Source organism: Bradyrhizobium sp. Mp19 (assembly GCF_029952935.1).
GTDB classification, from domain to species: Bacteria; Pseudomonadota; Alphaproteobacteria; order Rhizobiales; family Xanthobacteraceae; genus Bradyrhizobium; species Bradyrhizobium elkanii.
The window spans coordinates 1-54,588 of sequence record NZ_JASAUT010000008.1; the positions used below are offsets into that span (position 1 = coordinate 1).

At 64.5% G+C, this 54,588-nt stretch carries 63 protein-coding genes and 2 pseudogenes (1 of these 65 only partly in view); 48 read left to right on the forward strand and 17 right to left on the reverse strand.

Features of this window, described 5'->3' with window-relative positions:
* The first annotated feature begins 32 nt into the window (after positions 1-32).
* Together QJT82_RS12320 and QJT82_RS12325 are read left to right on the forward strand one after the other, a co-directional pair.
* Positions 33-1,145 carry an AAA family ATPase gene (locus tag QJT82_RS12320; RefSeq protein ID WP_281446639.1) on the forward strand — a complete coding sequence of 371 codons (1,113 nt, stop codon included), beginning with the start codon at positions 33-35 and terminating at the stop codon, positions 1,143-1,145.
* A gap of 59 nt (positions 1,146-1,204) precedes the next feature.
* Complete coding sequence (locus QJT82_RS12325; protein ID WP_264641845.1) at positions 1,205-2,056, forward strand: DUF6615 family protein; 852 nt, start codon at positions 1,205-1,207, stop codon at positions 2,054-2,056.
* 19 nt (positions 2,057-2,075) lie between these two features.
* Here the strand turns inward: QJT82_RS12325 and QJT82_RS12330 are convergent, their stop codons facing one another.
* The 3 genes and pseudogenes from QJT82_RS12330 to QJT82_RS12340 all read right to left on the reverse strand — a co-directional run.
* A complete protein-coding gene (locus QJT82_RS12330; protein WP_264641846.1) occupies positions 2,076-2,435 on the reverse strand; it encodes a hypothetical protein in 360 nt (119 codons plus the stop codon).
* 50 nt (positions 2,436-2,485) lie between these two features.
* Positions 2,486-3,130 (reverse strand): hypothetical protein, encoded by a 645-nt coding sequence (locus QJT82_RS12335; RefSeq protein WP_264641847.1) that lies wholly within the window; start codon positions 3,128-3,130, stop codon positions 2,486-2,488.
* Positions 3,131-3,163: 33 nt separating this feature from the next.
* A pseudogene (locus tag QJT82_RS12340) lies at positions 3,164-3,316 on the reverse strand (SOS response-associated peptidase family protein); the annotation flags it as partial.
* On the opposite strand from QJT82_RS12340, the pseudogene QJT82_RS12345 reads away from it, so the two are divergent.
* Positions 3,305-3,502 (forward strand): annotated as a pseudogene (locus QJT82_RS12345) (zincin-like metallopeptidase domain-containing protein); the annotation flags it as partial. The pseudogenes QJT82_RS12340 and QJT82_RS12345 overlap by 12 nt on opposite strands.
* The gene (locus QJT82_RS12350; protein WP_264641848.1) at positions 3,499-3,867 is read left to right on the forward strand and encodes a DUF2958 domain-containing protein; all 369 of its coding nucleotides are present in this window, start codon (positions 3,499-3,501) and stop codon (positions 3,865-3,867) included. The pseudogene QJT82_RS12345 and the gene QJT82_RS12350, both read left to right, overlap by 4 nt.
* Before the next feature lie 161 nt (positions 3,868-4,028).
* Here QJT82_RS12350 and QJT82_RS12355 read toward each other — a convergent pair whose 3' ends face one another.
* Positions 4,029-4,997 carry a quinone oxidoreductase gene (locus tag QJT82_RS12355; protein WP_264641849.1) on the reverse strand — a complete coding sequence of 323 codons (969 nt, stop codon included), beginning with the start codon at positions 4,995-4,997 and terminating at the stop codon, positions 4,029-4,031.
* A 46-nt stretch (positions 4,998-5,043) separates the two neighbouring features.
* Positions 5,044-5,610 (reverse strand): TetR/AcrR family transcriptional regulator, encoded by a 567-nt coding sequence (locus tag QJT82_RS12360; RefSeq protein WP_264641850.1) that lies wholly within the window; start codon positions 5,608-5,610, stop codon positions 5,044-5,046.
* Positions 5,611-5,817: 207 nt separating this feature from the next.
* On the opposite strand from QJT82_RS12360, the gene QJT82_RS12365 reads away from it, so the two are divergent.
* The 4 genes from QJT82_RS12365 to QJT82_RS12380 all read left to right on the forward strand — a co-directional run bounded on the left by QJT82_RS12365 (position 5,818) and on the right by QJT82_RS12380 (position 8,933).
* Positions 5,818-7,956, forward strand: a complete 2,139-nt coding sequence (locus tag QJT82_RS12365; protein ID WP_264641851.1) for a ParB/RepB/Spo0J family partition protein — start codon at positions 5,818-5,820, stop codon at positions 7,954-7,956.
* A gap of 59 nt (positions 7,957-8,015) precedes the next feature.
* Complete coding sequence (locus tag QJT82_RS12370) at positions 8,016-8,234, forward strand: hypothetical protein (protein WP_264641852.1); 219 nt, start codon at positions 8,016-8,018, stop codon at positions 8,232-8,234.
* Between the two features lie 64 nt (positions 8,235-8,298).
* Positions 8,299-8,712, forward strand: coding sequence for a hypothetical protein (locus QJT82_RS12375; RefSeq protein WP_264641853.1), 414 nt, complete (start codon positions 8,299-8,301; stop codon positions 8,710-8,712).
* Positions 8,709-8,933, forward strand: coding sequence for a DUF6117 family protein (locus tag QJT82_RS12380; RefSeq protein ID WP_264641854.1), 225 nt, complete (start codon positions 8,709-8,711; stop codon positions 8,931-8,933). The genes QJT82_RS12375 and QJT82_RS12380 overlap by 4 nt, the downstream gene beginning before the upstream one ends.
* Here the strand turns inward: QJT82_RS12380 and QJT82_RS12385 are convergent.
* Entirely contained in the window at positions 8,906-9,211 is a 306-nt protein-coding gene (locus tag QJT82_RS12385; RefSeq protein ID WP_264641855.1) for a hypothetical protein, read from the reverse strand. The genes QJT82_RS12380 and QJT82_RS12385 overlap by 28 nt on opposite strands.
* 107 nt (positions 9,212-9,318) lie before the next feature.
* The gene (locus tag QJT82_RS12390) at positions 9,319-9,690 is read right to left on the reverse strand and encodes a hypothetical protein (RefSeq protein ID WP_264641856.1); all 372 of its coding nucleotides are present in this window, start codon (positions 9,688-9,690) and stop codon (positions 9,319-9,321) included.
* Between the two features lie 219 nt (positions 9,691-9,909).
* On the opposite strand from QJT82_RS12390, the gene QJT82_RS12395 reads away from it, so the two are divergent.
* The 3 genes from QJT82_RS12395 to QJT82_RS12405 all read left to right on the forward strand — a co-directional run bounded on the left by QJT82_RS12395 (position 9,910) and on the right by QJT82_RS12405 (position 16,499).
* On the forward strand, positions 9,910-14,235 hold the full coding sequence (locus QJT82_RS12395; protein ID WP_264641857.1) for a strawberry notch family protein: 4,326 nt from the start codon (positions 9,910-9,912) through the stop codon (positions 14,233-14,235).
* Positions 14,235-15,269 (forward strand): toprim domain-containing protein, encoded by a 1,035-nt coding sequence (locus QJT82_RS12400; protein WP_264641858.1) that lies wholly within the window; start codon positions 14,235-14,237, stop codon positions 15,267-15,269. Before QJT82_RS12395 ends, QJT82_RS12400 begins: the two co-directional genes overlap by 1 nt.
* Positions 15,270-15,575: 306 nt before the next feature.
* Positions 15,576-16,499: a DUF2493 domain-containing protein gene (locus tag QJT82_RS12405; RefSeq protein WP_264641859.1), complete on the forward strand. Its 924-nt coding sequence runs from the start codon at positions 15,576-15,578 to the stop codon at positions 16,497-16,499.
* 46 nt (positions 16,500-16,545) lie between these two features.
* Here QJT82_RS12405 and QJT82_RS12410 read toward each other — a convergent pair whose 3' ends face one another.
* The gene (locus QJT82_RS12410; protein WP_264641860.1) at positions 16,546-17,250 is read right to left on the reverse strand and encodes a hypothetical protein; all 705 of its coding nucleotides are present in this window, start codon (positions 17,248-17,250) and stop codon (positions 16,546-16,548) included.
* A 360-nt stretch (positions 17,251-17,610) separates the two neighbouring features.
* Here QJT82_RS12410 and QJT82_RS12415 point away from each other — a divergent pair, with 360 nt between their 5' ends.
* The 34 genes from QJT82_RS12415 to QJT82_RS12580 all read left to right on the forward strand — a co-directional run bounded on the left by QJT82_RS12415 (position 17,611) and on the right by QJT82_RS12580 (position 43,418).
* Positions 17,611-17,775, forward strand: coding sequence for a hypothetical protein (locus QJT82_RS12415; RefSeq protein ID WP_264641861.1), 165 nt, complete (start codon positions 17,611-17,613; stop codon positions 17,773-17,775).
* A 141-nt stretch (positions 17,776-17,916) separates the two neighbouring features.
* Positions 17,917-18,360 carry a hypothetical protein gene (locus QJT82_RS12420; RefSeq protein ID WP_264641862.1) on the forward strand — a complete coding sequence of 148 codons (444 nt, stop codon included), beginning with the start codon at positions 17,917-17,919 and terminating at the stop codon, positions 18,358-18,360.
* Between the two features lie 564 nt (positions 18,361-18,924).
* On the forward strand, positions 18,925-19,251 hold the full coding sequence (locus QJT82_RS12425; RefSeq protein ID WP_264641863.1) for a DUF736 domain-containing protein: 327 nt from the start codon (positions 18,925-18,927) through the stop codon (positions 19,249-19,251).
* 193 nt (positions 19,252-19,444) lie between these two features.
* Positions 19,445-19,723, forward strand: a complete 279-nt coding sequence (locus QJT82_RS12430; RefSeq protein WP_264641864.1) for a helix-turn-helix transcriptional regulator — start codon at positions 19,445-19,447, stop codon at positions 19,721-19,723.
* Between the two features lie 108 nt (positions 19,724-19,831).
* Positions 19,832-20,095 (forward strand): DUF2285 domain-containing protein, encoded by a 264-nt coding sequence (locus QJT82_RS12435; RefSeq protein ID WP_253601080.1) that lies wholly within the window; start codon positions 19,832-19,834, stop codon positions 20,093-20,095.
* A 122-nt stretch (positions 20,096-20,217) separates the two neighbouring features.
* Entirely contained in the window at positions 20,218-20,541 is a 324-nt protein-coding gene (locus tag QJT82_RS12440; RefSeq protein WP_264641865.1) for a DUF6499 domain-containing protein, read from the forward strand.
* A complete protein-coding gene (locus QJT82_RS12445; RefSeq protein WP_264641866.1) occupies positions 20,459-20,986 on the forward strand; it encodes a DUF2285 domain-containing protein in 528 nt (175 codons plus the stop codon). The genes QJT82_RS12440 and QJT82_RS12445 overlap by 83 nt, the downstream gene beginning before the upstream one ends.
* A 119-nt stretch (positions 20,987-21,105) precedes the next feature.
* The gene (locus QJT82_RS12450; RefSeq protein WP_264641867.1) at positions 21,106-21,378 is read left to right on the forward strand and encodes a helix-turn-helix domain-containing protein; all 273 of its coding nucleotides are present in this window, start codon (positions 21,106-21,108) and stop codon (positions 21,376-21,378) included.
* Between the two features lie 8 nt (positions 21,379-21,386).
* Positions 21,387-22,268, forward strand: coding sequence for a replication initiator protein A (locus QJT82_RS12455; protein ID WP_264641868.1), 882 nt, complete (start codon positions 21,387-21,389; stop codon positions 22,266-22,268).
* Positions 22,269-22,476: 208 nt separating this feature from the next.
* The gene (gene parA, locus QJT82_RS12460) at positions 22,477-23,115 is read left to right on the forward strand and encodes a ParA family partition ATPase (RefSeq protein ID WP_264641869.1); all 639 of its coding nucleotides are present in this window, start codon (positions 22,477-22,479) and stop codon (positions 23,113-23,115) included.
* Positions 23,112-23,366, forward strand: a complete 255-nt coding sequence (locus tag QJT82_RS12465) for a hypothetical protein (RefSeq protein WP_264641870.1) — start codon at positions 23,112-23,114, stop codon at positions 23,364-23,366. The genes parA and QJT82_RS12465 overlap by 4 nt, the downstream gene beginning before the upstream one ends.
* The gene (locus QJT82_RS12470; RefSeq protein ID WP_264641871.1) at positions 23,363-23,884 is read left to right on the forward strand and encodes a DUF2840 domain-containing protein; all 522 of its coding nucleotides are present in this window, start codon (positions 23,363-23,365) and stop codon (positions 23,882-23,884) included. The genes QJT82_RS12465 and QJT82_RS12470 overlap by 4 nt, the downstream gene beginning before the upstream one ends.
* Positions 23,881-24,426 carry a S26 family signal peptidase gene (locus tag QJT82_RS12475; RefSeq protein WP_264641872.1) on the forward strand — a complete coding sequence of 182 codons (546 nt, stop codon included), beginning with the start codon at positions 23,881-23,883 and terminating at the stop codon, positions 24,424-24,426. Before QJT82_RS12470 ends, QJT82_RS12475 begins: the two co-directional genes overlap by 4 nt.
* A gap of 36 nt (positions 24,427-24,462) precedes the next feature.
* Positions 24,463-24,798: a DUF736 domain-containing protein gene (locus QJT82_RS12480; RefSeq protein ID WP_264641873.1), complete on the forward strand. Its 336-nt coding sequence runs from the start codon at positions 24,463-24,465 to the stop codon at positions 24,796-24,798.
* A gap of 111 nt (positions 24,799-24,909) precedes the next feature.
* Positions 24,910-25,578, forward strand: coding sequence for a lytic transglycosylase domain-containing protein (locus tag QJT82_RS12485; protein WP_264641925.1), 669 nt, complete (start codon positions 24,910-24,912; stop codon positions 25,576-25,578).
* A 244-nt stretch (positions 25,579-25,822) separates the two neighbouring features.
* A complete protein-coding gene (locus QJT82_RS12490) occupies positions 25,823-27,559 on the forward strand; it encodes a VirD2 family relaxase/mobilization nuclease (protein ID WP_264641874.1) in 1,737 nt (578 codons plus the stop codon).
* Between the two features lie 28 nt (positions 27,560-27,587).
* Positions 27,588-29,582, forward strand: a complete 1,995-nt coding sequence (locus QJT82_RS12495) for a conjugal transfer protein TraG (protein ID WP_264641875.1) — start codon at positions 27,588-27,590, stop codon at positions 29,580-29,582.
* 7 nt (positions 29,583-29,589) lie between these two features.
* Positions 29,590-30,021 (forward strand): ribbon-helix-helix domain-containing protein, encoded by a 432-nt coding sequence (locus QJT82_RS12500; RefSeq protein WP_264641876.1) that lies wholly within the window; start codon positions 29,590-29,592, stop codon positions 30,019-30,021.
* Between the two features lie 171 nt (positions 30,022-30,192).
* Complete coding sequence (gene trbB, locus QJT82_RS12505) at positions 30,193-31,176, forward strand: P-type conjugative transfer ATPase TrbB (RefSeq protein ID WP_264641877.1); 984 nt, start codon at positions 30,193-30,195, stop codon at positions 31,174-31,176.
* Positions 31,173-31,505 carry a TrbC/VirB2 family protein gene (locus QJT82_RS12510; RefSeq protein WP_264641878.1) on the forward strand — a complete coding sequence of 111 codons (333 nt, stop codon included), beginning with the start codon at positions 31,173-31,175 and terminating at the stop codon, positions 31,503-31,505. Before trbB ends, QJT82_RS12510 begins: the two co-directional genes overlap by 4 nt.
* Entirely contained in the window at positions 31,505-31,786 is a 282-nt protein-coding gene (locus QJT82_RS12515) for a VirB3 family type IV secretion system protein (RefSeq protein WP_264641879.1), read from the forward strand. The genes QJT82_RS12510 and QJT82_RS12515 overlap by 1 nt, the downstream gene beginning before the upstream one ends.
* Positions 31,787-31,794: 8 nt before the next feature.
* The gene (trbE, locus tag QJT82_RS12520; RefSeq protein ID WP_281446640.1) at positions 31,795-34,233 is read left to right on the forward strand and encodes a conjugal transfer protein TrbE; all 2,439 of its coding nucleotides are present in this window, start codon (positions 31,795-31,797) and stop codon (positions 34,231-34,233) included.
* On the forward strand, positions 34,230-35,003 hold the full coding sequence (gene trbJ, locus QJT82_RS12525) for a P-type conjugative transfer protein TrbJ (protein ID WP_264641880.1): 774 nt from the start codon (positions 34,230-34,232) through the stop codon (positions 35,001-35,003). Before trbE ends, trbJ begins: the two co-directional genes overlap by 4 nt.
* Before the next feature lie 10 nt (positions 35,004-35,013).
* Entirely contained in the window at positions 35,014-35,349 is a 336-nt protein-coding gene (trbK-alt, locus tag QJT82_RS12530) for a putative entry exclusion protein TrbK-alt (RefSeq protein WP_264641881.1), read from the forward strand.
* 3 nt (positions 35,350-35,352) lie between these two features.
* Entirely contained in the window at positions 35,353-36,705 is a 1,353-nt protein-coding gene (trbL, locus tag QJT82_RS12535) for a P-type conjugative transfer protein TrbL (protein ID WP_264641882.1), read from the forward strand.
* Complete coding sequence (gene trbF, locus QJT82_RS12540) at positions 36,705-37,388, forward strand: conjugal transfer protein TrbF (RefSeq protein WP_264641883.1); 684 nt, start codon at positions 36,705-36,707, stop codon at positions 37,386-37,388. The genes trbL and trbF overlap by 1 nt, the downstream gene beginning before the upstream one ends.
* Positions 37,385-38,413, forward strand: a complete 1,029-nt coding sequence (gene trbG / locus QJT82_RS12545) for a P-type conjugative transfer protein TrbG (protein WP_264641884.1) — start codon at positions 37,385-37,387, stop codon at positions 38,411-38,413. The genes trbF and trbG overlap by 4 nt, the downstream gene beginning before the upstream one ends.
* On the forward strand, positions 38,410-39,627 hold the full coding sequence (locus tag QJT82_RS12550; protein ID WP_264641885.1) for a TrbI/VirB10 family protein: 1,218 nt from the start codon (positions 38,410-38,412) through the stop codon (positions 39,625-39,627). Before trbG ends, QJT82_RS12550 begins: the two co-directional genes overlap by 4 nt.
* Positions 39,624-39,863: a DUF2274 domain-containing protein gene (locus QJT82_RS12555; RefSeq protein WP_264641886.1), complete on the forward strand. Its 240-nt coding sequence runs from the start codon at positions 39,624-39,626 to the stop codon at positions 39,861-39,863. The genes QJT82_RS12550 and QJT82_RS12555 overlap by 4 nt, the downstream gene beginning before the upstream one ends.
* Positions 39,864-40,020: 157 nt before the next feature.
* The gene (locus tag QJT82_RS12560; protein WP_264641887.1) at positions 40,021-40,716 is read left to right on the forward strand and encodes a class I SAM-dependent methyltransferase; all 696 of its coding nucleotides are present in this window, start codon (positions 40,021-40,023) and stop codon (positions 40,714-40,716) included.
* Positions 40,717-40,935: 219 nt separating this feature from the next.
* A complete protein-coding gene (locus tag QJT82_RS12565) occupies positions 40,936-41,271 on the forward strand; it encodes a metalloregulator ArsR/SmtB family transcription factor (RefSeq protein WP_264641888.1) in 336 nt (111 codons plus the stop codon).
* Positions 41,272-41,559: 288 nt separating this feature from the next.
* The gene (locus tag QJT82_RS12570) at positions 41,560-41,988 is read left to right on the forward strand and encodes an SRPBCC domain-containing protein (protein ID WP_264641926.1); all 429 of its coding nucleotides are present in this window, start codon (positions 41,560-41,562) and stop codon (positions 41,986-41,988) included.
* 53 nt (positions 41,989-42,041) lie between these two features.
* Entirely contained in the window at positions 42,042-42,458 is a 417-nt protein-coding gene (locus tag QJT82_RS12575) for a DoxX family protein (protein WP_264641889.1), read from the forward strand.
* Positions 42,459-42,623: 165 nt separating this feature from the next.
* Positions 42,624-43,418 (forward strand): phosphodiesterase, encoded by a 795-nt coding sequence (locus QJT82_RS12580; RefSeq protein WP_264641890.1) that lies wholly within the window; start codon positions 42,624-42,626, stop codon positions 43,416-43,418.
* Between the two features lie 82 nt (positions 43,419-43,500).
* Here the strand turns inward: QJT82_RS12580 and QJT82_RS12585 are convergent, their stop codons facing one another.
* The 7 genes from QJT82_RS12585 to QJT82_RS12615 form a co-directional block, all read right to left on the reverse strand.
* Complete coding sequence (locus QJT82_RS12585) at positions 43,501-43,920, reverse strand: nuclear transport factor 2 family protein (protein ID WP_264641891.1); 420 nt, start codon at positions 43,918-43,920, stop codon at positions 43,501-43,503.
* Positions 43,921-44,003: 83 nt separating this feature from the next.
* Entirely contained in the window at positions 44,004-45,497 is a 1,494-nt protein-coding gene (locus QJT82_RS12590; protein WP_264641892.1) for a hypothetical protein, read from the reverse strand.
* Between the two features lie 197 nt (positions 45,498-45,694).
* Complete coding sequence (locus tag QJT82_RS12595; protein WP_264641893.1) at positions 45,695-46,732, reverse strand: LysR family transcriptional regulator; 1,038 nt, start codon at positions 46,730-46,732, stop codon at positions 45,695-45,697.
* Positions 46,729-47,628 (reverse strand): LysR family transcriptional regulator, encoded by a 900-nt coding sequence (locus tag QJT82_RS12600; RefSeq protein WP_264641894.1) that lies wholly within the window; start codon positions 47,626-47,628, stop codon positions 46,729-46,731. The genes QJT82_RS12595 and QJT82_RS12600 overlap by 4 nt, the downstream gene beginning before the upstream one ends.
* A 16-nt stretch (positions 47,629-47,644) precedes the next feature.
* Positions 47,645-48,211, reverse strand: coding sequence for a dihydrofolate reductase family protein (locus QJT82_RS12605; protein WP_264641895.1), 567 nt, complete (start codon positions 48,209-48,211; stop codon positions 47,645-47,647).
* Between the two features lie 97 nt (positions 48,212-48,308).
* On the reverse strand, positions 48,309-48,809 hold the full coding sequence (locus QJT82_RS12610; protein WP_264641896.1) for an SRPBCC family protein: 501 nt from the start codon (positions 48,807-48,809) through the stop codon (positions 48,309-48,311).
* 118 nt (positions 48,810-48,927) lie between these two features.
* Entirely contained in the window at positions 48,928-49,281 is a 354-nt protein-coding gene (locus tag QJT82_RS12615) for a metalloregulator ArsR/SmtB family transcription factor (RefSeq protein ID WP_253601045.1), read from the reverse strand.
* Between the two features lie 200 nt (positions 49,282-49,481).
* On the opposite strand from QJT82_RS12615, the gene QJT82_RS12620 reads away from it, so the two are divergent.
* Complete coding sequence (locus QJT82_RS12620) at positions 49,482-50,051, forward strand: AAA family ATPase (protein ID WP_264641897.1); 570 nt, start codon at positions 49,482-49,484, stop codon at positions 50,049-50,051.
* A gap of 234 nt (positions 50,052-50,285) precedes the next feature.
* A complete protein-coding gene (locus QJT82_RS12625) occupies positions 50,286-51,032 on the forward strand; it encodes an SDR family NAD(P)-dependent oxidoreductase (protein WP_264641898.1) in 747 nt (248 codons plus the stop codon).
* 669 nt (positions 51,033-51,701) lie between these two features.
* Here the strand turns inward: QJT82_RS12625 and QJT82_RS12630 are convergent.
* Positions 51,702-52,397, reverse strand: a complete 696-nt coding sequence (locus QJT82_RS12630) for an HAD family hydrolase (protein ID WP_264641899.1) — start codon at positions 52,395-52,397, stop codon at positions 51,702-51,704.
* A 187-nt stretch (positions 52,398-52,584) separates the two neighbouring features.
* On the opposite strand from QJT82_RS12630, the gene QJT82_RS12635 reads away from it, so the two are divergent.
* The gene (locus QJT82_RS12635) at positions 52,585-52,869 is read left to right on the forward strand and encodes an AlpA family transcriptional regulator (RefSeq protein WP_264641900.1); all 285 of its coding nucleotides are present in this window, start codon (positions 52,585-52,587) and stop codon (positions 52,867-52,869) included.
* 516 nt (positions 52,870-53,385) lie between these two features.
* Here the strand turns inward: QJT82_RS12635 and QJT82_RS12640 are convergent.
* On the reverse strand, positions 53,386-54,588 hold the 3' portion of the coding sequence (locus QJT82_RS12640; RefSeq protein WP_264641901.1) for a site-specific integrase. 54 nt of this gene lie beyond the right edge of the window; the window shows 1,203 of its 1,257 coding nt (coding positions 55-1,257); its start codon lies off the right edge, out of view; it ends in the stop codon at positions 53,386-53,388.

Consider the following 54,588-nt stretch of genomic DNA (forward strand, 5'->3'; position numbering starts at 1 on the left):
CGCTTGGCCTCCGACCTATGTGAGCCAAGGAGTTGCCAGACATATTTGTCTTCCTAAGACCGCTTGGCCTCCGACTTGCGCCGATTGCAATCGTCAAGGAGCAAGCGGCGGTCGCCAATCTCCCTGCGCTCACGGCCGATCTCGCGCGGTTGCAGGCAGTGCAGAGACGCCACAGCGAGCCAACAAACGCGCAGTGCGCCGATTATCTGGCGGAGAAGGCGGCGAAGACGGCCACCGAAACGCAGCGGCGGCAAGCGCGAGCTGCCCTCGACAACTATCGTCAAAATGTGTTCCCGGCCTACGAAGCGGCCATCAACGCCTACCTGCAGCGCTTCAATGCCGGGTTTCGCTTAGCGGCTGTTAGCCCCGTCAACAATCGCGGCGGTTCTTCTTGCAACTACAACGTCGTCATCAACAACATGTCGGTCGCGCTGACCGCTGACGCGGGCCCAGCGTTCCGCAACACCCTTAGCGCTGGAGACCGCAACACGCTCGCCCTTGCGTTCTTCTTCGCGTCGCTCGATCAAGACCCGCAGCTTGCGCAAAAGATTGTGGTCATCGACGATCCGATGACCAGCCTCGACGAGCACCGTTCATTGACGACCGTGCAAGAGATGCGCCGGCTGGTGGCGCGAGTGCGCCAAGTCATCGTGCTGTCCCACTCCAAGCCGTTCTTGTGTCAACTCTGGGAAGGCGCAGACACTACCGCCCGGCAAGCGATCCTCATCCGCCGCGACGCGGTCGGATCGACATTGGCAACCTGGGACGTCAATCAGGACTGCATCACCGAACACGATAGGCGTCACGCGCTCGTGGCCGCCTATCTTGAAGCCGCCGACCCCGCAACGGAACGGCGTGTCGCCGCCGCCTTGCGTCACATCCTGGAGGCATTCATGCGCGTCGCGTACCCAAACGCCTTCCCACCAGGGACACTGCTCGGTCCCTTCATTGGTATCTGCCAACAAAGGGTTGGACAGCCCAATCAGCTTCTCAACCAGGCGGATATCGACGAGCTGCGGGCACTGCTCGCTTATGCCAACCGCTTTCATCACGACACCAACGCCGCTTACGAGACCGCAGCGATAAACGATCAGGAGCTGACACACTTCAGCGCCCGCGTCCTGGCCTTTGCAAAGCGAGGATGATGCCCGATACGGCCTCGCACGCGATGCCCGAGCGCTCCGAATAGGAATTCCTGACAGAAATGACGGCAAGCTCAACGATTACCGCAAGCGGGCTTCTGCAGTCCGATCCGCTTTGCAGCACCTTCGTGGCGATGGCACAGAAAATATGGACAGACCTTGGCCGCGCGAGATCGCTCGGAATCAATCGCGGTGAAGAGACTATAACTGACGATTTCCTCTTGGACGTTCAGAGCGCGCATCCGACCGAGGTCGCGACCTTTCAGTTCACAAAGCCTGAGGAGTCCGTGACCGGGGCGGACTGGGAATGGTGGCTGACCAACGGGCGGGAATGGGTCGGACTGCTGATCCAGGCGAAGATTCTCAAAGCAAAGGCCAATCTATACTCCTCTATCAAGCATAAGGTGCGTGGCCGTCCACAGATCGACATCCTGCTCGATCAGGCGAGCGTCAAAGGCATTCCGGCGCTCTATTTCCTGTACAACCACAGCCTTCTGAATTTTCCGAAGCTGAGTTGGAACTGCTTCTCCACCCCGCCGCAACTCGAGCAGCTCGGCTGCACCGTCGCGTTCGCCGCCGCCGTGAAACCGCTGATAAAGCAAGGCGGCGTTGGAATCTCGACTCTCGGCCCAGTATCCGTCCCACTTCGATGCTTGGTGTGCTGCCGAGGCTTCGCCGGCTCGTCTGATGACCCTTCACTTCCGAGGCGCGCGAACGGCGTCTTGAGGTTTTTGGCGGAGCGCGGCGCTGGCGACGCTGTGAGGTTCGACGTTCCGGGCCTCCGGTCCGAACCTCCCCCCTATGTCAGGGAGCTGATCTCGGCTCCGATCGAGGATCGGCAACGCGTGATCGAGCGGGTACGGGCCGAAGTCGGCCCTATCGGATCGTTGGTCGTCATCAAGGATCGCTCGTAGCCGCGCGCCCCGCGGCAGCTCACTTTGTGAGCAGCGCTTTCCTCCAAAACGGCTCGTCAGCGTAGATGCTCACATCCATTTGCCCGCGGGGATTCTCCTCGGCCCAAGCCAAGACCTCTTCCGTCGGCACCACAAGCCTCATTTGGCCTGTCGGCTCCCAGCAGTTCTTGCCAGACTTCATGTAAAAGTCGCCGACACCTTCTACATTGATCCGGCCGCTGCGCGTGCGACGAAGCCCGAAGGTAGTCACCTGATAGCTCAAGATGCCACCGTGGGTCCGCCGGACCACGGCCGACGATCCCTCGGGCTGATTGCGGTAGTAGTTTTCGACTTCGGCCTCGGTCTGACGCCCGCACGGCGATAGCTTACGGTCTGGCACGGCGGTCCTCTCGTTCAAAGGCTCTCGGCCCTCGGCCCCACATGGGCTGATTACTCCCTGGTCGCGAAGACCTTTCGCGTTCCATGCATATCGCCGTCCTTATCTAGGTATCCGTCCGTCGAAGATCGAACCTGATCGTTGAGAAACGCATCGAAAATTGCCCCGATCTCTGTCGGCGTGAAATGAAAAAGCTGGGTCTTGCTTTGCGTGTCCGACGCGATGAGAAGACCATCAGGGATAAATGCATTTCCGGACAGCACGCCGATTACCCGCGCGTGCAGCATCTTGTCGGATATGACCTTGGGTATCCGCTTTTCCGCGTGCCGCGCCGTCAGATCATAGTTGTTGAAGATTTCGCTGGCAGTGCGGCTTACGAACGGCTCGCGCCAATCCGCGTCGGCCTTTGCGAGTACCTCGTGAACCTCAAGCGCCGTGTCGCGAAAACAATCTGTCACCAGCCGACATTCGATCAGCCGTCGCATGCAGACCGCCGCAACCCCGATCGCCCGTTCGAGCATATGATAGGGATTGTGCTCGGTTTCCGCGTCCGTCAGGGCTTCATCAAGGTGTAGACCGATGCGCCGTTTTTGTTCGGCCAGCTCGTTCTTCCATGTATAGGCCTGCCACTCGGAAGAGCTGACACTGCCCAATTTGCGCATCTGCTCAAGCTCTTTTTCGATTTCCTCTTGCTGCATCAGAATCCTCAGCCCCGTTATCGATGCAGATATTTATCCAACCTGAGCAACCTGCAAGGCTCCCGCAGGCAGCGGCCGGATCAGCGACTGCGCCGGCACCGACGGATCGAGCCAGTCGGCCCAGGCGTCGCGTTCGAGGATGACGATCTGCCGGTCATGGTACGGTGCGATGTCTGCGCCTCGCTCGGCATCGTCCCGACAGTCCGGCACGCGGACTACATCGGTTCGTGGCTGGAGGTGCTGCGCGAGGACAATCGCGCCATAGTCCGCGCCGCCTCGCAGGCGAGCAAGGCTGCCGACTGGCTGCTGGGCTTCGTGCCGGCGGACGATGCCGGCGCGCAGGCGCCCTCGATCGACAGGAGAGCTGCATGATCCTCCTCACGCCCGAGCTGCGCGCGTGCCTGCTCGCCAACCGCCGCGACCGCGGCGCCGACCATGTGCCGGTGGTCAAATTCTTCAACCCGCTGGGCGAAGGCGTCTGGCTCGCGACCGAACTCGACGAGGACGGCGACACCTTGTTCGGCCTGGCCGATCTCGGCGAATCCGAGCTTGGCTCGTTCAGCCTCGACGAGATGGCCGCAGTGCACCTACCGCTCGGTCTCGGCATCGAGCCCGACGTCCTGTTCGAGGGCCTGTTTCCCATCTCGGTCTGGGCCGACGCGGCGCGTCGCGCCGGCAGCATCCGGCAGGCCGAGTGTATCAACAGCGCCCATCGTGCCCGGCGGATGGACCCGTAATGCCGTGCCGTTGGCTCCGCACGACGGCTATCGGGAGACGCCGCGTACACGCGCGGCGTCTTTCCGCATGCCGCACCTGCTACGGGAGGCGCTGCCACTCTTTGCCCGGGCGACCGCGGAGCCGGTGCCCGCGCCAGTCGCCCCGCAGCGGGATCGGGTGCTCAGGGGACGAGCAACAGCTTTCCGATCGTCTTGCGGCTTTCCATGTCCGCGTGGGCCGCCGAGGCATCTGCGAGCGAGTACTCGCCCCCGATCCGCACCTTGAGGCGGCCTTCCATGATCCAGTCGAAGAGCTGCGTCGCGCGTGCGCGGAGCAGCTCCGGCGTGTGAATGTGGTCGAAGAAGGTCGCGTAACCGATCTTGATGCTCTTCGGCAGGCTCATGATGTCGAGCGGCCCCGGCCCTCCGAGAACAGGACCGTACCAGCAGAACGTGCCCGAGCGCCGAAGCACGTCGAGGGATCCTTGGAAAGTGGTCGGCCCGGAGCCATCGTAGACGATATGCACGCCTTCGCCGCCGGTCAGCCGCAGCGCTTCCTCGGCGAAGCGGCCTTCGACATCGACGATCACATGGTCGGCGCCGGCCTCCGTTGCCGCGGCCACCTTTTCCTCCGATGAGACCCGCCCGATGACGTGACCGCCCCGGAGCTTGATGATCTGTGTCAACAGCAGGCCGACGCCGCCTGCGGCAGCGTGCACAAAGGCCACGTTGCCCGCCTGGACAGGATAGAAGTCGGTCGCGAAATGGCTGGCGGTGAGGCCCTGCATCATCACCGCCGCCGCCGTCCGGTCATCGATCGCGTCGGGGATCCGCACGAGCGACCGGGCCGGAATGACGATCCGCTCCGCGTAGCTTCCGGGCGCATACACCCATGCGACCCGCTGCCCGACTTCGACGTCCTCGGCGCCTTGACCCACCGCCAGCACCCGCCCGGCGCCCTCGACGCCCAGGACCTTGGGGTTTGGAACCTGCGTCCAGGCCATGCCCTGTCGCACGCCGACATCCATGAAATTGACACCTGCGAACGCGATCTCAACCAATGCCTCGCCCGAACCCGCCGTCGGTTCGGGACGTTCCACGCAGTCGAGCACCTCGCGGCCGCCGGTACCTGTCATCGCAATGGCTCTCATTCTTCTGCTCCTATCTTGAACGATCATTCCATAACTGGCCAAAAAATTAGCGGAGCGCCTTGAGCGCCATGTCGGCCAACCGGCCGAGCGTCGCGCGGTCGGCGCCACCGCGACCGGCGACACGGATGCCGGTGATGTTCGCGATCAGAAATTCCGCCGCCGCCTCAGGCTCGAGAGCGCCGGACACATCGCCCTCCTGCTGCGCATCTCGAACGCGGTCGGCAATCGCCCCGCGCATGCTCCTCGCCAGCGCTGCGTTGATGTTGTTCAGATCGGCGCGGGAGGTTCCGAACTCATAGACCGATCCAACGCCCAGGCAGGCTTGGCGGCCTGTTTCCGACACCCGCCGAAGCATCGCGCCGATCCCATCGATGGCCCGTGCTCCACTTCGAAGAGCGTCGAAGTGCGCGGCACATTCGCCCATCCCGTAGCGCCGCACTGCCGAGCAATAGAGCTGCCACTTGTCGCCGAATGCCGCGTAGAGGCTTTGGCGTCCAATCCCCATGGCGTCGACAAGCATCTGAGCCGAGGCTCCTTCGAACCCGTGCTCGCGAAAGACCTTGATCGCGCCGTCCAATGCAGCGTCGGTGTCGAATTCCCGTGCCCTTGCCATGAATCAACGATACCCGTTCAGGAATGAACGTTCAAGAATGGCTGGCGCCTTTTTCGCTCCACAGGGGACTGGCCGCCGAGCTCAGTGGCTCGATCCGCTGCCGCGCCCAAGGTGGGCGGCAAGAGAGTAAGAGGGAGGACGGGATTTCCGTGGCGGGTTGGAGGTCGAGAGAGAGGCTCTCGGTCGCCCGTCGCGGAGTAACCCCCGATGGCTACTGCAGTTCAGAAGATCGTCCTGTCGTCCTCGCGCGACATCCCCTTCAACAAGCTGGTCCTAAGCCAGTCGAACGTCCGGCGTGTGAAGGCCGGCGTCTCGATCGAGGACTTGGCGGCCTCGATCGCGCGACGCGGCCTGATCCAGAGCCTCAGCGTCGTGCCCGTGGTCGACGCCGAAGGCCAGGAGACCGGCATGTTCGAGGTGCCGGCCGGCGGCCGCCGCTTCCGCGCGCTGGAGCTGCTCGTCAAGCAGAAGCGCCTCGCCAAGATCGCCCCGGTGCCGTGCGTGGTGCGCAAGCGCGACGACGAGGTCCTCTCCGAGGAAGTGTCGCTGGTCGAGAATATCGACCGCGCGCCGCTCCATCCTCTCGACCAGTTTCGTGCCTTCCAGGACATGCGCGTGAAGGGTAAGTCCGAGGAGGAGATCGCCGCGGCGCTCTTCGTGCCGGTGCAGGTGGTCAAGCAGCGCCTCCGCCTCGCGGCCGCATCGCCCACCTTGCTCGACGTCTATGCCGAGGACGGCATGACGCTCGATCAGCTCATGGCCTTCACCGTCTCCGATGACCATGCCCGCCAAGAGCAGGTCTGGGAGGCGATCAAGGACGCCTGGTCGAAGGAGCCGTACCAGATCCGCCGCATGCTGACTGAGACGACGGTGCGCGCCTCGGACAAGCGCGCCGTCTTCGTCGGCGTCGAGGCCTATGAGGCCGCGGGCGGCATCGTCATGCGCGACCTGTTCCAGTCCGACGATGGGGGCTGGCTGCAGGATGCTGCGCTGCTCGATCGGCTGGTCGTAGAAAAGCTGAAGGCGACGGCCGAGACGATCGCCGCCGAGGGCTGGAAGTGGATCGAGGTCGCGGTCGGCTTCCCCTACGACGCCACGCGCGGCCTGCGCGAGCTGCAGGGCGAACCGCTTGACATGACCGCCGAGGAACAGGCGACGATCGAGGCGCTCAACGCCGAATACCAGAAGCTCGAGGCCGAATATGAAGGCGCCGACGAACTGCCCGACGAGGTCGATCAGCGGCTCAGCGAGATCGAGACGGCGCTGTCCGCCTTCGAGACCCGTCCGGTGCGCTTCGAGGCCGAGGACATCGCCCGCGCGGGCGTGTTCATCAGCATCGCCCATGACGGCAGCGTCGCCATCGATCGCGGCTACGTCCGGGCCGAGGACGAGGCTCCCGAACCCAGCGCCGAGAACGATCGGGACGAGACCGAGCGTCAACCGGGCGAGCCCGTTGCGCCGGCAGTGCAGCGCGGCGTCATCACGATCGGCGGCCAGCCCGTCGAGGCGGAGGACGACGACGACGATGCGATCAAGCCGCTGCCGGAACGCCTGGTCATCGAGCTGACGGCCTACCGCACGCTCGCACTGCGCAACGCCGTCGCGGAGAATCCGCACGTCGCCATGACTGCGCTCCTTCACAAGCTGGTCTCGGACACCTTCATGACACGCATGTACACGGGCGCCATGGAAGCCGGGGTGAAGCACATCTTCTTCCCGGCGCAGGACGAGGCGCTGAAGGACAGCCCGTCCGCTCGCGCGGTCCAGGACCGGCACGCCGCCTGGGCCGGCGACATCCCGAAGGACGACGACGCCCTATGGGACTGGCTCGCGGGTCTGGACGACGCCAGCCGGATGGCGCTGCTGGCGCATTGCGTCAGCTACGGCGTGAACGCGCTCTATGAGCGGCCAAACCCGCACAGCGCCGGCGGCGTGTCGCAGCACACCCTCGATATGCGCCTCGCCCAGGCCGACCGCCTAACGAAGGCGACGGGGCTCGACCTGGTGGAGGCCGGCTGGCGCCCGACCTTCGGCAACTACCTCAACCGCGTCACCAAGCCCCGCATTCTTCAGGCGGTCCGCGAGGGCGTCGGCGAGCAGGCCGCGCAGCTCATCGACCACCTGAAGAAGGGCGACATGGCCAAGGAGGCCGAACGCTTGCTGGCCGACACCGGCTGGCTGCCTGAGCCGCTGCGCCTCATCGACGACGCCGAGGCGCCCACGCCGGAGGTCGAGGCCGACGGCGAGGACGAAGGCGCGGCGCTGCCGGCATTCCTCGCCGGCGACGACGACGAGGTCACGGCCGAGACCGACGCCGATGAACCGCACCTTGTCGCGGCCGAATGACGAGTACCCGGAGCGGCTTCGGCCGCTCCGGTCCTTTCCCCGATCGAAGGAGCATCACCATGCCGCGATCCACCCCATCGCAACGACGCGTCGTCTTCCAGTATCTCATCCCCGTGCATGTCGTGGTCGAGGACGGGCTCGTCGGACGCGTGACGATCATCGACGAAACCCCAGTGCACGATCCCGTCGTCGTCGAAGGCGATCCTGCCCACCTCGCCGACGCCGTGCGCGCCGCAGACGACGGCCAAGCCTGGCCATCCTGGCAGTTCGGCTACTAGCTGCCGCCATCCCAAACCCATCCCGAGCCCGGCCCGAGCGCCGGGCTCTTTTCCGGAGCCCGCCATGACCGATTTCCTTACCCGCTATTCCTGCCTGCTCGACGTCGGCACGCTCGCCAATGCTGCTCGGGCCTTCGACATCTACGCCGCGCTGATGGCCGAGAACGGCCGAGAGGACCCGCCGGCCGAGCCGTTTCACCTCTCGGCGACACCCGAGCATGGCGCGTCGCGGCTCTGGCTGCGCGACGCCGGCACCGCCGATCCGCAGGTCGCGATCACCTTCGTGACGCGCTGCGCCGCGGCGTTCGGGCTGACCGGCCGCTGGGGATTCCAGTGGGCCGGCATCGCCTCCAGCCCCGTGGTCGACGGTTTTTCGGGCGGCGCCCATGTCCTCGATCTCGCCACAGGCGAGACGATCGCCTGGACGAGCACCGGCCGCTGGCTCGCCGATCGCCTTGCCGAGGGAGGCGCGCGATGAGCATTCCCGATCACGCCTGCGCCAACTTCCAGACGCTGCTGCGCGCGGCGACCAGCGGTGACCTGGCGCTGATGGAATGCACTGACGTCGGGACAGGCGAGCCGCGTTACGTCATCTGCGCCGTCGGCCGCGATGACGGCGAGTTCGTCTTCACGCCGTTCGGTCGTCTCGCCGACGGCAATCCCTTCGAGATCTACCGGCCGCCCGAGGCCTCGACATAGGGGCGCACGGCATCGAAGAGACCCGCGACGGCCGCGCGCGCCTTCGACGCAAAGGCCGGATCGCCGTCGAAGCGATCAAAAGCATGGCGCGGATAGTAGGCGTTCAACACCGCAATCACGTCGGCCAGTTCGTCGCCGGTGCCGACCATTCCGGACTTGTAGGCCTGCGCCAGGCCCGTTTCGAGATCGTGGCGAACGTCCCGGCGACAGCGATCGTCGCTCCATCCTTGGCTCGAAAGATACGCCTTCAGCCCAAGCTCAGCCGCGATCGCGGTCATGTAGCAAGTGTCGCGGGGATCGCCGGTGTCCGCCCGAACCGGTGACGGCAGAAACTCCACGCCATTGGCAAGCAAGGCGCGCGCTCGTTCGATCTCTTCGTTCGCCTCTACCAGACCGCCACCTCCCATTGCCCGTTGACGCGGGCAAAGCCGATTGGCCGGTTTTGCGGGCTCGCGTTCGGCTTGGTCGGATCGAGCACGATCTGCGTCATGCAGGTCACGCCCGGGCCCACACCGCCCGGCGAGCAGTCGCCGAGCTTCAGCGTCGCGTTGGCGAGCGACGTACCCGTGAACAGGCGGTGGCGCCGCACGGCTGCGGTGGCCTCGTCCTCGCTCGGCTGGGCGACGCCGGCGGCGACGGCCGGAGATGCGGCGACCGGAGAAATCACCGGCCGGAGCACGAAGCCCGCGCCGAAGCCGACCGCCAGACATGCCGCGCCAAGGATGCCGATCGCGCTGCCCTTCATCTCGCCTCCCATACTCATCATCCGGCGCAGCGCGCCCGGATGCTGCGAGGCGCCGCGGCTTCTTTTCCTACGAGAGCTTAGCGTCCCATTCGTGCCGCCGGAAGCCAGTGCGGCAGGCCGGGTTGCGCCCGCGCCGGAGTGAGAGGGTGGCCGGGACGGGTTTGAGCCCGTCCGGTCGAGAGAGAGCGCCGGGCCGGCTCGCCCTTGTCCCGCTCTCCGAGGTCTCCCTCCATGCTTCATGCTCCGATCCCTGCCGCCGAGGCGGCTTCGCTTCCGCTCGCACCGTCCGCGCCGCCGGCCGCTGCCATCCTCGCCGGCGCCGAGCGCATCCTCTCCCACCTCGAACAGGGCCGCACCGTCAATGCCGCCATGCTGCGCAGCGCCATGGAGGACGCCTTCGGCGCGTCCGATGCTGCCGGCGCCTGGGACTGGAAGACCGCCTATGACGCCTGCGAGGCCGCGACCGTCCTGTTCCTGCGCAAATACGGAAAGCCGCTTTTCCGTAAAGCCGCATCGCCGGCTTCACGGTTGTCGGCGCTCGCCAAGATCGTCGGACTGCTACCGACGCACACGCGCCGATCCGAAGGGGCGCAGGCCTTCCAGCAGTTCTCGACGCCGGTCCCGCTGGGCCTTGCCGCGCTGACGGCGGCAACATTGACCCCGGTCGATCGCGTGCTGGAGCCGTCCGCGGGCACGGGGCTGCTCGGCGTCCTCGCCGAGACCGCGGGCGCATCGCTCATCCTCAACGAGCTGGCCGAGACCCGCGCCGATCTTCTCGCTTCTCTCTTTCCGGCCGTGCCCGTCACGCGCTTCGATGCGGCCCAGATCGACGACCATCTCGATCCGGACGCCCGCCCGAGCGTCGTCATCATGAACCCGCCATTCTCGGTAATGGCAAACGTCACCGGACGCGTCGCCGACGCCGCCTATCGGCATATCGCCTCGGCGCTCGCTCGCCTGGCCGATGGCGGGCGGCTTGTCGCCGTCACTGGCGCCAACTTCTCGCCGGAGCATCCGCAGTGGCGCGACGCCTTCGTGCGCCTGCAGGCACGCGGCCGCGTCGTGTTCACTGCCGCGATCGCCGGTTCGGTCTATGCCAAGCACGGCACGACCATCGAGACCCGCCTGACGGTCATCGACAAGGCGCCGGCCGAAGACCCCGAGCATTTTCCAGACTCCGCCAAGATCGCGCCCGATGTCGCGACCTTGCTCGGCTGGATCGACGCCCAGGTTCCCGCGCGCCTGCCGGTCACGATCACGCGTCCCGCCACGATGCCGGCTGCCACGCCGCGCACGGTGCGAGGCTATCTCGCCCGCGCGACGACGGCTCAACCCGCCCGTCGCATCGCGCAGCTCGAAGGCGTACCGGTCGCCTATGAGACCATCGACTGGACGCCGCCGGAGAGCGGCAGCCTGTCGGACTCGCTCTATGAAGCCTATGCGCTCCAGTCGATCCGCATCGAGGGCGCGCAGCCGCACCCGACCAAGCTGGTGCAGTCCGCCGCCATGGCCTCGGTCGCGCCGCCGAAGCCGAGCTATCGGCCGACGCTGCCGGCGCCGATCGTCGCCGACGGCATCCTCTCCGACGCCCAGCTCGAGACGGTGATCTACGCCGGCGAGGCCCATGGCGAATATCTCGCCGGGGCCTGGACTGTGGACGAGACCGGCGATCTCATCACCGCTGCGCCGGACGACGCCCCGAACACGGTTCGCTTTCGCCGTGGCTTCATGCTCGGCGATGGCACCGGAGCCGGCAAGGGCCGCCAGTCTGCGGGCATCATCCTCGACAACTGGCTCCAAGGGCGCCGCAGGGCCGTCTGGATCTCCAAGTCCGACAAGCTGCTCGAAGACGCCCAGCGCGATTGGTCGGCGCTTGGTATGGAGCGGCTGCTGGTCACGCCGCTCTCGCGCTTCCCGCAGGGCTCGGCCATCCGGCTGCCCGAAGGCGTCCTATTTCTGACCTACGCTACGCTACGGTCCGACGATCGCGGGGAGAAGCTTTCGCGCGTCAAGCAGATCGTCGAATGGTTGGGCTCCGATTTCGACGGAGTGATCATTTTCGACGAGTCCCATGCGATGCAGAACGCCGGTGGCGGCAAAGGAGAACGAGGCGACGTGGCGGCGTCGCAGCAAGGACGTGCGGGCCTTCGGCTCCAGCACGCGCTCCCGAACGCCCGCGTGGTCTACGTCTCGGCGACCGGCGCAACCACCGTCCACAATCTCGCCTATGCCCAGCGCCTCGGGCTGTGGGGCGGCGATGATTTCCCCTTCGCCAACCGCGCGGAATTCGTCGAAGCCGTTGAGAATGGCGGCGTCGCAGCGATGGAGGTGCTCGCCCGCGACCTGCGCGCGCTCGGCCTCTACACCGCCCGCTCGCTCTCCTATGACGGTGTCGAATACGAGCTGGTCGAGCACCAGCTCACGCCCGAGCAGACCCGCATCTATGATGCCTATGCCGGCGCCTTCGCCATCATCCACAATCATCTCGACGCGGCGATGCAGGCCGCCAACATCACCGGCGATACCGGGACGTTGAACCGACAGGCGAAGTCGGCCGCGCGCTCGGCCTTCGAAAGCGCCAAGCAGCGTTTCTTCGGTCATCTCCTGACCAGCATGAAGACGCCGACGCTGGTCCGCTCGATCGAGCAAGACCTGGCGAACGGCCATTCCGCGGTCATCCAGATCGTCTCGACCGGCGAGGCCCTGATGGAACGCCGTCTCGCCGAAATCCCGACCGAGGAATGGAATGACGTGCGCGTCGACATCACCCCGCGCGAATATGTCCTGTACTATCTCGCCCATTCCTTCCCGGTGCAGCTTTACGAACCGTTCTCCGACAGCGAGGGCAATCTGTCGTCGCGGCCGGTCTATCGTGACGGCCAGCCCGTAGAGAGCCGCGAAGCCGTCGCCCGCCGCGACGAACTGATCGAACGGCTTGCATCACTGCCGCCGGTCCCCGGCGCGCTCGACCAGATCGTCCAGCGCTTCGGGACGGACGTCGTCGCCGAGGTGACCGGACGCTCGCGACGCGTGGTCCGCAAAGGCGAGCGGCTCGCCGTCGAGAACCGCGCCGGGTCCGCCAACCTCGCCGAGGCCGCGTCGTTCATGGACGACGACAAGCGCGTTCTGATCTTCTCCGACGCCGGCGGCACGGGCCGCAGCTATCACGCTGACCTCGCTGCCCGGAACCAGCGCCTGCGCATCCACTATCTCCTGGAGCCGGGCTGGAAGGCCGATGCCGCGATCCAGGGGCTCGGCCGCACCAACCGCACCAATCAGGCGCAGCCGCCGCTCTTCCGGCCGATCGCCACCGATGTGAAGGCCGAGAAGCGCTTCGTCTCGACGATCGCGCGGCGGCTCGACACCCTCGGCGCCATCACGCGCGGCCAGCGCCAGACCGGCGGCCAAGGCCTGTTCCGGCCCGAGGACAATCTCGAATCCCACTATGCGCGTGACGCGCTGCACCAGCTTTACCTGCTGCTCGTGCGCGGCAAGGTCGAGGGCTGCTCGCTCGACCGCTTCGAGTCCGCCACCGGCCTCAAGCTGATGGACGACAACGGCATCAAGGACGAGCTGCCGCCGATTACCACCTTCCTCAACCGGCTGCTGGCGCTCACCATCGAACTCCAGGGCATCCTGTTCACCGCCTTCGAGCAGCTCCTGACTGCAAAGATAGAGGGCGCGATCCGCAGCGGCCATTATGACGTCGGGCTGGAGACGCTGCAGGCCGAGAGCTTCGTGGTGACCGAAAGCCAGGTCATCCATGTCCATCCCGGCACAGGCGCGGAGACGCGCCTCCTGACTATCACCCGCCGAGAGCGGAATCGCCCCGTCACGCTGGCCGATGCGATCGGCCATTTCGCCGATCCGCGCGCGCGGCTGCTGGTGAACGGTCGCTCGGGCCGCGCCGCGGTGCAAATGGCGGCCCCGTCGATGATGCTCGACGATGGCGAGATCGAACGTCGCGTCTGCCTGATCCGGCCGATGGAGCAGCATTATGCGCCGCTACGCATGATGGACGAGAGCCATTGGGAGGAAGCCGATCACGATCGCTTCACTGCCGCATGGGAAGCCGAACTCGCCGACATTCCGGAGTTTTCCGATAGCACGATCCACATCGTCGCGGGCTTGTTGCTGCCAATCTGGAAGCGCCTGCCGGTCGAGTCGACGAGGGTCTATCGGCTCCAGACCGACGCGGGCGAGCGCATCATCGGCCGCCGGGTCTCGCCGGCCTGGGCCGCCAATGCCGCCTCGCAGGGCGTGAGCACGCTGACGCCGGAACAGGCCTTCGCGGCGCTGATGGGAGGCACCACGATCCTCGACCTTGCGCAGGGCCTTCAGCTTCGCCGCGCCCGCGTCATGAGCGCCTACCGCCTGGAGCTGACCGGCTTCACCGAGGCGATGCGCGAGCGGTTGCGGGCCTATGGCCTGTTCAGCGAGATCATCTCCTGGAAGCTGCGCTTCTTCGTGCCGGCCGACACCAGCGGCGTGAGCGTGCTCGCCAAGCTGCTCGACACCTATCCGGTGGCGCGTATCTCCGAACGGGAGGCCGCGTGATGGCCCGTCACGATGCTTCCGATCTCGCGCAGCGTCTCGGTCGCCAGGCCGAGGCGGTGTGCCGCCATTACCTGTCTAGCGGCCGGCGCGAAGGCCGCTACTGGCTGGTCGGCGACGTGCGTAACACGGCGGGGCGCTCGATGTACGTCCGGCTCAGGGACTCGCCCAAGGGTGCGGCCGGCAAATGGACCGATGCAGCGACGGGCGAGCACGGCGATCTTCTCGACGTGATCCGGGAGAGTTGCGGCCTGATTGACTTCAAGGACGTCGCCGACGAGGCGCGGACCTTTCTCAGCATGCCGCCGCCTGAGCCCATGCCCACACAACCGCGCCAGGCGCCGGCGCCGCGGGGATCGCCCGAGGCGGCCCGACGCCTATTTGGCATGTCGCAGCCGATCGCAGGCACGCTCGTACAGTCGTACCTACGCGAACGCGGCATTACGGATTTACGCGGAACCGGAAACCTGCGCTTCCACCCGCGCTGCTATTATCGGCCCGACGAGCATTCGCCGACCGAGACCTGGCCGGCGATGATCGCAGCCGTCACCGACCTTGGCGGCAAGATCACCGGGGCGCACCGGACCTGGCTCGACCCGCGCCGTCGCGACAAGGCGCCTCTCGACACGCCACGCCGGGCGATGGGCGATCTTCTCGGCAACGCGGTCCGCTTCGGCACGGGCGGCGAAGTCATGGCGGCCGGCGAAGGCATCGAGACCGTGCTGTCGGTCAGGCAGGTCTTGCCCGACATGCCGACGCTGGCAGCGCTCTCCGCAGCCCATCTCGCCGCCATCCTATTCCCAAGCACGCTGCGGCGGCTTTACATCCTGCGTGACGACGATCCGGCCGGTGACGTTGCGCGTGACAGCTTGGTCGAACGGGCGAACGCGGCCGGGATCGAGGCGATCGTAATCTCGCCCCAGCTCGGCGACTTCAACGAGGATCTCCGCACCCTTGGCATCGACGTACTCCGAAGCCAGACCCGGATGCAGATCGGGCCGCAGGACGTAGCGCGCTTCATGGCGCTCGCAGCATAGCCGGCAGGGAGGAAAGTGGCCGCGGTCCGCCATGCCGTCCGGATGCCCCATACCGTCTAAGAGGACCGCGCCTCGGCCTTCGAGAGGGCGATCGGCCCACAGTCGGGCCGGCCCGGCAATGGCGGCGGCCGACTATTTTCCGGCGGCGCGTGCCGCGCCTTTCCATCGCGAGGCAAAATAGCCGGCCTTCGCCATCCTTCGCTGACGCTCCGGCCCTGCGCTGCGCTCGGGTGCAGAGCCGTCCCGCCGGTGGGCTTCGTCGCCATGAAGGCCGCGACGGTCGCGGTCCTACCGACGGAGCATCCCATGGACGACCACGACGACTTCGAACCGCACCACGAATCCTCACCCACCGACCACGTCCTCAACGAACTGCAGCTCCACGGCTATCGGCCTTTCACCGACGAACCGGATCAGCGGCTACTTCCGGACGGCAACGCGGTTGCGGGCGCCGTCGCCGACATCTTCGACGCCCTGATCGTCACGCTAGAGGACACACGCCTCGAACCCGACCTCGACGATCTCCTCTGGTCGACCGTCAACGTCTTCCATCGCGCCACAGAACGCATCGCACGCGAGCTCGACGACAACGAGCAAGCTCAGAAGCGCTCGCAGCGGGAACAGGACGGCAGCGAGGTGAAGTCAGTCGAACTCGAGCGCCAGATCGCCGAGGGCAAGACGCTAATCGAACGCCAGGCCGCCTTCGAGCTGATGCGCGACCAGGCCGCCGAACACTACGAACGCCACGTCGGCAAACCCTGGCTCCCGCGTAGCGGATCGAAGGTCAACCATCGCAATCTCACCTCGGCGATGATCGACAGCCGCGACTTCCTGATGGCGAAGAAGCGTGCCGATCAGGAAGTTCTCCTTCCTCCCGGTCCGAAGATCGTCGTCACCGGCGGACTAGACTTCAACGATCACCGGCTCATCTGGGCCAAGCTCGATCAGGTGCATGAGAAGCACTCCGACATGGTCCTCGTTCACGGCAAGTCGCCGAAGGGCGCCGAGAAGATCGCGTCGCTCTGGGCGAAGAACCGCAACGTGCCGCAGATCGGCTTCGCCCCCGACTGGACGAAGCACGGTCGCGCCGCACCCTTCAAACGCAACGACCAGATGCTGGAGATCGTGCCGAAGGGCGTGATGCACTTCCCCGGCACAGGCATCAACGACAACCTCGCCGACAAGGCCAAGAAACTCGGCATCCCGGTCTGGAAGTTCGGCGGCGCATAAGCGCCGCCGTCTTTCACCCTTCAACCGCGCTGACAGGCCGAAGAGCTCAAGGCTGCTCACGCCAGAATTGCGTGCTGTAATTATTCAGTCCGCGGCTGTGAGAATCGACGGTCGCCTGGAATGTATCCGGAATCTTGTCTCCATCACCGCCATTTCTGAAATAGTCCCTGACCGAGTAGAGCGCGCCTCGCATAAAGTGTTCCCAGGTTTGATACAGGCTATTTTGTAGCTCCTGCTCCTGTTTGGCGGCGCTGGGCTTCCGCTTGGGGATGGGAAGCGTGTAGTCCGGACGCGGATCGTGAACGTGGGTGAATGTGATGCTGGCAAAGGTCCATTCGTCCTCGACAGCCCGCCGCCACCGATAACCAACACGCACGCTCAGCTCTTTGCTGAAGCGATAGGGTGGCATGATGTGGTCATCGACGAAGAACAGCTCGCCTTCCTTTTTCTCCTCATCCATCCGTCGCTTCATGGCCCCGACGGCGAAGGACAAATCATGGCCTGCACGTCGAAGAGCGTCGCCGGTCTGCGCCCGCTTTCGCGGCGCCTTCGCGTCGCGGTGTCTCGCTAACGCCTGCTCGAAATAATGGAGCTGGGTTGCGATGTACGAGCCGCAGCTGGCCAGCGGCAGGCGATGCAAGTCACCCGATCGTTCCTCCCGAACCGCCTGGTCGATGAGTCTGTCCAACTCGCTGGCGTCGATCGCCGCGATGGCAGCCTGTTCATCGCGCGGGATGTTGACCTCTCCCATGCCGGATACCCTCGTTCTTCGCGCCGATGCCTGAACCGTCGTGACCACTTCGGGGCGCGATACGCAAACGCCGAGTCAGTCGATGCAAGAATAGCCGACACGGTGGAACTTCGCACGACGAAGCGCCTGAGTTTTGAGGACTGATCAGTCCCGCCAGGTTGAGCAAAGCACCCCCCCCCCGCTTATCTGCGCTCATCCTTGGTCAGACTGGCCGCTTGGCGCCATCAACCCGTGAAGGGTCGGCTATGCGAGCATGCCGCCGCTGCGGCTGCGCCTGCGCGGTGATTGCAGCGACCAGTCCGACACTTCGGGCGCCTGTCAGCGGGGGATGGTCCCCCGCTCGAAACAGGAGCCGGATCGATGTCCCTCAAGCAAGCGCACGCCTTCGCCTTCAGCCTCGCTACCTCGCTCATGGCGGCCATCCTTATCTTCCAGGCCGGCGACGGAACGCATTCGGTGATGCCCGCCAGCGAGTACGACGGCGACACCGCCGCGATCGTTCATGAGATCGATCCTTTCGCCTGACCGGCGCAACCCGGTGCGCCAAAGCGGAAATCCGCCGCGATTTCCGCTCCCGGCGCAGTCGATCTTCAGCTATAGTGCGGTCGCGCCGTGGTGGTGGTGGCAGGCGCAACCGTCAGACCTTTTGGCACGGAGGCCACCACTATGATCATCCTCGCTATACTCGCATCTCTCGTAGCAATAGGCCTGCTTTGCTGGCTGTTGTTCACGCTGGCCGTCTTCGCCCTGCCGGCCTTCGTCGGCTTCGCCGCAGGCGCCTGGGCCCATGGCACCGGCGCCGGCATCCCCGGCACGATCCTGGTCGGCGTCGTCGCCGCGGCCGTCACCTTCGCGGCCGGCCAGCTCCTCATCACCTTCGCGCGGCCGATGTGGCTGAAGCTCGCGGTCGCCGTCATCTTCGTCGCACCCGCGGCCGTCGCGGGCTTCCACGCCACCCATGGCATCGTGAAGCACCTGATGCCGTCGGATGCTTGGCAGACCGCGTTCTCCGTCATTGGGGCCGTCGCCGTCGGCATCACGGCCTTCGTCCGGGTCGCGGGAATGGCCACGGCCAGCGGCCCCGCCGCCCGGGACCTCGCGCGGGCCTGAGATCACGCATGTCGTCGTAGTGGTGCGAACCGGGGCGACAATCGAGACGGCGATCCCCGTCAGGAGCGCGGTGGTTGCGGGGTTGGAAAAGCGCATCGTAGTTCGGCCCCGAGAGCGACCCACGGCGGGCGCAGGCGCAGCGTCAGCCGTCATAGTTGTGCCGAGATCCGTTGATGCGGAGACGTCCCCGGAGGCAGGCCGGGGCAGGATGCCGTGACCGGCCCGGACAAGGGCACATAGCTCGCCGGTGAGGTTCGTGGCGATGCCATCTTCGCGGCAGCAGTGAGCCACCATCTCTCCGTTTCTCACCGTCACGCGACCGCTCCAAACGGCCTCTCCAATGGCCTGATCTGGCCGAAGGCCGGCTTCGCCTCGATCGCCTATGACGCAACAGCCGCGTCAAACTTTCTTCCCCTGCCGGCTGCGCCGTCATTCCTCGCGAGACAAGAAAGCCCTCCTTAGCTGTCAGGCCCCTTCGGGGTGCGCCGTCGATCGCCTCCGGCCAACCGATCGCCATCGAGGCCGCAATGGTGCGGGCTCGGGAACGAAAAACGGAGACTTACAATGGCGACCATCGGCACCTTCAAGAAGACCGGCACGAACGAGTTCACCGGCGAAATCGTCACCCTCAGCGTCCAGGCCAAGAACGTGCGCATCGTCCCCGACCAGCGCGCCACCGGCGAGAACGCCCCCAGCCACCGGGTCCTCGTTGGGCGCGCGGAGATCGGCGCCGCCTGGTCCAAGCGCTCCAACGAGGGTCGCGACTATCTGGGCCTCAAGCTCGACGACCCGAGCTTCAACGCTCCGATTTACGCGAATCTCTTCGACGACGAGGATGGCGGGGCGTATAGCCTGATCTGGTCCCGTCCGAGCCGCCGCAGCGGCGAGTAATCGAGGAGCTCAGGCTCCGCCCGGATCCCGGGCGGAGCCTAGCCTCACGAGATGACGGGCGACCGAATCAGTTCAACGCCAAGCGCTCAAACGACCGGCCTCACGTTATTTTTCGCTCGCCGAGCCCCGCAAGAGCGACTATTTTAGTCGTAGTTCTGGCGCGCTCGGTCGACCCGGTGGGAGGTGATCATGCATGATCACCGCCCGACAATCGCGGGCCGCGCGAGCGTTGCTGGATTGGACGCAGGAGACACTCGCAGATAGGGCCTTGGTCTCACTCACAGCGCTCAAGCGACTGGAGTCAGGTCAACACGCGGTCTACGAGTCGACCGAGGATCAGGTCCGTCGCACGCTTGAGGCAAGCGGCATCGTCTTCCTGTCGTCCGATCAAGGCGAAGGAGTCATGCTTGTCCGGGCGAAAATGCCAATCGTCAGCAACGATCGGGATCGAGGGCGGCGGCGGTCGAGGTGACCCTCCGACAATTCGCCCGCGGCACAGCCCCTGCCCCTTGCGCGGGCCGTCAGCCTGCTTAGGGTTAAAAAATCCTAACCAGACGCGTCTCAATTTGAGGGGCCCAAGTTGACACAGCAGGCGTTCCTCGACGAGCCGCCACAAAGCAGCGCGCTGACGACCTACGATCGCGCGCATATGAAGCTTTACATGCGCCTACTCGATGCCGAGACCGACGGCGCGGATTGGCGTGAAGCTGTCTCGGTGTTGTTCGGCATCGATCCGAGGAGAGAGCCGGACCGGGCCAATCGAGTGCATCGTAGCCACCTCGCCCGTGCTCGCTGGATGACAGAGCAAGGTTTCAGGATGCTCATTGGCAAGGTAGAGAATTGACCTGCGACTGATGTCGGCAAGACATCACCCCTTGCGATTCCCTCGACTTCACGCACGCGACTCAACTGGCGATCGTAATCCTCCTTCGCACGCGCCCGGCCGGTGGTCGGAGGAGGAAGCAAATGGGTCCCGACACATCGCGTTGGCGTTCGTCCGAGGACTACGAATACCTCGACAAGCTCACGGCCCCTCGTCTCGCTTGGGAATGGCTGAGGCGAAATAGGACGTATCAGCGCGACTTCGCAGAGAGCACGCTCTCGCCACTGGCCGCTCAGCGCCTAGGCGCGGTGGTCGCCCCCCAATGGGGGTTGCGGTTTCGCGGTAGATCCAACTGTCGACGCCAGGGACGCCACTGTTTTTTGGATGCCCGAAATCGATCCGGGCACCGTGATACTCACGGCCCCTCCTTCGGCGCTCTCGGTCGAAAGCGCGGCAGCCACAATTGATCTCGCATCGGCGCGCGTTGGGCCTGATGGACTGAGCGGCTTTCATGGTCGAGGCACGGACACGATCTCTATTCTTGTCGCTCAAGGCCCGCCCACCGGCACCGCCCTTGTTGCTCTAGTGCCATTGGGATCGGATGGCCTTGACCGTATTGAGGCCGTTACTCGTCTCTGGCGAGCTCTGAACCATCGGCGCGTCCCACCTGACACTCGCCTCACAGCGCAGCAACGCCGTCGCATTCGCAACATGATTCAAGCCGTCGATGGCCACACAAACGGCGCGACGTATCGGGAGATCGCAGTAGCGCTGTTTGGGGCAGCCCGCGTCGCGGACACGCCCTGGAAGACATCCGCGCTGCGTGACGCGACGATCGACCTTGTAAGGGATGGTCTCTCGCTGGTCGCCGGTGGCTACCGATCGCTACTGCGCAGGCGTCGGCGCTCTTAGGCGGGGTGCGATTTTAGCTCGCCCTTCTTCGCCATCCCCTGACGCGCCCTCCTTCCGCCAACGTCGCCTTCGCTCGCCGGCAGTCGCCGGAAGTCTGCTCCTATGCTCGGAGGTGCGACATGACAAACCTCGCCGGCTTACCGCCGCGATTCTTACGGACGCCTGAAGCGGCCACCTTTCTCGGTCTCTCGAGCCGCACGCTCGAGAAACATCGTACCTACGGGACCGGCCCTTCCTATCGAAAGCTCGGCGGAAGGGTTGTCTATGCACTGGATGACCTCAAGGCCTGGGCGGACCGAGGATCGGTTATCTCAACCTCCGATCCCCGCGGCTCCGTCATGCCAGCCAAGCGGCAGATGTCGGCAACGTCACAGCCGCGGCCTCATCGATAGGCTCGCTCGTGTCGTCACGCCCTCCCTGCGAGCGCGAGCAGCTCGACCTCTTCCGGGCCTTGCCCGGCGACCTAGCCCCGCGCGACGCGCAGGACCTGATGGCGTACCCGTTCTTCGCACTCGGGAAGTCGAAGCGATTGGCACCGATCGATTTCAAGGCCGGCTCCGTCGTCATCCGCGTGGAGGCCGTTCCCGAGCACGGCATGGCCACCATCTGGGACGCTGACGTGCTGATCTGGGCGGCCTCCCAGATCGTCGAAGCGCGCGATCACGGCCTGCGGCCATCGCGCCTAATGGCGACCACCCCTTATGAGATTCTGCAGTTCATCGGCCGCGGCATTTCCTTACGCGACTACGATCGATTGAAGGCCGCTCTCGATCGGCTCCAGTCGACGACGGTCGCGACCTCCATTCGCCAACCGACGGAGCGGCGGCTGCACCGCTTCTCTTGGATCAACGAGTGGAAGGAGCGCGCCGACGGCAGAGGTCGGCCGCTCGGCCTCGAGCTGATCGTGCCAGACTGGTTCTACGCCGCCGTCCTCGACGATGCGCTCGTGCTGACGATCGACCGCGATTATTTCGGTCTGACGGGCGGCTTGGAGCGCTGGCTCTATCGCCTGGTGCGCAAGCACGGTGGCAAGCAGGAGTTCGGCTGGAGCTTCGATTTCCCGCATCTCCACGCCAAATCCGGCTCGCTCTCGCCGCTCAAGCACTTCGCCTACGACCTGCGCGACATCGTCCGCCGGCAGCCGCTGCCAGGCTATCGGCTGACCATCGAGCAGTGCCTCGGCGGTCCCGAAATCCTCTCCTTCAAACCCATCGATCCGAACGCGCTCGGCAACCCACGCCAGCGTCGCCGTGCGATCGTCCGCTCTGGGGATAAGCTGTGAATCGTCTCGTGCTATCAGGGACCCGCCCCATCGTGCCATCGAGGACCCGATCCTCGTGCTATCGGGGACCGGAATCGTCGAATCCGCTCGCTGAATCAGCATGTTGCGAGCCCCGTAACTTCTCTAACCTAGATTCCTTCGGAATCTTTCTAACGCAGCCGCCCGATTCGGCCGCTGTGGACGAGTCCCCGATCGCCGGGAGACCGTCATGATCGTCGCGCTGCTGAACCAGAAGGGCGGCGTCGGTAAGACGACGATCGCGCTCCATCTTGCCGGCGAATGGGCTCAGCGCGGCCAGCGCGTCACCGTCATCGACGCGGATCCCCAGGGCTCTGCGCTCGATTGGTCGCAGCAAAGGGCGCGCGAGAGCCTGCCTCGGCTCTTCGGCGTCGTCGGCTTGGCGCGCGACACCCTGCATCGCGAGGCGCCCGAGATCGCGCGCGACGTCGACCACGTCATCATCGATGGACCACCGCGCGTCGCTGGGCTGATGCGCTCCGCTCTGCTCGCCGCCGATCTGGTGCTGATCCCGGTCCAGCCGTCGCCGTTTGACGGTTGGGGGTCGGCCGAGATGCTGTCGCTGCTCGGCGAAGCCCGCATCTATCGCCCGCAGCTCGTGGCGCGCTTCGTCCTCAATCGCTGCGCCGCACGCACCGTCATCGCCCGCGAGACGGCCGAGACGCTCGCCGACCACGACCCGCCGCTGCTCTCCGCCAGGATCGGCCAGCGCGTCGCCTTCGCCGATACCGCGCGGACCGGGCGTCTTGTGAACGAGCTCGACAGCGACGGCGCCGCCGCGCGCGAGATCGCCGCGCTTGTCACAGCACTCGGGAGGATCGTGCCATGACAGCGACGCCTTCGAAGCGCGGTTTCGCAACCCGGCCAGGCGATGCGGAGACCTGGATCAGGGCCGCCGACACGCCCGCGACACGCGCTCCAGACGCCATCATCTACTCAGCACGGCTGACGATCGACGTCACGCCAGACCAGCGCGCCAGGATCAAGATCGCGGCCTTCCGGCGCCGCGTCACCGTGGCCGACATGCTGCGCGAGCTGCTCGCGCGCGAATTCCCGCAAAGCAATGGAGACGCGACGTGACCGGCGGTGCCGCCATCCATGCGCGCGGCGAGCCGAGAACGGCCGCACCGCCGCCCCATGTCCTGACCGAAGTCGAGCTCACCTGGATAGAAAAGCGCATCGAGAACTGGATCAGGTTCGGCCGCGAGGTCGGCGAGCAGATCCTCGACCGCCGTCGGCGCGTGCTGCGCTTTGCGCCGGACAGCGTCTTCGGCTTCGTTCGCTGGGCCGCCAACGACTACGGGACCATCGCCTCGCATCTTGACGTGCTGCGCGCCACGCGCGGAAGCGAGCCGCAGCAGACCATGCCCTTCGTGCGCCCCGGCGGCGAAATCCTGCTGAGGGTCGAAGGCTGGCCGAAGGTCGAGCGCGTACTGCAGGTGATCGATGCGATCGAGGCGATCGGGATCGATCCGAGCGACGTCTCGCCCGATCATTGGCGGCACGTTCACAACCGTCTGAGCGTCGGCGAACAGCCGCGATCCTACACGGTCCAGCACCATAAAGCCTTCCTCCTGCGTCGGAGGGCTGCGTCATGAGCCGCTTTGGCTACGTCATGGTCACCTACGTCGCGACCATGGGCATCGCGATCGCCGCGTTCGCCAATTTCCCAACCAAGCTCATTTGGAACGCCTCCGCGAGCACGCCCATCGGCCTCTACAGCATCGCACCGGCCGATCGCTTCGAAGTCACCGATCTCGTCGCCGTGCGTGCGCCGGAATCGCTCGCCGCCTTTATGGTCGAGCGCGGCTATATCGGCCGCGGTGTGCCCTTGATGAAGCGGGTCGCGGGCGTTCCTGGCCAACAGGTCTGCCGCCGCGACCACACCGTTACCGTCGACGGCGTGCCGATGGGCGACGCGCTCGATCTCGACCATCTCGGCCGCTCGCTGCCCGTTTGGCAGGGCTGCCACCGCATCGCCGAGGGCGAACTCTTCCTGATGAACTGGTCGGTCCGCGACAGCCTCGACGGTCGCTATTTCGGCCCGCTGCCGACCAGCACCGTGATCGGCCAGGCGACCCCGCTCTGGACCGATGAAGAGGGCGACGGCCGCTACGTCTGGCGCGCACCGACCCGCTGACTTGCCGCTTCCAACCCACAACCGAAGGAGACGACCATGACTCAGATCGGCCAATTCACCCGTACCAAATCCGGCTATTCCGGGCGGCTCACCGCGCTGGGCATCGATGCCGAACTCGCCTTAGTCCCGGCCGAGGCCTCCGACGCCGAGAACGCGCCCGACTACCGTGTCCTGCTCGGCGGCGAGGAAGGCAGCGAGATCGGCGCGGGCTGGAAGCATGTCGGCGAACGCGCCGGCGACTACGTCTCTGTGCAGCTCGACAGCCCGCTGTTCCCGCGACCGCTGCGCGCCAATCTCTTCCGTTCGGGCGACGACAATTCCGCTTGGGGTCTGCACTGGTCGCGGCCCGCCAAGCCGCGCAAGGAGGACTGATCGGTGCGCGCTCGGCATCGATCGCAACAGCCCAGCAGTGGCGCGACCAACCCTCGCGCCGCTCGCCGGTTCCTCCTCCTTCTCCTTACCGGCCTATCGTTGACAGGCGCTCTGACGCCGCCGGTCCACGCTCAGACAGTGGCCTTAGCCGTTGCAGAGACCGACGCGCCCTTCGCGGCTTTCGTCGCGGAGGCCTCGCAGCGCTTCGGCATTCCGGTCGCATGGATTCGGGCGCTCATGCGCGTCGAGAGCGCCAACGACATCCGCGCAATCTCGCCCAAGGGCGCGCAGGGATTGATGCAACTGATGCCCGATACCTGGGCCTCTCTGCGCGCGAAATATCGGCTCGGCAGCGACCCGTTCGACCCGCACGACAACATCATGGCGGGCACGGCCTATATGCGCGAACTCTATGATCGCTTCGGGTCGCCGGGCTTTCTCTCCGCCTACAATGCCGGTCCCGGGCGCTACGACGAATTCCTCGCGGGCAGTCGTGCTCTGCCGACCGAGACGCGCGCCTATGTCGCCCAACTCGCACCCCTTGTCGGCGGCGCGCCATCACCGGCCGTCGTCACCGTCGCTGCCACCGATCCGCTGTCATGGACGCGTGCACCGCTGTTCATCGGTGCTTCCGAGCGCGCTCCGAGCGTAGCGACGGCGCAGACAGAGTCGCAGCCCGGCGACAGCGATGCCGCTAACCGACCGCGCGATGTTTCGGCCGACGCGACCGCCACAGGGGGGCTCTTTGTCTCCCGGCGGGAGACGGCGGGCCCACGATGAGGCGTTCACCCATCCATCGCAGCGTGGAGTACCCCGCCGCATCATGGAGGGCGTTGGGAGGGGAAGCCGCAAGCACAACCGCACGATGGCAGGATAAAGGAGCGCGATGTGCGCTTCGGTTCGGTTGTGCTTTTTCAATAGGTTATGCCGCGCTTTCGCGAGGTGCGCCTGAACTGCGCAGCCTGCGCGCTGGCGCTTTCTCCAAGAAAATCATCGGCTTTGCGAGATGTGCGGGGCCTCGGCCATGAGCGATGAGCGCGAATTCCGTATTCGGCCGGGCCGCATCCGCTCGACCAGCGCGCAGCGGGCGCGGCCCTTCATCGCCCAGGCGCTTGCCGCCGCCCAGCGGGCCGGCGGCAGCGTCTCCCGGCAAGGGAAGATCGGGCCGGGCGCGCGGTCCCGGTTCGGGCGCGGCCAGCGCGCCTCGATCCAGGCCAATCGCCTGATCACCGCGCGCTCGCGCGGCGCGGTCATCAAGGCGCGCGTCGTTCGCCACGGCGGCCGCTCCGCACCGCTGTCGACCCATCTCGATTATCTGCGTCGCGACGGCGTCACCCGCGACGGCGAGAAGGCCAGGCTGTTCGGCCCGAGCGGTGACGGCGCCGACGCCAAGGATTTCGCCGAGCGCGCCGAGGACGACCGCCATCACTTCCGGTTCATCGTCTCGCCGGACGACGCGCTGGAGATGTCCGACCTCAAGGGCTTCACCCGCGAACTGGTCGGGCAGATGGAGAAGGATCTCGGCACGCGGCTCGAATGGGTCGCGGTCGATCATTGGAACACGGAGCATCCGCACGTCCATCTGATCGTCCGTGGTGTGCGCGACGACGGCGAGAACCTCGTCATCTCGCGCGACTACATCAAAGAGGGCATGCGCGACCGGGCGCGCGACCTGATCACCCAGGAGCTGGGCCCGCGCACCGACCAGGAAATCCGCCGCACGCTTGAACGCCAGGTCGACGCCGATCGGTGGACCAATCTCGATCGCCAGCTCGCGCGAGATGCCTACCGCTCCGGCGTCATCGACCTCGCGCCGCATCCCGATCGCCAGCCCGATGAATTCCATGCGCTGAAGGTCGGGCGCCTGCGCAAGCTGGAAGGCCTGGGCCTCGCCGACGAGATCGGGCCTGGTCAATGGACGCTGTCCGACAAGGCCGAGGCGACGCTGCGCGAACTCGGCGAACGCGGCGACATCATCAAGCGCATCCACCACGGCCTGACCGAGCGCGGCATCGATCGCGGCGTGTCGAGCTATGTGCTCGCCTCCGAGAGCCTCAGCGATCCGGTCATCGGCCGCCTGGTGGCGCGCGGCCTCGACGACGAGCTGAAGGGTACGGCCTTCGCCGTCGTCGACGGGATCGACGGGCGCACGCATCATATCAAGCTGCCGGACCTCGACGCGGCCGGCGACAGCGCGCCGGGCTCGATCGTCGAGCTGCGCAAGTTCGACGACGCGCGCGGCCAGCGAGGCGTGGCGATCGCGGTACGCTCCGACCTCGACATCGAGCGCCAGGTCACCGCGACCGGCGCGACCTGGCTCGACCGACAGGCCATCGCCCGCGAGCCCGTGGCGCTCGGCGGCGGCTTCGGCGCCGAGGTGCGCGACGCCATGGATCGCCGCGCCGAGCACCTGGTCGGACAAGGTCTCGCCGAACGGCAGAAGCGCGGCGTCAGCTTCCAGCCCGGACTGGTCGACACCCTGCGCCGGCGCGAGCTGGACGCAGTGGCGCAGCGCATCGCCGCCGAGACCGGACGACCGCAGGTCAAGCCCGAGTCCGGCGAATATGTCACCGGCACCTATCAGCGTCGCCTGACGCTCGCGACCGGGCGCTTCGCCATGATCGACGACGGCCTCGGCTTCAGTCTCGTGCCCTGGACGCCTTCACTCGAAAAGCAGCTCGGCCGCCACGTCTCGGGCGTCGCTCGCAGCGACGGTGGCATCGACTGGAGCTTTCGCCGGCAACGGGGGATCGGCCTGTGATTACCATCCTGCTCGAAAGGACCCCGCCATGTCGGCCACCAAGATCCTCTGGGGACAGATCCTCACCGTTTTCACCATCGTCATCCTGACGACCTGGGCCGCGACCCAATGGACGGCCTGGAAGCTCGGCTTCCAACCGCAGCTCGGGCCGCCCTGGTTCATGCTCGGCCACTGGCCAATCTACTATCCCTGGTCCTTCTTCCCGTGGTGGTACTTCTACGACGCCTATGCGCCGCCGATCTTCGTCGAGGGCGCCTATATCGCGGCGTCGGGCGGCTTCGTCTCGATCGCGGTGGCGATCGGCATGTCGGTGTGGCGCGCCCGCGAGGCGAAGAACGCCGAAACCTTCGGCTCGGCGCGCTGGGCGCGCCCTGATGAGGTGCGCAGCGCGAGCTTGATCGGCGAGGATGGCGTGGTGCTCGGAAAGCACGACCACCATTATCTCCGGCATGACGGGCCCGAGCATGTACTTTGCTTCGCGCCGACGCGGTCGGGCAAAGGCGTCGGCCTGGTCGTGCCGTCGTTGCTCACCTGGCCGGGCAGCGCCATCGTCCACGACATCAAGGGCGAGAACTGGACGCTGACCGCCGGCTTCCGCGCCCGCCACGGCCGGGTGCTGCTGTTCGATCCGACCAACGCGAAGTCGGCCGCCTACAATCCGCTGCTCGAGGTGCGCCGCGGGGAATGGGAAGTGCGCGACGTCCAGAACATCGCCGACATCCTAGTCGACCCGGAAGGATCGCTGGAGAAGCGAAACCACTGGGAGAAGACCAGTCACGCGCTCTTGGTCGGCGCCATTCTTCATGTGCTCTACGCCGAGGAGGACAAGACGCTCGCCGGCGTCGCCGCCTTCCTCTCCGATCCGAAGCGGCCGATCGAGTCGACGCTTGCCGCGATGATGAAAACCTCGCATCTCGGCGAGGCCGGCCCACATCCCGTCATCGCCTCGGCGGCCCGCGAACTCTTGAACAAATCCGACAACGAACGATCGGGCGTGCTGTCGACCGCGATGTCCTTCCTCGGCCTTTATCGCGATCCCGTCGTCGCGGAGGTAACGCGGCGCTGCGACTGGCGCATCGCTGACATCGTCGGCGCCCGCCATCCGACCAGCCTCTATCTCGTCGTGCCGCCGTCCGACATCGCCCGGACCAAGCCGCTCATCCGCCTCATCCTCAACCAGATCGGGCGGCGGCTGACCGAGGACCTGCAGGCGAAGGGCAACCGCCACCGGCTGCTCCTCATGCTCGACGAATTCCCGGCGCTCGGCCGTCTCGACTTCTTTGAATCCGCCCTTGCCTTCATGGCCGGCTACGGTTTGAAGAGCTTCCTGATCGCGCAGTCGCTGAACCAGATCGAGAAGGCCTACGGGCCGAACAACTCGATCCTCGACAACTGCCACGTCCGGGTCAGCTTCGCGACCAACGACGAGCGTACCGCCAAACGCGTCTCGGACGCGCTCGGCACGGCGACCGAGATGCGTGCGATGAGGAACTATGCCGGTCACCGGCTGTCGCCCTGGCTCGGCCACCTGATGGTCTCGCGCTCGGAGACGGCCAGGCCACTCTTGACGCCCGGCGAGATCATGCAGCTTCCGCCGACCGATGAGATCGTCATGGTCGCCGGCACGCCACCGATCCGCGCGAAGAAGGCGCGCTACTTCGAGGACCAGCGCTTCAAGGAGCGCATCCTACCGCCGCCAGCGCTGACCAAGCCGCCGCATGCGATGACCGATGACTGGAGCCGGCTGCCGCTTCCTGCTCGACCAACGGCCGCGATCCCGGCGGGCGCGTCTCCCACCGACGAGGCCGGCGACGAGGATCCAACCGGCTCGGAGCGTCGCCAGCAGCCCGAGCTGGAGCACGCCGCTCCCGTCGAAAAGAAGGTGCCGATCGAAAACGAGTTCGATGCCGGCTTAGACGACGACGCCGACGATGACACCGCTCGCATCAGCCGCACCAACCAAATCATGCAGGGCGTCGCGCGCCAGGTGTCACTCGATCCGAACGACGGCATGGATCTGTGAGGCGCCCATGTCGAAACCGCCGAAGAAACAGCGCCTGTCGGTCTATCTCGAACCCGATGTGATGAAGGCGCTCGCGGCCCATGCTGCTCGCCGCGACCAGTCGCGCTCATTGATCGCCGAAGCCGCGATCGCTTCCTTCCTCTCACCCGACGCGGCCGAGCGCCAGGAGGCCGTGACAACCAAACGCCTCGACCAGCTCGATCGCCGCATGACCCGGATGGAGCGCGACGTCGGCATCTCGGTCGAGATGCTCGCCGTCTTCGTCCGCTTCTGGCTCACCACGAACCCGCCGCTGCCTGAGCCGGCGCAGGCCGCGGCACGCGCTCAGGCGGGCGAACGCTACGACGCCTTCGTTGCCGCGCTCGGCCGGCGACTCGCCAAGGGCCCGAGGCTGCGTCAGGAAATTTCCGAGGACATCGAGCCCGCGCGCGACGCGTGATAAGCGGCGATTGTGGCAACTCAAGTCGAGGGCAACTTCGCCGATCACCTGTCTTTGCGCGCTACAGTACGACGCGCGAAACAAGCTGTTGCGGTGAGCATGTTTCCGGTTCTCTTAATCATCCCCGATCCAGGGACGGCCTGATGCGGTCCCGCAAAGAACGGGGACAGCGTGGCATCTTCTTCCGAGAAATCCGAGGCGATACTGCGCGGGGCTCGCATGTTGCGAACTGCCCTTGGCCCCGCCATCGCCGGGTTTCTCGGGGATGCCAGCGTAGTCGAGGTGATGCTCAACCCGGACGGTCGTCTCTGGATCGACCGGCTTTCCGAAGGGCTATCCGATACGGGCGAACGGCTATCGGCGGCGGACGGCGAACGTATCGTGCGCCTGGTCGCCCATCATGTGGGCGCGGAGGTCCACACCGGCAGCCCCCGCGTCTCAGCGGAGCTTCCTGAAACCGGCGAACGCTTCGAAGGCCTACTCCCGCCCGTCGTGATCGCGCCGGTCTTCGCGATCCGCAAACCGGCCGTCGCGGTCTTCACGTTGGAAGACTATGTGGCGGCCGAAATCATGTCGGCCGCGCAGGCGGACATTTTGCGGCAGGCGGTCGCGGAGCGCCGCAACATCCTCGTGGCCGGCGGCACGTCCACTGGCAAGACGACACTGACGAATGCCCTGCTCGCGGAGGTCTCGAAGACTTCCGACCGCGTGGTGCTGATCGAGGACACGCGGGAACTCCAGTGCGCTGCGCCCAATCTGGTGGCGATGCGGACGAAGGACGGCGTCGCCACGCTCTCCGATCTTGTCCGATCCTCGCTCCGTCTACGTCCCGACCGCATCCCGATCGGCGAAGTTCGCGGCGCCGAGGCGCTCGACCTGCTGAAGGCCTGGGGCACCGGGCACCCCGGCGGCATCGGCACCATCCACGCCGGCACGGCGCTCGGCGCGCTGCGCCGCCTCGAGCAGCTCATCCAGGAAGCGGTGATCACTGTGCCGCGCGCCCTCATCGCCGAGACCATCGATCTCGTCGCGGTCCTCTCGGGCCGCGGCTCGACCCGACGCCTCGCCGAGCTTGGCCGCGTCGAGGGTCTGAATCCCGATGGCGATTACCGCGTCCGCCCCGCCACCACGCCCATCAAAGGAGAACCCGCATGATCCGCCGTGCACTGGATTGCCGTCGCCATGTCGCGATAGCCGCCCCCTTTGTGGTGGCGAACCTGATGTTCGCGTCCGCCGCGCACGCGTCGGGCTCGTCGATGCCGTGGGAGCAACCGCTGAATCAGATCCTCCAGTCGATCGAAGGCCCGGTCGCCAAGATCATCGCGGTGATCATCATCATCGTCACGGGTCTGACGCTCGCTTTCGGGGACACCTCGGGCGGCTTCCGGCGGCTGATCCAGATCGTCTTCGGCCTGTCGATCGCTTTCGCGGCATCGAGCTTCTTCCTGTCGTTCTTCTCGTTCGGCGGCGGGGCGCTCGTCTGATGGCGAGCCTGATCGAGAGCGGCGGCGAGATCCCGGGCTACAGCGTCCCCGTTCACCGGGCGCTGACCGAGCACATTCTGCTCGGGGGTGCCCCGCGGAGCATCGCCATCCTCAACGGCACGCTCGCCGCCGCTCTTGGTCTGGGACTGCGTCTCTGGCTCGTCGGCTTGGGCCTCTGGGCGATCGGACATTTCGCCGCCGTCTGGGCGGCCAAGCGGGACCCGCAATTTGTTGATGTCGGACGTAGGCATCTTCGCATCCCCGGTCATCTCGGAATCTGAGGCGGGCGATGATGAACCTGGCTGAATATCGTCGGACGTCGACCCGCCTCGCGGACTTTCTGCCGTGGGCAGCGCTCGTCGCGCCGGGCGTAGTGCTCAACAAGGACGGCAGCTTTCAGCGCAGCGCCCGCTTTCGCGGGCCCGATCTCGATTCCGCCGTGCAGGCCGAGTTGATCGCGGTCGCCGGACGTCTCAACAGCGCTTTCCGTCGCCTCGGCAGCGGATGGGCGATCTTCGTCGAGGCGCAGCGCCATGCCGTTGGCGCCTATCCCTCAAGTCGATTTCCCGACGCGGCGTCGGCAATGGTCGATGCCGAACGCAAAGCCGATTTCGAGGAAGACGCGGCGCATTACGAGTCGAGCTACTTCCTGACCTTCGTCTTTCTGCCCCCGGCCGAGGATGCCGCGCGCGCGGAAAGCTGGCTGTATGAAGGAAAGGGGGAGCGCGGCGTCGACCCGTGGGAGGCATTGCGCGGTTTCGTCGATCGCACGGATCGCATCCTGCAGCTCGTCGATGCCTTCATGCCCGAGTGTGCGTGGCTCGACGATGTCGAGACGCTGACCTATCTGCACTCGACCGTTTCGACGAAGCGCTACCGCGTGCGCGTTCCCGAGACGCCGATGTATCTCGATGCGCTGCTGGCAGATCAGCCACTCACCTGCGGGCTGGAGCCGCAACTCGGTGACGCGCATCTGCGCATCCTCACGATCATCGGTTTCCCCACCGCGACAACACCAGGAGTCCTCGACGAGCTGAACCGGCTCGCCTTCCCGTATCGCTGGGCGACCCGAGCAATCCTGCTCGACAAGACCGACGCGACGAAGCTGCTGACCAAAATCCGTCGGCAATGGTTCTCCAAGCGCAAGTCGATTGCCGCGATCCTCAAGGAAGTGATGACCAACGAGGCGAGCGTGCTGGTCGACACCGACGCCGCCAACAAGGCCGCGGACGCCGATCTCGCGCTTCAGGAGCTTGGCGCCGATTATGCCGGCCAGGCCTTTGTCACCGCGACGATCGCCGTTTGGGATGCAGACCCGCGCGTCGCGGCCGAGAAGCTACGGCTCGTCGAAAAGGTAGTTCAGGGCCGCGACTTCACCGCAATGCCGGAGACGATCAACGCAGCCGATGCGTGGCTCGGGTCGCTGCCAGGGCACGTCTATGCCAACGTGCGCCAACCGCCGGTTTCGACACTCAATCTCGCCCACATGATTCCGCTCTCGGCGGTGTGGGCGGGGCCGGAACAGGATGAGCACTTCGGGGCGCCCCCCTTGCTGTACGGCAAGACCGAAGGATCCACTCCGTTCCGGTTCTCGATCCACGTCGGCGACGTCGGACACACCTTGGTGGTCGGTCCGACCGGCGCCGGCAAGTCGGTGCTGCTGGCGCTCATGGCGCTGCAATTCCGGCGCTATCCGCAAGCCCAGGTCTTCGCGTTCGATTTCGGCGGATCGATCCGCGCTGCGGCGATCGCGATGGGCGGCGACTGGCATGATCTCGGCGGTGGCCTGACCGAGGGCTCGGCCGATAGCGTCGCACTGCAGCCGCTCTCCCGTATCGATGAGCCGGCCGAGCGCGCCTGGGCGGCCGACTGGATCGGCGCGATCTTGATGCGGGAGACCATCCCCGTCACGCCCGAGGTCAAGGAGCTACTCTGGACGGCGTTGTCGTCGCTCGCCAGCGCCCCGATCGGCGAGCGGACGATGACCGGCTTGTCGGTGCTCCTTCAGTCGAACGACCTGAAGCAGGCTCTGCGGCCCTATTGTGTCGGCGGGCCCTACGGTCGGCTGCTCGACGCGGAGAGCGAGCATCTTGGCGTCGCGACCGTGCAGGCGTTCGAAACCGAAGGCCTCATCGGGACCGCCGCCGCCCCGGCCGTTCTCGCCTATCTCTTCCACCGCATCGAGGACCGTCTCCACGGCGAGCCGACGCTGATCATCGTGGATGAAGGCTGGCTCGCTCTCGACGACGAGGGATTCTCTGGCCAGCTCCGCGAATGGCTGAAGACCCTTAGAAAGAAGAACGCCAGCGTTGTCTTCGCGACGCAGTCGCTTTCAGACATCGATGGTTCGGCGATCGCGCCGGCAATCATCGAGAGCTGTCAGACACGCATTCTCCTGCCGAACGAGCGCGCGATCGAGCCGCAGATCACTGCGATCTACCGCCGCTTCGGACTCAACGACCGTCAGATTGAAATCCTCGCGCGCGCGATGCCGAAGCGCGATTACTACTGCCAGTCACGCCGCGGCAATCGGCTGTTCGAGCTGGGTCTGTCCGAGGTAGCGCTCGCGTTGTGCGCCGCATCCGCCAAGACCGACCAGGCCGCGATCGACCAGATCGTCACCGAACATGGTCGCGACGGCTTCCTGGCCGCGTGGCTCCGACACCGCGGCGTCGATTGGGCCGCCGACCTTCTTCCCAGCCTCAACAACATGGAGGAGTCATCATGAAACCGCGCCGTTCGCGCGGCGTGCGCCTTGCCGCCGCATTGCTCACCGCTACAGCGGGCGCCCTGCCGATGCTCGCGACACCCGCCCACGCTCAATTTGGCGGGATCGTCTACGACCCGACCAATTACGCGCAGAACTTGCTGACGGCCACGCGCGCGCTGCAGCAGATCAACAATCAGATCACCTCGCTTCAGAACGAGGCGACGATGCTGATCAATCAGGCTCGCAACCTCGCGAGCCTGCCATACTCCTCGCTCCAGCAGCTTCAGCAGTCCGTCCAGCGCACTCAGCAGCTCCTGCAGCAGGCGCAGGGGATCGCCTACAACGTCCAGAACATCGATCAGGCGTTTCGGACGAACTACGGCGCAGGCAGCGCCTCAATGTCGGCCTCTGACCAGCAGCTCGTCGCGCAGGCGCGGGACCGCTGGAACAACACAGTGAACGGTTTGCAAGACGCAATGCGCGTCCAGGCCGGCGTGGTCGGCAACATCGACACCAATCGCACGCAGATGTCGGCACTAATCGGGCAAAGCCAGGGTGCGACCGGAGCGCTGCAGGCGACTCAGGCCGGCAACCAGCTCCTCGCGCTCCAGGCCCAGCAGCTCGCCGATCTCACCGCCGTCGTCTCCGCCAACGGCCGCGCGCAGGCACTCGCCGATGCGGAGCGGGCCGCCGCCGTCGAACAGGGACGCGAGCAGCGGCGCCGCTTCCTCACGCCGGGAAGCGGCTATCAACCCGGCAATGCGCGGATGTTCCAGAACGGCAACTGAGGACGCTGCGATGGACACGAAGCTTCTCGCGCGTATCGGCGCCATCGTCTTCGTGGCGATCGCGATCACCGCGACCGCGATCGAGGCGACGCGGAAGGACCGCCCCCCTGAGACATGGTCGCCCAGCCGGCCGACCGTCGCCCATGCCGATCCGCTGGGCGCCGAGTTGCTGCGCTGCCAGGCGCTCGGCGAAGCGGGCCCGCGTGATCCTGCATGTCTGCATGCATGGGCGGAAAGCCGCAATCGCTTTCTCGCTCCCGGCGCTCGCCCCGGGGAGCGGCTCCCTGTGGCGCAGCCAGCGCCCCCGCCAGGGTCGCCCCCGGCGCCACTGCCAGAGGCGCGATAAGCGATGGGTAACACCGGCGTCATCGACCATTTCCTCGAGGTCTTCACTCGCTACATCGACGGCGGCTTCGGTCTACTCGGCGGAGAGGTCGCCTTTATCGCGACCACGCTGATCGTCATCGACGTGACGCTGGCGGCGTTGTTCTGGTCGTGGGGTGCCGACGACGACATCATAGCGCGCCTGGTGAAGAAGACGCTTTTCGTCGGGGTGTTCGCCTACATCATCGGCAACTGGAACAACCTCGCGCGCATCGTCTTCGAAAGCTTCGCCGGTCTCGGCTTAAAAGCGAGCGGCACCAGCTTCACGACGGCCGATTTGCTCCGCCCGGGCAAGGTTGCGCAAACCGGGCTCGATGCCGGGAGGCCGCTGCTCGATTCGATCTCGGGCCTGATGGGGTACTGGTCCTTTTTCGAGAACTTTATCCAGATCGCCTGCATGTTCCTCGCGTGGGCCCTGGTGCTGCTCGCGTTCTTCATTCTCGCCGTCCAGCTTTTCGTCACGCTGATCGAGTTCAAGCTGACGACGCTTGCCGGCTTCGTGCTGATCCCGTTCGGTCTCTTCGGCAAGTCGGCCTTCATGGCCGAGCGGGTGCTCGGCAACGTCATCTCGTCCGGCATTAAAGTCCTCGTCTTGGCCGTGATCATCGGCATCGGCTCGACGCTGTTCTCGGAATTCACCAGCGGCTTTGGCGGCGCGACGCCGTCGATCGACGACGCCATGGCGATCGTGCTTGCCGCGCTCTCGCTCCTCGGGCTTGGGATCTTCGGTCCGGGCATCGCGAACGGTCTTGTGGCTGGCGGCCCGCAGCTCGGCGCCGGCGCGGCAGTCGGGACCGGTCTCGCCGCCGGCGGAATGGTCGCCGCGGGCGCGGCCACCGTGGGGGCGGTCGCATCGGGCGGCGCCGCACTCGCTGGCGGCGCGGCTGCAGCCGCGCGTGGCGGTGCGGCTCTCGCGGGCGGCGCATCAACCGCCTACAGCCTCGGAGCGGCCGGCCAAAGCGGCGCTTCAGGGGTCATGGGTGGTCTTGGGGGCGTGGCGCGCGCCGCAGGCTCCGCCGCCACATCGCCGCTTCGCCGCGCTGCCGAACGGTCCGCCGAAAGCATGCGATCCGGTTTCGCCGGCGGCGCGCGCGCAGTGTTCGAAGCAACTGGCGGTTCCTCGACCGGCGGTACCGTCGAAGCGGCCCCCAATGACGCAGCATCGGCCGCCGCCGGCGACCAGCCTCCTGCTTGGGCTCGTCGCATGAAGCGCTCCCAGCAGATGAGTCACGCGGTGATGACGACGGTGCATGCCGTGCGCAGCGGCGACAGCCATGGCGGCGGCTCCTCCATCAATCTCTCCGAAGGTGACCGCTGATGTTCCGACGACCCTCTACGCACTACGGAAAAGCTCCCGAGCCCGAGACGCCCTACCAGCGAGCGGCGCAGGTGTGGGACGACCGCATCGGCTCGGCGCGCGTCCAGGCGCGCAACTGGCGCTATATGGCGTTCGGGTCGCTATTCTTGTCGGCGGGTTTCGCGGCTGCGCTCGTCTGGCAGTCGGCGCATGGGACCGTCGTCCCGTGGGTTGTTCAGACCGACCGCCTCGGCCAGGCGCAGGCGATCGCGCCAGCGGTTGCGGACTATCAACCGACTGATCCGCAGATCGCCTTCCACCTCGCGCGCTTCATCGAGCAGGTCCGCTCGATCCCGGCGGACGCCATCATTGTCCGGCAGAACTGGCTGCGCGCCTACGACTTCACGACCGACCGCGGCGCCGCCGCGCTTAACGACTACGCGCGCGCCAACGACCCGTTCGCCAAGGTCGGGCGGCAGCAGGTCGCCGTCGATGTGTCGAGCGTGATCCGCGCCTCGCCCGACTCCTTCCGCATCGCCTGGACCGAGCGCCGCTACGAGAACGGCCAGCTCGCCGAAAGCAGCCGATGGACGGCGATCCTCACCATCGTCGTCCAGGTTCCGCGCAACGCCGACCGGCTCCGCGCCAATCCGCTGGGGATCTATGTCAACGCAATTTCTTGGTCACGGGAGCTGGGGCAATGACTCTGCCGATTTTCCGTAAAGCCGGAGAACCGGCTTTCCGTATTCACACATTGGCGGCATTGCTGATGTCCGCAACGGCGCTCGCGGGTTGCGCAACGACGCAGAGGCCGCCGGAGATCAGCTACGACGATGCGCCTGCTGCCGTGCAGACCGTCGATCCGCCGGCGCCGGTTCAGGTGGTCGAGCTGCCGCGACCGCTGCCGCTTCCCGGCCAAATGAAGGCCGTCGATACCTCCCGCCGACCGCCCGAGCCGGCCGATCCGACGGCCCGGGTGAACCAGGCGAACGCGGCGGCGCGCATCCAGCCCGTGCGCGACGGCTTCATCAATTCGATGCAGGTCTATCCCTTCACCGAAGGCGCGCTCTATCAAGTTTACACTGCCGTCGGGCAGATCACCGACATCGCGCTCCAGCCCGGCGAACAGCTCGTCGGCTCCGGGCCCGTGGCGGCCGGCGACACCGTGCGATGGATCATCGGCGATACGCAGAGCGGGTCGGGGGCCACCTTGCAAGTGCATATCCTCGTGAAGCCCACGCGACCCGAGCTGATGACGAACCTCGTCATAAATACCAATTTGCGCACTTATCACCTGGAGCTGCGCTCGACCGAGCGGACCTACATGGCGTCTGTCTCATGGCAATACCCGCAGGACCAGCTCATAGCGCTGCGTCGCCAGAACGCCCAGGCACAAGCCTCCCAGCCGGTAGCGAGTGGGATCGACGTCTCGCGCATCAATTTCCGCTACGAGGTGACGGGCGACCGCGCGCCTTGGCGGCCGCTGCGCGCCTATGATGACGGCCGGCAGGTCTTCATCGAATTTCCCCGCGGCATCGGCCAGGGCGAGATGCCGCCGCTATTCGTGGTCGGCCCCGAGGGCAACACCTCGGAGCTGGTGAACTACCGCGTCCGGAGCAACTACATGATCGTCGACCGGCTATTCGCGGCCGCCGAGCTACGCTTCGGGTCTGGCGACAACCAGAAGCGCGTCCGGATCACCCGCACGGACGGGAGGCCCGCGTCATGACTGATGACCGGAACGAGGAAGAGGAGCCAGGTGCGCCGCTCACCGGATCGACGCCAGATGCCGCAGCGCCGATGCGTCTTCGCGCCGAGGCTCCCCGAGTCACCCGCCTGTCGCGCAAGGTGCTCGTCGGCCTCGGACTGGTTGCGAGCCTTGGTCTTGGTGGCGCTCTCGTCTACGCCCTGCAAACGCGCGGTGGGGCGAAGCCGGCGGAAGAACTCTATTCGACCGACAACCGCTCGACCGCCGATGGGCTCCAGGGTTTGCCGCGTGATTACACTGTCGTGCCGCAGCTCGGCCCGCCGCTGCCGGGCGACCTCGGACGTCCGATCGTTAACGCCCAGAACCGCGGTCAGCCGGTGCCAGCCCCAGGTGTCGCGCAGCCGCAGCCCGGAATCAGCGCCGAGGAGCAGCGGCGCCTGCAAGAGATCGAGTCCGCGCGCACTAGTCGCCTGTTTTCGGCATCGGAAGCCCGCATCCTGGCGCCCGCCGCCGTCGCCGCGCCAGCGGACGCGCCGACGCCGAACCTGACCAATCTCGGCCTTGCCCCTCAACCCTCGACACCTACCGCCCAGGAGCGCCAGCAGGCCTTCCTCAACGCACCGGTCGACCGCCGCACCGTAGCTGGCGATCGTGTTGCGGCTCCCGCCTCCCCAAACGTCCTGCAGGCCGGCGCGGTGATTTCGGCGGCGCTGATCACCGGCATACGCTCGGACCTGCCAGGTCAGATCACGGCGCAGGTCACGGAGAACATCTACGACAGTCCGACGGGCCAGATCCTCCTTGTCCCGCAAGGGACACGCGTTATCGGCCAGTACGATAACAACGTCCAATTCGGTCAGAGCCGGGTGCTGTTGGTGTGGAACCGACTGATTTTTCCTAACGGCCGAAGCATCGTGCTTGAGCGTCAGCCCGGTGCGGACGCCGAGGGATATGCAGGACTTCAGGACGGCGTGGATTATCACTGGTGGGATCTTGCGAAGGCGGCTGGGCTTTCGACGCTGCTGAGCGTCGGCGCCGAGCTTGCCACCAATGACGATGACCGGTTGATCGCGGCGATCCGCAATGGTGGCCAGGATACGATCAACGATGCTGGTCAGCAGATCATCCGGCGCCAACTCAACGTCGCGCCGACGCTGACGATCCGGCCCGGCTTTCCGGTGCGGGTCATTGTCACCCGGGATCTCGTGCTCGAGCCATACGGAGCCAACCGATGAGCAAATTGAAGCTGGGGGCGATCGCCGAGGACAAGCCTGTCCGTCTCGCGCTGGATTTGCCGGCTCAGGTGCACCGAGACCTTATCGCTTACGCCGCGCTTCTCGCGGAGGAGACGGGCACACCCGCAGTGGATCCGAGCAAACTAATCGCGCCGATGCTTCAGCGCTTCATTGCCTCTGACCGGGGGTTTGCAAAGGCTCGCCGCGCACGGAAAGCTAATACAAACCGCGACTAGCCGTCGCTTGCGCAGCCCAAGCCCCCCTGCACATCGTGCGCGGAGCGCAAACCACGTTGCGCCGGCCACACCGGCTACGAGCCATTCTGTCGGGCCTGAGGCGCGCTAACTATACTTCCGAATCGCAATTCGAACACAGCGTTAAGGCGCGCCAAACATGAAGAAGTTCGACGCCTCGCGAGCGGCAGAATACGAAAGTCAAAGCCGGATAGCTCTGGCTGGATATGAGGCTTGTCATGAGCTGGCCGCTTGCATGTTGGCTGCGGCACTTGGGACAGGTGGGAATCGTCGGATTCTGGTGGTCGGTATAGGCGGGACCGCTCAAGAGGTGATCGCGCTCTCCAAGATCGAACCCGGCTGGCGATTCACTGGTGTGGACCCCTCACAGCCCATGCTTACGCTCGCCGCCGAGCGGTTGGCAGCGCTCGGACTTAGCGACAGGGTTGTGCTGCATCTGGGGACTCTGGACGATCTCGCCGCCGAAGACGAGTTTGACGCCGCCATGATGCTCGGAGTGCTTCATCACCTGCCGGGCGATCACGCAAAGAGCGCAATACTGGGAGCCATCGCGGCTCGCATTGGCCCAGGCGCGCCCTTCATTCTCGCCGGAAACCGCTATTCGTACACCAGCAAGCCCCTCCTTCTCGCCGCATGGGGCGAGCGATGGCGAATGCACGGCGCCACCAGCGAGGAAGTGAAGGCAAAGCTCGGCAAGATTTTACAAGGCGCCGATCCACCTCGCTCGGCAGAGGCAGTGATCGAGCTTCTTGACCAAGCCGGCTTCGAGCGCCCGGAGAGCTTTTTCTCAAGCCTGTTCTGGAGCGCGTGGATTGCCTGGCGGAAGCGTGTTTAGACGCCGAGTCATGCCAAATTCGGATGTATCGCGTTCGACTTGCGGCTCGCCTCGTCGACGGTAGCGCGGGCAATCGCACACCGATTGCCTCCTAGGTACCATCCCACGCGCATTTCATTGCACGACACGCTTCCCGCTTTGCGCGCCGCGCGTCTATCCGAGCCATGAGCAATTCGTCAGTGTTCAACCAGCACGTTGGCAACCGAACGGTTGAATACAATGACGGACGAACGGCTTAACAATATCTTCTTCGCGCTTTCCGCGAGCACGCGGCGGGACGTCCTGACCCGTCTTGCCGATCGCGATGCCACAGTCAACGAACTCGCCGCCCCTTACGATATCAGCGTGGCAGCGGTCTCTAAGCACCTGAAGGTTCTCGAGAACGCCGGTCTCATATCGCGACGCAGGGACGCGCAGTTCCGTCCGTGCCGACTCGATGCAGCGCCTCTCCAGGCCGCAGACGATTGGCTGGCCCACTATCGTCATTTCTGGGACCGCAGCCTGGGTCGGCTCAGCGAATATTTGCAGACAATCCAGACGCCATCGAACGACTGAGACACTCAATTATCACCGTTACAGAAAGGGCCCCGAAATGACCATGCAGACTGACCAGAACCCTGAAGCAATTCCGGCTAACACCCGGAGCGATGTCTCCGATCTCCTAGCTGATTGTCGCCTTTTCTGGGAACGCCGGTTTGACCGGCTTAGCGCCTATCTGCGGACCTCACAGACGACACCTGGCCAATAACGAGCGACTTCTTCGCCGCTGCTCCAACATCTAACGAAAGGCATCCAATGACGACGCAGATTGACCAGAATTCCACTGAGAAGCCCGTGATCACGATGAGCCGCGTCTTCGATGCGCCACGTGACGTGGTTTGGAAGGCATGGACGGATCCAAATCATGTGACCCAGTGGTGGGGCGGAGAAGGATTCACTAGCCCTGTCTGCGAGATGGACGTCCGCGTCGGAGGCGCTTGGCATCACATCATGCAGTTCCCCGACGGCACCAAGATTACGATGGACTTCGTCTACACCGAGGTCGATCCGCCAAACCGCCTGTCCTGGCGCAACGCCGTAACGCAGCCGAACGGCCCGCCGTCGCTGCTTCAAACTCTGTCGTTCGAGGACCTCGGCGATGGACGAACCAAGTGGGACTTGGTCGCGTTGGCCGAGTCATTCGAACAGCGAGATATCGCAGCTGGCATGGGTTTCGCCGGCATGGTGACGCAAGGCCTTGATCGCCTGGCAAAACATCTGGCGCGCGGGTGAACGAGTCCAATTGTTCGGTCGCTAGCCCAGCATCGCATCAAAGGGGGAAATCGATGGACACCGGTATCGACGGTCTCATCAGTCCGGGGACACAGCGCGTAATCGGGTGGACCCTCACCGTCCTAATCAGTGCCCTGCTGGGATTCTCTTCCGTGATTAAGCTCGTGGGTGTGCCCGAGGTTCGACAGACCTTGTCGGGCCTCGGCTGGCCGGCTCACCTTGACTTCACAGTGGGGGTGCTCGAGCTGATCTTTCTCGCGCTCTTCCTGATTCCCCGCACCGCGGTCTTCGGCGCGGTGCTGGAAACGGCGCTGCTGGGCGCGACCGTCGCCTTGAAGCTGCGCGTGGGTGATCCAATGATCACCCACGTGCTCTTCGGCGTTTACATGGGATTTTTCGTTTGGGGCGCGCTGTACTTCCGGGACCCCCGAGTTCGTCAACTGATGCCATGGCGGGTCCTACCTAGCTAAGCACTATGTGTTCCGACCCGGAAACACCGTTGGGCGGCCGTTCGAGCACGGTCGTCCGGTGGCGTATCCGCCCCTCCTCTTTTCCATGTCCCACGAAGGCGAGTTCTTCAATGAAGAGGCGGCGCTGGCCTGTCCTGGGACGAGTACCGCGACGGGAGATTCAAATTGATCATTGCTCAGATGACCGACCTTCACGTGGCGCCGACGGCCGCGCCATTGTTCGGGCGCGTGGACACTCGCGCGCACTTCCGAAGAGCGATCGAGCACGTACGCGCGATTTCGCCGTCGCCTGACCTGCTCGTGTTGACAGGCGACCTCGCGGCTACCGGCTCGATTGAAGAATATCGCTTTGTTCGCGAAGCGCTGGATGAGCTTGCGATCCCGTCGTTCATCATCCCGGGAAACCACGACAAGCGAGAGGCGCTACGAGAGGTATTTCAACATCATCAATACCTCCCACGATCGGGGTATGTTCAATACGTCGTGCCGAACTTACCCGTGCAGCTGATTGGTCTCGACACCCTCGTGGAGGGTCATGGCCATGGCGAGCTGTGCGCCGAGCGTCTGGATTGGCTCGACGCTCGGCTAGCGCAAGCTGACAAGCCGGTCATCTTGTTCATGCACCATCCCCCTGCCCCGACTGGCCTCCACGCCATTGATGAAATGGGATTGCGCGTCGGTGCCGAGCGACTTGCGGAAATTGTGCGGCACCATGGAAATGTTGAACGGGTCCTCTGCGGCCATATTCATCGTCCCATCTCCTTTGGTTGGGCAGGAACCACGGTCTACGTCGCGCCGAGCGTCGCACATCAAGCGACGCTTGATCTTACGCCGGATGCGACGCTTACGTTTTCAATGGATCCTCCCGCACTTGGGCTGCATTATTGGCTGCCGACGACCGGACTGGTCTCACACCTAAGCTTTATCGGACCGTTTAGCGGTCCCCATCCGTTCGATTGACGCTCTCGTGCGCTGCTGAGCCGTTGCCGGCGCACGCCGGCGCGGCGTGGTCGAGTCATTCGGATGATATGAGTGCCCGCAACTACGCCGGCTTGGCCCGTGGGGTGTGTTGAGAATACCAAGCCCGCCAGCGACGGCCGTCGTGGTAGAACACATCGACAGAGAGTTCGGCCTCGCCTCGGTGACGCACGATCGCGGCGCGCCCGATCATCTGAATTGTCGAAGTCGGAGGGAACGGTCCGACCGTCGCCCCGGGATGACGCTGTGGGTACGTTCGAGTTGACTCAAGTACCTCTGATCTCGGTCGGGGCACACCCGAAGCGTTCACTGACACGTAATCGGGGTCGAGCAGCGCGTCGATCGCGCTCGTGTCGCCGCTCACGGTTGCTTTGATCCACACTTCCTCTGCGTGACGCACGCCTTCTACGGTCGCCGGCTCGATCACAGAGTCCGGCACGGCACCGGCCATGGTGGCGGCCAGGATCACGGCCATAACGGACATCTCATTTCTCCTGATGTTTGCGCGTTCGCCGGCCGGTGCCGTACGATCTCAGCTCGGTGAAAAGCGACTTTCGCTCGGTGCGATCAGCTCTCCCGCCGGACCGCCTCGGAAACACGCCGCCAAGGGGTCGGACTCATATGCATCCCAATTATGGTCTCTACCGAGATCCCGGCGTCCCTGACAGCCTGGTCAATCTCCAGGAGGGATTCAGGGAACAGCATTTCACCAGCGGGACCGAGAGGCTGCACCATCTCGGCGGTGTGAAGCATTCGGGTGGACGGGATGTAGGTCATCAGCATCTGGCCGGTGCCCCGGCGGATGGGATAGACCACAAGTTGGTTGTCGCCCTCACCAATCACGGTGCGTCCCACCACTAAGTGAAGTTTCAACGTGACCCCTTGTCGAGCCAGACTGTCGGGATCCAATCGGTGCGGCGCGGTGAGCACATTTCTCACCAGGGCGCCGTTACGGTCCAGCAGGTAGATAGGAATGCCGCGTGCGGCATACTCCCGCAAACCGGCGAAGTGCCAGCCAAAGCTTGTTGTCGTGATCACTGCCTTTATCGGCAAGCCCGGAAATCGCCGCAAGGCCTCGGCGATCACCTTCGCGGAATAGCCATTGGAGATTGGTGCGTCGATCACAACGACGCCGTCTGACTGCCGCACCAGCGTCACGTACCATCCCCCAGGAATCTGGACGACACCCGGCGAGATCTCCGCAATCGGTCGATCTGGGCGGCCGAGCGGCAAGTCGTCAGTGTCGCGCCGGCCGGGAAAGTCTAGTTCGGCGCGCGCCGCCTCGGACGGCGAGAACTTCGCTGCATCAAGCGGCGGATCCACTTGGAGAGCTGTAATCATCGTCGTGCGTAGCGGGACGCCGTTGCGCGACATATCCCATTGGAAAGGATAGCGCAGACCCGAGACCAGGTTCCAGTTCGAGAACTCCGTACGATCCATGAGGTCGCCTCGGGGGCGCCACGCGATGTCGCCTCGCAGCGCCATTTCCGACTCGACAGCGATCGGCAGGTTCGTCTCGTCGCTCAGAAACAACCTGACACGCACCTCACCGCGCACAAAGCTAACGACGTGAACCGAGACACCCCGGACGCTCACCACGTCCTCAAGGTGAAGGTCAGGTGCGGCCAAAGCGGCCTTCAACGCGCGGATCGGATTCGAAAGGTCCCAATTTGGCGGAGCCGCTGAGCCATGCGGTGGCTGCTGCCGACCATCGTAAACCACCACGCTCTGAACTAGCTCGCCCACGTTCAAGGCTGACGCTTCGACAACAGATCCCGTCGCGGTGGTGGTGCGCATTTCGGTAAGACTCGCGCCAAGAACGAGGTCATCACTCACCGTGCCTTCACCGAGGTCGAGGAGATGCGGCGGCTCCGGATGATCGCTGTCCATAAGATGTGCATTGACGAGTTTGACTTCGGCCCTAAGCGACCGCACCTGGCGCGCATCTCGCACGACGCCCATCGCAGCCAGCGCGCGTTCCGTGATCGTGTGCGCGTTTTCCCTCCCGTCCCCCGGCGCACCGAGTAGAGCCAGTGCGAGCGCAAAACTGATGATCCTCACTTGTCACTCTCCCGGAGCGCCGCCCGCAGCACGCACCGATGCGGCCTACCGGCTATGCCGCGATTGCGACCGGTTTCTATCTCGGCTCGAATTGCTCCTTCCGCCACACCGCGGCCGCGATCAAGAAAAATGGGACGTGCGCGTGGCGCGCCGCACCCTGCGCCGGCTGCAATAGGATTTGGGGCTGAGGACCGCCGTCAGCTCTCTCTGCTGACCTCGGCTTGCGTTGACGGCGCCGGTTTTCGAAGAGCGTGGGATCCACACCCATTCGGCGCTGATGCCGCAGAGGGGAAAGCTGGAAGTTCTCGCTCATCCGCCGGCGCACGGCGACCGGGCTGTTGAAGCCCCTTCGAGCGCTTCGACATTATTTTTGCGAGGCTGAGCATGCGCCGAAGAGCCGGATTGTCATTTCGAGGGGACCAAAACGCGCAGAATGGCAAGACCTCGCCCGCGAGCGGCTTGTAAACGACGCCGGGAAATGTGGTCCCGACTGTTGCCTCGCTCGTCAACGTTAGTCCCCCGCCGATTGCCACCAAATTCATAAGATTATCTCTACTTACACCGTGGCGTTCGACGCTCGGGTGATGGCCGAGCGCCGCCAGATGCTTCACCAGGTAGTCATGTATTTCGGGACCTGGGTCAGTCTCGCTGACAAGGAAGCGCTCATCGCGAAGATGCTCCCAAGATACCACCGCGAGGTTGGAGAAGGGATGCTCGCTTCGCATCGCGACAAGAACGCGCTCGTCCCAAAGATGGAGCCTGTCACAACCCTCGACCTCCTGCTCACCGGTTAGGAAAGCGATGTCGGTCTGGTGCTGTCTGACCGCGGCGAGATGGCCGCTCGGGCCGCCTTCAATCACGTCAGTCCGCACGTCAGGATGCCTAACCAGATATTCTCGCAACAGAGCCGCCAGGAAGCCCGAAGCCAGGGACGAGAATATGCCAACTCGCACCGCGCCGGTCTCTCCGCGGCCGATTGCCCCGACTTCGACCACAGCATGCGCTACTTCGCGGACCGCGCGCCGCGCGTGGCCGAGGAAACACTGCCCGGCGTGCGTGAGGTGCACGCCACTCGCGCGTCGGATGAAGAGTGCCGCGCCTAACTCATCCTCCAAATCACGAATGCGCCGGCTGAGTGTCGACTCTTCAACCGAAAGGGTTCGCGCCGCCCGACGGAAGCTACCGTGATCAGCAGCGGCGATCGCATATCTCAGGTGGCGCAACTCGACCGTCACGAGGCCTCTCGAGTGAGAGACCTCGTCCGAGCTTGGTCACGAAGGAATGCTACGAACCTTCCAACTACCGCCTCCTCACTGTCGGGTGTCCAAGTGAGGTCAACGTCGACCCATGCGTTGCTTTCGGTCACCGGTTTCACAACCAGGCCGGGACAGGAGAAGTCGGCCCGGCTTTCCGCGATTAGCGTCACGCCGAAACCTGCGGAGACTAGCGCTAGCAAGCCAGGTCTGCTGACAGGGTGCGACTGCAGTGTAATCCCGGGGCCTAATAGCGAAACGACGAATTCGCCTGTAAGCGGATCGGCCCCGATTTCGTGGACGAGCACGACCTCGTCGCGGAGTTCGCGCCAACAGATCGAATTATTCGTCGCAAGCCTATGTCGCGATGGCAAGACGGTGACGATGGGATCCCGGTAGATCGGGACAGAGACTGCCCTCGGCCACAAAAGGTGGCGCGGCACGAGGGCGGCATCAAGCCAGCGTTCCTGTAGCGCCGGCGCGATCTCCTGCTCATGCATTTCATGGAGCACCAGGCGGACCATTGGATAAGCAAGCCGCCAGTCCCGAAGCAGCTCGCAAATGAAATGCCCGGTGGGAGGCACTTTCACGCCGAGCCTGATTTCGCCGACGTCGCCATTGGCATTGCATTGCGCCGCTCGCTTGATCGCATGAAAGTCTCCGAGAGCGCGGCGGACATGAACCATAATGGCCCTACCGCCGGCAGTCAGCCGAACACCGAAGCGTCCTCTTTCGAATATCGTGAGTCCGAGTTCATCCTCGACCCGGGTCACACCGCGGCTAACCGTCGAAGCGTAAATCCCGAGACGCTTGGCGGCCTCACCGAAGTTGCCGGCGTCCACCGTTGCAGCCACGTATTGTAGGTCGATCAGTTCCATTAAGCGGCAGACGCACTTACGCCGCCGCTTGGCGGTAGGTTAAGAGCGCCACTCCCATCGGAAATGTCTGCGTCTCAACCAGCTCAAGTGCCGTCTTTCGCTCGGCCTCAGGAAATAGGCGCCCGCCGATACCGATCGTCACCGGCATCACCATGAGGCGATATTCGTCGATCAATTTCGCCGCCCCGAGCGCATGCGAGAGGAGGCGGCTTCCGGCTACGAGGATTGGGCCCCCATCGCCTTGCTTCAAGCTTGTGATCTCACTCGCCAAGTCTCCCTTGATCACCTGAGTGTTGTTCCATTGCGGCTTATCCATCGTCCGCGACGCGACGAGCTTTGGCATGGCGTTCATCTTGTCCGCGAACGGACCTGATCTCGAAGGCCATGCGTCGGAAAAGGTGTCGTAGGTCACGCGGCCGAGCAGCAAGGTCTCGGCCTCCTCGACCTCATTGAACTTGTATGCGAATTGTTCCGGGCTTTGATACGCGGCAACCCATCCGCTCCAAGCCCGATCCGGCTCTGGCGACGGCGATTCCATGACGCCGTCCAAGGTTACAAACGCCGAGAATATGAGCTTCCTCACCACTAACTCCTATGACACTGAATTCTTCCAGACCGTGACGCGCGGCGCTTCGTTTCCAAGGATGGCCGGCGACGGACGGCCAACCCGCATCCGCCTCTTAGTGCCCCGCCTGCGTCTTGATATGCTCGATCAACTGCTCGAGCGCGGTGCTCCATCCGTTGTGGAAGCCCAATTCCTCGTGACGCCTACGGCTCGTCTCGTCCTTATGGAGCGCTGTTGCGATGTACCGTGTGCTGGGGCCCCTGGCCTCGAGCTCGATCACGACGGTCATTCCAAATCGAGCGCCCTCCGCCGGGCGCCATCCCGGTAGCAAGGCATCGGTCCAGACGATGCGCTCGCCGGGGACAACATCGAGATAGCAGCCGACGTTGTCGACCTCTGCGCCCCCTTCTGGCGCCTGCATAACCGTTCGGAAGATTCCGCCAGGCCGAAGATCGATCTCGCAGTGAACGGTCCGCCAGGGCCGCGGCGTGTACCACGCCTTTAAATGTTCCGGCTTGGTCCAAGCCTCCCAAACCAAATCGCGCGGTACCTCAACGACCCTGTCCAGGACGAGATCGAGTTGAGGATTTGGCTTCTGCAACACAGGTTTACTCATACGCGAGGGCCCTTCTGGTTCGTGACGTTCGCGCGCGCTCGCCGCCGCTCAACCGCGTCGCGAGAGCTGCTTCGCAACCGGCTCGTCGAAGCCGGCAAGGACCGGTGGTCCGCGAAGCTCATGCGGTGTCCTTTCGGTCATTCTTCAGCTGGATCAGGTAGTCATCCAGTTGATCAAGCCGCCGCTCCCAGAGTTCGCGCTGTTGGCTCAGCCAGTCCTCTGCCATGCGCAGGCGCTTCGGGGCTAAACGGTACACACGAACGCGGCCCGACTTTTTCGAGCTGACCAGGCCACATCGCTCAAGCACACCGAGATGCTCCACGAACGATGGCAGCGCCATGCCGAACGGAGCGGCCAACTCGCTGACGCTGGCGGGGCTTCGACTCAGGCGTTCAAGCACACGCCTCCTCGTGGGATCGGCAAGTGCTCGGAAGACCGTATCAATCGGTTCAAGGGCGGCGGCAACAGCCATCAAGCGGACTCTCAATGGTTCGATCCTGGGAGCCTAGCCGCTCCCTACGTTTAGGGCAATCCCTAAGTTTTGATCTGCACTACTCCGCCTTTTCCGCCATTTTATTGGCGCACGCTTCGGCGTTGCCCTAAGCTATCATCATCCGAAGCGGCCCCGGACACTGCGGCCTGGCCCCTGGAAAGCAATTTGCGGAGAGTGCCTTGACATCGGAGGCGATCATTTCGTCGAACATTCACGATCGCGCCGTCAGACGCGTGTTGATCACCGGATGCTCGGGTGTTGGCAAATCCTCCGTTACCCGGGAGCTTGCGCGTAGAGGATATGCGGCCTTCGATCTGGACACTCCCGAATGGTCGCACTGGGTCGATGCTGATCCGTCGGACCACTATACCCCTTCCAAGGGGAGAGACTGGGTGTGGCGCGAGGATCGCGTGGCAGCGCTACTCTCGGGGTGGACTGGTGGCATCCTCTTTGTCAGTGGGTGCGCCGAGAATATGGGCCGGCTTCTCCCATCGCTCGATTTGGTGATGCTTCTCTCGGCCCCACTCCAGACGATCATGAATCGGCTCGAATGCCGATCGAGTGGCAGTTATGGTCATTCCGCCGAAGAGCGCACGAAGATCGCTCACCTAATCGGGACGGTGGAACCGCTACTTCGGCGATCTGCTGACTACGAAATTCAGACTTCGAGATCGGTCCGCGAGACTGCTGACGAGGTGCTCCGCCTAACCTTGGCCGACGGGCGTGAATCACTCATCACCGAACTGTAGTGCAGTGACGCGCGCGCGACTCCTGCGCGGCTGCCGCCCAAATCGCATAGACCGTCCGACATTGCGCCTCACGCATCCCTTGGTGTCGTTCGCGCAGGTTTGAACGGACCGATTGCTCCTTACCTGGAGTCTCAGAGAAAGTCAGGTTCTCCCGAAGTAGAGGACGCAAAGGCCCCTTTTTGGCGGCTCCTGACAATCCTCCCTGAAATCGGAGCAGCGAAGGAGGTAAGAACAATGGTCGAGCAGAAACTTCGCGGGACAGTGGCTCTGGTTACGGGAGCTTCCTCCGGCATAGGCGAAGCTACCGCGCTCGCACTGGCCTCCGAAGGGGCCAGGGTGGGGATTTGCGCGCGCCGGCTCGATCGCCTCGATGACTTGGCGGCTCGCATTCGTCATAACGGGGGCGAAGCGCTGCCAGTGCAAACTGACGTCACCTCGGAAATGGCGATGTCAGACGCGGTTGCCCGCATCACGGGCGAATTTGGGCGATTGGATATGTTGCTCGCCATCGCCGGGATCGGCGTAGCAGCCCCATTCCACAATACATCGACGAACGAGTATCGTCAGATGTTCGACGTGAACGTTCTCGGCCTTCTCTACTCAATCCATGCCGCGCTGCCTTTCATGAAGGCTCAGCACGACGGTCACATCGTCATCTTATCTTCCGGTACAGGCCGCTACATCCACCCTTCCACCGTGTATTCCGCGTCGAAGCACGCCGTCAGCGCGCTTGCAGAATCGCTGCGGCGCGAGGTGAGTAAGGACGGGATCCGAGTCACCTGCGTCGAGCCTGGCGCCGTGAGCACGGAATTCATCGCACAAATGCGAACTGATGTCCGTGATGCGGTCAATACGCGCCTGGCCGGGATGGAAATGCTCAAAGCTGAGGATGTAGCCGCTGCGATACTCTATGCAGTGTCCCAGCCGAAGCGTGTCAACGTGAACATTCTAACTTTGTACCCGACTGAGCAAGCGTCATAAGCGAAGCGTCTTACCGCACAAAACATCCGGACGATGCGTACGAAGTTACATTCTGTATTCAGGCACGTGTAGGCGATATCGCGCCGAAGTTTACCACAGTCGCCGGAGCAACAATGGCGATTCATTCCGCGCCGCGCCCGACTCTAGGAGTTGCCCTTCGTCGCTGGAGAATAATCCACGGCGTCAAGCAGGCCCACGCAGCAGAGATATTCGGTGTAACTCAGTCGACAATCTCACGTTGGGAAGCAGGGCTACAAGAGATGGAGCCCCCTGAAAGGGCGAAAGTAGAATCCCTGGTCTCAGCCAAGATCGCGTCCAGCGCGGATAAAGTGCTCGCCACTCTCGTGTCGGAGAGTGACCGCAACCTTCACCTTATCTGCGACATCACGCACAAGCTTTTGGCGGTATCACCTAAGCGCGCGCTTGAATTCGGAACGCCGTATCCTGAGTTACTTGGAAAGTCGCTCTGGCGCTTTGCGACAGAAGAGATCCGTGCGCAGGAGAGCTCGCTCCCCCAGTGTGGATGGTATGATAGCAATTCGCCCCTGCCAGTAGAGTTCGAAACGGGACCGAATAGCTCTCCGGTCGTCCCGATCTGGCGAAGCCGCTGTAGATGGACGCGTCTGATGCTTTCGGATGGTACGCCAGCACGCCTTGTAGAAACTGTATTCACGGTAGCGTGCGAACCCACCTAGGTAACTCACTGAGCGAGCTGAGCTGAACAAAGCGCGGATGGTTCTCGGGCACCACAGCCCTTTCGTGAAACCACACGATCTCGTGGGGAACGTGGGCCGCCCACGCTCCTGCCTCGAGTGCGGGAATGATGTCGGAACGAACGGAATCTCCAGCCACGACGCACCGGTTGGGCGCAACGCCGTGGCGCCTACAGATGGCTTTGAAGATGTCGGCAGACTTATCGCTTACAATCTCCACGGCAACAAAGTGATCGCCAAGTCCCGACGCCGCGAACTTGGCCTCCTGGTGCCTCAGGTCGCCCTTGGTAACCAGGACGAGTTCTCCGAGGTCGGCGAGCTCCTCAATCGCGCCTTCAACGCCAGGAAGGAGTTCGACACGATGCAGAAGGAGTTCACGTCCAGCTTCCAGAATCGCTCCAAGCAGGACGGAAGAAACCGCTGGTGAGCACAACTCGTGCGCGGTCTCGATCATCGAAAGCGTAAAGCTCTTTGCTCCATAACCGTATATCGCCAGGTTTCGCTGACTCACGGTCTCGAGGCGGGCACGAGCGAGCTGCTCGCTCGCGAAGGGCGCCATTACCGAAAAGAACACTTTCTCCGCGACGTCGAAGTGCCGCATGTTGTGCCAAAGCGTGTCGTCGGCGTCCAAACAGATGAGACGATTGTGCATACATCAATCGTAGCGATCCCGGTCGACCGTGCGACGCATAAAATATGCGTTGGCCGCCCTGTTGCCTCGCAGCGGACCCCGCCGATTTGCACGCCAGAATGCGATATCGCCGCACAGGGTCGCGCAAGGGCTTCCACTGGCGAAGCCTATCGGCCTCTATCGGGTCAGGCACTTGATGGAGGACACAATGACAAACGCCGATCAACCTACTCTCCGAAGAACAATCCGCCGGCAACAACTGCGTGAAATGGTGCCGCTGGCCGACAGCACCATCTACGAGATGGAACAGCGCGGCGAATTTCCGCGGCGCTTCGCCCTGTCGCCCAGATGCATCGTTTGGGACCTAGCCGAGGTCGACGCATGGCTCATGGCACGTCGGGCCGCACCAATCCGCCGTGCCCAACACCCCGACGTCGCGAAGCGAAAAACGCGGCCGATCAAAGGGGGGAGTCAAGCTCAAACCGAGGCATAGCTGGCGGCCGATTGGTGGTGACTTTGAGGACTCGACCAATACTGGAATAGCTTGCAGCGGAAAATCTGATTAGCGACAGCAAAGGTAATCTGATGGCTGCACATCGTCGACGTTGGCTTAATTGGGGTCTCGTCCCTGGCCCGGTTGACTTCTACGAGCCATTCTACAGTACCCAGTTGCACGACGACATCGCTCAGTACGATCCGGCCTACGTTGCCGAGATAACCTTGCGGATCCCCCAAGTGCAACTCACCCACGCAGCCACGCCGGGGTGGTGGGAATGGAGGGCACGATGGACGGACAAGGGTGGAGCGCACATCACGCTGGGGATGACGCTATTCGACGTCGATCCGGCACCTTTCGGCGGGTTTAACTTGGACGCCGACTGTAGCGCCTCTGAACTGCTCCACGTCTGGAGTGCGCTTAGGGCCAGCTTGCCGCGGCTTTGGCTCCATTCCCCTGACTGTCGTATTTACAGGCCGGAATCGTTTCATGCGGAGCATGTCGCTTGACCGCTTAAAGTGCGGGATCAAGCTCCATCAACGGCATAGCCGGTGGCAAGAGAACGGGCGTGTGCTTACGGCCTTCAACCCACGCATCCACGATGTCGGACCACTCCTGCATCATGTGGCGACGTTGGGCCTCGTACTCTGCCTTGTTGTATACACCGCGCGACGAACGGCCATCTTCATGTGCCAAGCACTTCTCGATCCAGTCGCTGTTGAAGCCCAATTCGTTGAGCAACGTCGAGCCGGTTCGGCGCAGGTCGTGCACGGTAAACGGCTCCAGTGGCAGCCCCTCCTTCTTGGCCTGCTCAACGACCGCATAGGTCACGCGGTTGAACGTCGCGCGCGACATCGGTGCATCGGCGTCGTATCTGGAAGGCAGCAGGTATCGTGAGCTGCCGGCACAGGTCTTGAGCGCAATCATGATATCGAGCGTCTGACGCGAGAGATAAACGTTGTGCGCCTTCGATCGCTTCATGCGCTCTTTCGGGATCGTCCACACGGCGTTCTCGAAATCCACCTCCTCCCAGACCGCATCCTGCAGCTCGCTCTTGCGAACCATCGTCAGCAGATAGAGCTTCATGCCTAGCCGAATCGTCGGAAGGGTGGCGACGTTCTCAAGCTGCCTGAGCATGATTCGGATTTCGGTGGGAGATAGCGAGCGTTCCTTCGGTGTGAAGGTCGCGATCGATGCCGGCCCGACATCGTCGGCCGGATTTGCGACCTTCTCACCATGCAGGATGGCGAACCCGTAGATTTGCTTGAGGATGTCCCGCACATGGATTGCTGTCGCGGGTGCGCCGCGATCGACGATCTTCCCGCAATGCGCGCGCAGATCGTCGGGCGTGATCTCCGTGAGGAGCCGATTGCGCCACACGGGCAGCAGCTCCCTTTCGAAGATCGAGCGCCTCATTGCCCGCGTGCTGTCGGCCATCGGCGCATTCACGAGCCACTTTTCGCCAAACTCGCCGAAGCTCTTGGCTTCCTTGATCCGTCGCTTCTCGCGCTGTTTCTCGATCGCGGGTGAACGTCCTTCGCTAACGGCCCTCCTTGCATCGATGCAGAGTTCGCGCGCGCGGGCCAGTGAGATCCCATCGCGTCCGTACTTCCCGAGGTAGACGGTCTCGCGTCGCCCGTTCAGCCGATAGTCGAGGCGAAAAGAGATAGCCCCCGATGGCATGACCCGAACGTACATGCCGTCCCGGTCCGCCAC

What these genes read in the sequence shown, in the direction of transcription:
- QJT82_RS12425 (WP_264641863.1), top strand. Translation starts at nt 18,925, where the DNA reads ATGGCGACCATCGGCACCTTCAAGAAGACCGGCACGAACGAGTTCACC.
- QJT82_RS12550 (WP_264641885.1), top strand. Translation starts at nt 38,410, where the DNA reads ATGACTGATGACCGGAACGAGGAAGAGGAGCCAGGTGCGCCGCTCACC.
- QJT82_RS12360 (WP_264641850.1), bottom strand. Translation starts at nt 5,610, where the DNA reads ATGGCAAGGGCACGGGAATTCGACACCGACGCTGCATTGGACGGCGCG.
- QJT82_RS12555 (WP_264641886.1), top strand. Translation starts at nt 39,624, where the DNA reads ATGAGCAAATTGAAGCTGGGGGCGATCGCCGAGGACAAGCCTGTCCGT.
- QJT82_RS12385 (WP_264641855.1), bottom strand. Translation starts at nt 9,211, where the DNA reads ATGACCGCGATCGCGGCTGAGCTTGGGCTGAAGGCGTATCTTTCGAGC.
- QJT82_RS12495 (WP_264641875.1), top strand. Translation starts at nt 27,588, where the DNA reads ATGTCGGCCACCAAGATCCTCTGGGGACAGATCCTCACCGTTTTCACC.
- QJT82_RS12370 (WP_264641852.1), top strand. Translation starts at nt 8,016, where the DNA reads ATGCCGCGATCCACCCCATCGCAACGACGCGTCGTCTTCCAGTATCTC.
- QJT82_RS12500 (WP_264641876.1), top strand. Translation starts at nt 29,590, where the DNA reads ATGTCGAAACCGCCGAAGAAACAGCGCCTGTCGGTCTATCTCGAACCC.
- QJT82_RS12515 (WP_264641879.1), top strand. Translation starts at nt 31,505, where the DNA reads ATGGCGAGCCTGATCGAGAGCGGCGGCGAGATCCCGGGCTACAGCGTC.
- QJT82_RS12380 (WP_264641854.1), top strand. Translation starts at nt 8,709, where the DNA reads ATGAGCATTCCCGATCACGCCTGCGCCAACTTCCAGACGCTGCTGCGC.
- QJT82_RS12450 (WP_264641867.1), top strand. Translation starts at nt 21,106, where the DNA reads ATGACAAACCTCGCCGGCTTACCGCCGCGATTCTTACGGACGCCTGAA.
- QJT82_RS12335 (WP_264641847.1), bottom strand. Translation starts at nt 3,130, where the DNA reads ATGCAGCAAGAGGAAATCGAAAAAGAGCTTGAGCAGATGCGCAAATTG.
- QJT82_RS12610 (WP_264641896.1), bottom strand. Translation starts at nt 48,809, where the DNA reads ATGAGTAAACCTGTGTTGCAGAAGCCAAATCCTCAACTCGATCTCGTC.
- trbL (WP_264641882.1), top strand. Translation starts at nt 35,353, where the DNA reads ATGGGTAACACCGGCGTCATCGACCATTTCCTCGAGGTCTTCACTCGC.
- QJT82_RS12410 (WP_264641860.1), bottom strand. Translation starts at nt 17,250, where the DNA reads ATGGGAGAGGTCAACATCCCGCGCGATGAACAGGCTGCCATCGCGGCG.
- trbE (WP_281446640.1), top strand. Translation starts at nt 31,795, where the DNA reads ATGATGAACCTGGCTGAATATCGTCGGACGTCGACCCGCCTCGCGGAC.
- QJT82_RS12355 (WP_264641849.1), bottom strand. Translation starts at nt 4,997, where the DNA reads ATGAGAGCCATTGCGATGACAGGTACCGGCGGCCGCGAGGTGCTCGAC.
- QJT82_RS12400 (WP_264641858.1), top strand. Translation starts at nt 14,235, where the DNA reads ATGGCCCGTCACGATGCTTCCGATCTCGCGCAGCGTCTCGGTCGCCAG.
- QJT82_RS12625 (WP_264641898.1), top strand. Translation starts at nt 50,286, where the DNA reads ATGGTCGAGCAGAAACTTCGCGGGACAGTGGCTCTGGTTACGGGAGCT.
- QJT82_RS12560 (WP_264641887.1), top strand. Translation starts at nt 40,021, where the DNA reads ATGAAGAAGTTCGACGCCTCGCGAGCGGCAGAATACGAAAGTCAAAGC.
- QJT82_RS12510 (WP_264641878.1), top strand. Translation starts at nt 31,173, where the DNA reads ATGATCCGCCGTGCACTGGATTGCCGTCGCCATGTCGCGATAGCCGCC.
- QJT82_RS12445 (WP_264641866.1), top strand. Translation starts at nt 20,459, where the DNA reads ATGCCCGAAATCGATCCGGGCACCGTGATACTCACGGCCCCTCCTTCG.
- QJT82_RS12325 (WP_264641845.1), top strand. Translation starts at nt 1,205, where the DNA reads ATGACGGCAAGCTCAACGATTACCGCAAGCGGGCTTCTGCAGTCCGAT.
- QJT82_RS12615 (WP_253601045.1), bottom strand. Translation starts at nt 49,281, where the DNA reads ATGGCTGTTGCCGCCGCCCTTGAACCGATTGATACGGTCTTCCGAGCA.
- QJT82_RS12575 (WP_264641889.1), top strand. Translation starts at nt 42,042, where the DNA reads ATGGACACCGGTATCGACGGTCTCATCAGTCCGGGGACACAGCGCGTA.
- trbG (WP_264641884.1), top strand. Translation starts at nt 37,385, where the DNA reads ATGACTCTGCCGATTTTCCGTAAAGCCGGAGAACCGGCTTTCCGTATT.
- QJT82_RS12440 (WP_264641865.1), top strand. Translation starts at nt 20,218, where the DNA reads ATGGGTCCCGACACATCGCGTTGGCGTTCGTCCGAGGACTACGAATAC.
- QJT82_RS12395 (WP_264641857.1), top strand. Translation starts at nt 9,910, where the DNA reads ATGCTTCATGCTCCGATCCCTGCCGCCGAGGCGGCTTCGCTTCCGCTC.
- QJT82_RS12420 (WP_264641862.1), top strand. Translation starts at nt 17,917, where the DNA reads ATGATCATCCTCGCTATACTCGCATCTCTCGTAGCAATAGGCCTGCTT.
- QJT82_RS12630 (WP_264641899.1), bottom strand. Translation starts at nt 52,397, where the DNA reads ATGCACAATCGTCTCATCTGTTTGGACGCCGACGACACGCTTTGGCAC.
- QJT82_RS12350 (WP_264641848.1), top strand. Translation starts at nt 3,499, where the DNA reads ATGATCCTCCTCACGCCCGAGCTGCGCGCGTGCCTGCTCGCCAACCGC.
- QJT82_RS12430 (WP_264641864.1), top strand. Translation starts at nt 19,445, where the DNA reads ATGATCACCGCCCGACAATCGCGGGCCGCGCGAGCGTTGCTGGATTGG.
- QJT82_RS12465 (WP_264641870.1), top strand. Translation starts at nt 23,112, where the DNA reads ATGACAGCGACGCCTTCGAAGCGCGGTTTCGCAACCCGGCCAGGCGAT.
- QJT82_RS12600 (WP_264641894.1), bottom strand. Translation starts at nt 47,628, where the DNA reads ATGGAACTGATCGACCTACAATACGTGGCTGCAACGGTGGACGCCGGC.
- QJT82_RS12570 (WP_264641926.1), top strand. Translation starts at nt 41,560, where the DNA reads ATGAGCCGCGTCTTCGATGCGCCACGTGACGTGGTTTGGAAGGCATGG.
- QJT82_RS12375 (WP_264641853.1), top strand. Translation starts at nt 8,299, where the DNA reads ATGACCGATTTCCTTACCCGCTATTCCTGCCTGCTCGACGTCGGCACG.
- trbK-alt (WP_264641881.1), top strand. Translation starts at nt 35,014, where the DNA reads ATGGACACGAAGCTTCTCGCGCGTATCGGCGCCATCGTCTTCGTGGCG.
- QJT82_RS12365 (WP_264641851.1), top strand. Translation starts at nt 5,818, where the DNA reads ATGGCTACTGCAGTTCAGAAGATCGTCCTGTCGTCCTCGCGCGACATC.
- QJT82_RS12585 (WP_264641891.1), bottom strand. Translation starts at nt 43,920, where the DNA reads ATGTCCGTTATGGCCGTGATCCTGGCCGCCACCATGGCCGGTGCCGTG.
- trbF (WP_264641883.1), top strand. Translation starts at nt 36,705, where the DNA reads ATGTTCCGACGACCCTCTACGCACTACGGAAAAGCTCCCGAGCCCGAG.
- QJT82_RS12475 (WP_264641872.1), top strand. Translation starts at nt 23,881, where the DNA reads ATGAGCCGCTTTGGCTACGTCATGGTCACCTACGTCGCGACCATGGGC.
- QJT82_RS12490 (WP_264641874.1), top strand. Translation starts at nt 25,823, where the DNA reads ATGAGCGATGAGCGCGAATTCCGTATTCGGCCGGGCCGCATCCGCTCG.
- QJT82_RS12415 (WP_264641861.1), top strand. Translation starts at nt 17,611, where the DNA reads ATGTCCCTCAAGCAAGCGCACGCCTTCGCCTTCAGCCTCGCTACCTCG.
- QJT82_RS12635 (WP_264641900.1), top strand. Translation starts at nt 52,585, where the DNA reads ATGACAAACGCCGATCAACCTACTCTCCGAAGAACAATCCGCCGGCAA.
- QJT82_RS12480 (WP_264641873.1), top strand. Translation starts at nt 24,463, where the DNA reads ATGACTCAGATCGGCCAATTCACCCGTACCAAATCCGGCTATTCCGGG.
- trbJ (WP_264641880.1), top strand. Translation starts at nt 34,230, where the DNA reads ATGAAACCGCGCCGTTCGCGCGGCGTGCGCCTTGCCGCCGCATTGCTC.
- QJT82_RS12565 (WP_264641888.1), top strand. Translation starts at nt 40,936, where the DNA reads ATGACGGACGAACGGCTTAACAATATCTTCTTCGCGCTTTCCGCGAGC.
- QJT82_RS12405 (WP_264641859.1), top strand. Translation starts at nt 15,576, where the DNA reads ATGGACGACCACGACGACTTCGAACCGCACCACGAATCCTCACCCACC.
- QJT82_RS12390 (WP_264641856.1), bottom strand. Translation starts at nt 9,690, where the DNA reads ATGGGAGGCGAGATGAAGGGCAGCGCGATCGGCATCCTTGGCGCGGCA.
- parA (WP_264641869.1), top strand. Translation starts at nt 22,477, where the DNA reads ATGATCGTCGCGCTGCTGAACCAGAAGGGCGGCGTCGGTAAGACGACG.